Origin of the sequence: Streptococcus didelphis DSM 15616 (assembly GCF_000380005.1) — a bacterium.
Classification (GTDB): Bacteria; Bacillota; Bacilli; order Lactobacillales; family Streptococcaceae; genus Streptococcus; species Streptococcus didelphis.
This window is the reverse complement of sequence record NZ_KB904188.1, coordinates 55,589-111,818: the sequence shown is the minus strand read 5'-3', so window position 1 is coordinate 111,818 and position 56,230 is coordinate 55,589. Positions and strand designations below refer to the sequence as shown.

The 56,230-nt window shown below is 37.1% G+C and carries 61 protein-coding genes and 4 pseudogenes (2 of these 65 cut by a window edge); 14 read left to right on the top strand and 51 right to left on the bottom strand.

Features of this window, described 5'->3' with window-relative positions; translation table 11 throughout:
- From A3GU_RS0100660 to A3GU_RS0100615, 10 genes are all read right to left on the bottom strand, one after another.
- Window positions 1–187: the start of an ATP-binding cassette domain-containing protein gene (locus A3GU_RS0100660; protein ID WP_018365604.1), read on the bottom strand. It extends 1,400 nt beyond the left edge of the window; the window shows 187 of its 1,587 coding nt (coding positions 1–187); its start codon is at window positions 185–187; the stop codon falls past the left edge of the window.
- A gap of 111 nt (window positions 188–298) precedes the next feature.
- Window positions 299–2,071: an oleate hydratase gene (locus A3GU_RS0100655; RefSeq protein ID WP_018365603.1), complete on the bottom strand. Its 1,773-nt coding sequence runs from the start codon at window positions 2,069–2,071 to the stop codon at window positions 299–301.
- A gap of 215 nt (window positions 2,072–2,286) precedes the next feature.
- On the bottom strand, window positions 2,287–2,502 hold the full coding sequence (locus tag A3GU_RS0100650; RefSeq protein ID WP_018365602.1) for a YozE family protein: 216 nt from the start codon (window positions 2,500–2,502) through the stop codon (window positions 2,287–2,289).
- The gene (msrA, locus tag A3GU_RS0100645) at window positions 2,499–3,020 is read right to left on the bottom strand and encodes a peptide-methionine (S)-S-oxide reductase MsrA (protein ID WP_018365601.1); all 522 of its coding nucleotides are present in this window, start codon (window positions 3,018–3,020) and stop codon (window positions 2,499–2,501) included. Before msrA ends, A3GU_RS0100650 begins: the two co-directional genes overlap by 4 nt.
- A 68-nt stretch (window positions 3,021–3,088) precedes the next feature.
- On the bottom strand, window positions 3,089–3,943 hold the full coding sequence (locus A3GU_RS0100640) for a CvfB family protein (protein ID WP_018365600.1): 855 nt from the start codon (window positions 3,941–3,943) through the stop codon (window positions 3,089–3,091).
- Window positions 3,944–4,064: 121 nt separating this feature from the next.
- On the bottom strand, window positions 4,065–4,622 hold the full coding sequence (gene frr / locus A3GU_RS0100635) for a ribosome recycling factor (RefSeq protein WP_018365599.1): 558 nt from the start codon (window positions 4,620–4,622) through the stop codon (window positions 4,065–4,067).
- 35 nt (window positions 4,623–4,657) lie between these two features.
- A complete protein-coding gene (gene pyrH, locus A3GU_RS0100630) occupies window positions 4,658–5,389 on the bottom strand; it encodes a UMP kinase (RefSeq protein ID WP_018365598.1) in 732 nt (243 codons plus the stop codon).
- Window positions 5,390–5,664: 275 nt separating this feature from the next.
- Window positions 5,665–6,354 carry a 50S ribosomal protein L1 gene (gene rplA / locus A3GU_RS0100625; protein ID WP_018365597.1) on the bottom strand — a complete coding sequence of 230 codons (690 nt, stop codon included), beginning with the start codon at window positions 6,352–6,354 and terminating at the stop codon, window positions 5,665–5,667.
- Window positions 6,355–6,458: 104 nt separating this feature from the next.
- On the bottom strand, window positions 6,459–6,884 hold the full coding sequence (gene rplK / locus A3GU_RS0100620) for a 50S ribosomal protein L11 (RefSeq protein WP_018365596.1): 426 nt from the start codon (window positions 6,882–6,884) through the stop codon (window positions 6,459–6,461).
- Between the two features lie 149 nt (window positions 6,885–7,033).
- Window positions 7,034–8,404 (bottom strand): MFS transporter, encoded by a 1,371-nt coding sequence (locus A3GU_RS0100615; RefSeq protein ID WP_018365595.1) that lies wholly within the window; start codon window positions 8,402–8,404, stop codon window positions 7,034–7,036.
- 285 nt (window positions 8,405–8,689) lie between these two features.
- Here A3GU_RS0100615 and A3GU_RS0100610 point away from each other — a divergent pair, with 285 nt between their 5' ends.
- Window positions 8,690–9,040: a DUF3397 domain-containing protein gene (locus tag A3GU_RS0100610; RefSeq protein ID WP_018365594.1), complete on the top strand. Its 351-nt coding sequence runs from the start codon at window positions 8,690–8,692 to the stop codon at window positions 9,038–9,040.
- Between the two features lie 29 nt (window positions 9,041–9,069).
- Here the strand turns inward: A3GU_RS0100610 and A3GU_RS10650 are convergent.
- Both A3GU_RS10650 and A3GU_RS10645 read right to left on the bottom strand, forming a co-directional pair.
- Window positions 9,070–10,542, bottom strand: a pseudogene (locus A3GU_RS10650) (DNA translocase FtsK); the annotation flags it as partial.
- 323 nt (window positions 10,543–10,865) lie between these two features.
- Window positions 10,866–11,505 (bottom strand): annotated as a pseudogene (locus A3GU_RS10645) (cell division protein FtsK); the annotation flags it as partial.
- A 94-nt stretch (window positions 11,506–11,599) separates the two neighbouring features.
- Here A3GU_RS10645 and A3GU_RS0100600 point away from each other — a divergent pair.
- Window positions 11,600–12,406, top strand: a complete 807-nt coding sequence (locus A3GU_RS0100600) for a peptidylprolyl isomerase (RefSeq protein ID WP_018365592.1) — start codon at window positions 11,600–11,602, stop codon at window positions 12,404–12,406.
- Window positions 12,407–12,425: 19 nt separating this feature from the next.
- On the opposite strand, the gene A3GU_RS0100595 is transcribed toward A3GU_RS0100600, so the two are convergent.
- The 3 genes from A3GU_RS0100595 to A3GU_RS0100585 all read right to left on the bottom strand — a co-directional run bounded on the left by A3GU_RS0100595 (window position 12,426) and on the right by A3GU_RS0100585 (window position 14,981).
- Window positions 12,426–13,265, bottom strand: a complete 840-nt coding sequence (locus tag A3GU_RS0100595) for a metal ABC transporter permease (RefSeq protein WP_018365591.1) — start codon at window positions 13,263–13,265, stop codon at window positions 12,426–12,428.
- 4 nt (window positions 13,266–13,269) lie between these two features.
- Window positions 13,270–13,986 (bottom strand): metal ABC transporter ATP-binding protein, encoded by a 717-nt coding sequence (locus tag A3GU_RS0100590; RefSeq protein ID WP_018365590.1) that lies wholly within the window; start codon window positions 13,984–13,986, stop codon window positions 13,270–13,272.
- Between the two features lie 62 nt (window positions 13,987–14,048).
- Window positions 14,049–14,981 carry a metal ABC transporter substrate-binding protein gene (locus A3GU_RS0100585; RefSeq protein ID WP_018365589.1) on the bottom strand — a complete coding sequence of 311 codons (933 nt, stop codon included), beginning with the start codon at window positions 14,979–14,981 and terminating at the stop codon, window positions 14,049–14,051.
- A gap of 158 nt (window positions 14,982–15,139) precedes the next feature.
- On the opposite strand from A3GU_RS0100585, the gene A3GU_RS0100580 reads away from it, so the two are divergent.
- Complete coding sequence (locus A3GU_RS0100580; RefSeq protein ID WP_018365588.1) at window positions 15,140–15,787, top strand: metal-dependent transcriptional regulator; 648 nt, start codon at window positions 15,140–15,142, stop codon at window positions 15,785–15,787.
- A gap of 27 nt (window positions 15,788–15,814) precedes the next feature.
- Here the strand turns inward: A3GU_RS0100580 and A3GU_RS0100575 are convergent, their stop codons facing one another.
- The 9 genes and pseudogenes from A3GU_RS0100575 to A3GU_RS10145 all read right to left on the bottom strand — a co-directional run.
- Window positions 15,815–16,504, bottom strand: coding sequence for a 5'-methylthioadenosine/adenosylhomocysteine nucleosidase (locus A3GU_RS0100575; protein WP_018365587.1), 690 nt, complete (start codon window positions 16,502–16,504; stop codon window positions 15,815–15,817).
- 17 nt (window positions 16,505–16,521) lie between these two features.
- Window positions 16,522–16,773 (bottom strand): cell wall synthase accessory phosphoprotein MacP, encoded by a 252-nt coding sequence (macP, locus tag A3GU_RS0100570; protein WP_018365586.1) that lies wholly within the window; start codon window positions 16,771–16,773, stop codon window positions 16,522–16,524.
- Window positions 16,774–17,328, bottom strand: a complete 555-nt coding sequence (locus A3GU_RS0100565) for an NUDIX hydrolase (protein ID WP_018365585.1) — start codon at window positions 17,326–17,328, stop codon at window positions 16,774–16,776.
- A gap of 29 nt (window positions 17,329–17,357) precedes the next feature.
- The gene (glmU, locus tag A3GU_RS0100560; RefSeq protein ID WP_018365584.1) at window positions 17,358–18,737 is read right to left on the bottom strand and encodes a bifunctional UDP-N-acetylglucosamine diphosphorylase/glucosamine-1-phosphate N-acetyltransferase GlmU; all 1,380 of its coding nucleotides are present in this window, start codon (window positions 18,735–18,737) and stop codon (window positions 17,358–17,360) included.
- Window positions 18,738–18,832: 95 nt separating this feature from the next.
- Window positions 18,833–19,798, bottom strand: a complete 966-nt coding sequence (locus A3GU_RS0100555) for a Gfo/Idh/MocA family protein (protein WP_018365583.1) — start codon at window positions 19,796–19,798, stop codon at window positions 18,833–18,835.
- Between the two features lie 108 nt (window positions 19,799–19,906).
- Entirely contained in the window at window positions 19,907–20,029 is a 123-nt protein-coding gene (locus A3GU_RS10570; protein WP_281167207.1) for a hypothetical protein, read from the bottom strand.
- A 46-nt stretch (window positions 20,030–20,075) separates the two neighbouring features.
- Window positions 20,076–20,774: a 3-oxoacyl-ACP reductase gene (locus A3GU_RS0100545; RefSeq protein ID WP_018365581.1), complete on the bottom strand. Its 699-nt coding sequence runs from the start codon at window positions 20,772–20,774 to the stop codon at window positions 20,076–20,078.
- Window positions 20,767–20,997, bottom strand: a complete 231-nt coding sequence (locus A3GU_RS0100540; protein WP_018365580.1) for a DUF2829 domain-containing protein — start codon at window positions 20,995–20,997, stop codon at window positions 20,767–20,769. Before A3GU_RS0100540 ends, A3GU_RS0100545 begins: the two co-directional genes overlap by 8 nt.
- A gap of 90 nt (window positions 20,998–21,087) precedes the next feature.
- Window positions 21,088–21,517: pseudogene (locus A3GU_RS10145) on the bottom strand (site-specific integrase); the annotation flags it as partial.
- 163 nt (window positions 21,518–21,680) lie between these two features.
- On the opposite strand from A3GU_RS10145, the gene A3GU_RS10565 reads away from it, so the two are divergent.
- The 3 genes and pseudogenes from A3GU_RS10565 to A3GU_RS09875 all read left to right on the top strand — a co-directional run bounded on the left by A3GU_RS10565 (window position 21,681) and on the right by A3GU_RS09875 (window position 22,609).
- On the top strand, window positions 21,681–21,911 hold the full coding sequence (locus A3GU_RS10565) for an Abi family protein (protein WP_026216401.1): 231 nt from the start codon (window positions 21,681–21,683) through the stop codon (window positions 21,909–21,911).
- Between the two features lie 82 nt (window positions 21,912–21,993).
- A pseudogene (locus A3GU_RS10560) lies at window positions 21,994–22,275 on the top strand (Abi family protein); the annotation flags it as partial.
- Window positions 22,276–22,393: 118 nt separating this feature from the next.
- Window positions 22,394–22,609, top strand: coding sequence for a hypothetical protein (locus A3GU_RS09875; protein ID WP_018365578.1), 216 nt, complete (start codon window positions 22,394–22,396; stop codon window positions 22,607–22,609).
- 31 nt (window positions 22,610–22,640) lie between these two features.
- On the opposite strand, the gene brnQ is transcribed toward A3GU_RS09875, so the two are convergent.
- The 7 genes from brnQ to A3GU_RS0100485 all read right to left on the bottom strand — a co-directional run bounded on the left by brnQ (window position 22,641) and on the right by A3GU_RS0100485 (window position 33,727).
- The gene (gene brnQ / locus A3GU_RS0100515) at window positions 22,641–23,984 is read right to left on the bottom strand and encodes a branched-chain amino acid transport system II carrier protein (protein ID WP_018365577.1); all 1,344 of its coding nucleotides are present in this window, start codon (window positions 23,982–23,984) and stop codon (window positions 22,641–22,643) included.
- 232 nt (window positions 23,985–24,216) lie between these two features.
- Window positions 24,217–25,872 carry a phosphatidylglycerol lysyltransferase domain-containing protein gene (locus A3GU_RS0100510; protein ID WP_018365576.1) on the bottom strand — a complete coding sequence of 552 codons (1,656 nt, stop codon included), beginning with the start codon at window positions 25,870–25,872 and terminating at the stop codon, window positions 24,217–24,219.
- A 124-nt stretch (window positions 25,873–25,996) separates the two neighbouring features.
- Window positions 25,997–28,000 (bottom strand): methionine--tRNA ligase, encoded by a 2,004-nt coding sequence (gene metG / locus A3GU_RS0100505; protein WP_018365575.1) that lies wholly within the window; start codon window positions 27,998–28,000, stop codon window positions 25,997–25,999.
- Window positions 28,001–28,144: 144 nt separating this feature from the next.
- Window positions 28,145–28,786: a YoaK family protein gene (locus tag A3GU_RS0100500; protein WP_083906194.1), complete on the bottom strand. Its 642-nt coding sequence runs from the start codon at window positions 28,784–28,786 to the stop codon at window positions 28,145–28,147.
- Window positions 28,787–29,098: 312 nt separating this feature from the next.
- A complete protein-coding gene (locus A3GU_RS0100495; RefSeq protein ID WP_018365573.1) occupies window positions 29,099–30,754 on the bottom strand; it encodes a hypothetical protein in 1,656 nt (551 codons plus the stop codon).
- A gap of 147 nt (window positions 30,755–30,901) precedes the next feature.
- A complete protein-coding gene (gene lctO, locus A3GU_RS0100490) occupies window positions 30,902–32,083 on the bottom strand; it encodes an L-lactate oxidase (protein WP_018365572.1) in 1,182 nt (393 codons plus the stop codon).
- 129 nt (window positions 32,084–32,212) lie between these two features.
- Window positions 32,213–33,727 carry an L-lactate permease gene (locus A3GU_RS0100485; RefSeq protein ID WP_018365571.1) on the bottom strand — a complete coding sequence of 505 codons (1,515 nt, stop codon included), beginning with the start codon at window positions 33,725–33,727 and terminating at the stop codon, window positions 32,213–32,215.
- A gap of 353 nt (window positions 33,728–34,080) precedes the next feature.
- Here A3GU_RS0100485 and A3GU_RS0100480 point away from each other — a divergent pair, with 353 nt between their 5' ends.
- The 6 genes from A3GU_RS0100480 to A3GU_RS0100455 all read left to right on the top strand — a co-directional run bounded on the left by A3GU_RS0100480 (window position 34,081) and on the right by A3GU_RS0100455 (window position 38,332).
- Window positions 34,081–34,908 (top strand): exodeoxyribonuclease III, encoded by an 828-nt coding sequence (locus A3GU_RS0100480; protein ID WP_018365570.1) that lies wholly within the window; start codon window positions 34,081–34,083, stop codon window positions 34,906–34,908.
- 1 nt (window position 34,909) lies between these two features.
- Window positions 34,910–35,569 (top strand): DNA alkylation repair protein, encoded by a 660-nt coding sequence (locus A3GU_RS0100475; RefSeq protein WP_018365569.1) that lies wholly within the window; start codon window positions 34,910–34,912, stop codon window positions 35,567–35,569.
- A 124-nt stretch (window positions 35,570–35,693) separates the two neighbouring features.
- Window positions 35,694–36,509 carry a Cof-type HAD-IIB family hydrolase gene (locus A3GU_RS0100470; protein ID WP_018365568.1) on the top strand — a complete coding sequence of 272 codons (816 nt, stop codon included), beginning with the start codon at window positions 35,694–35,696 and terminating at the stop codon, window positions 36,507–36,509.
- Window positions 36,502–37,440, top strand: coding sequence for a LacI family DNA-binding transcriptional regulator (locus A3GU_RS0100465; RefSeq protein WP_018365567.1), 939 nt, complete (start codon window positions 36,502–36,504; stop codon window positions 37,438–37,440). Before A3GU_RS0100470 ends, A3GU_RS0100465 begins: the two co-directional genes overlap by 8 nt.
- A gap of 79 nt (window positions 37,441–37,519) precedes the next feature.
- Window positions 37,520–37,894, top strand: a complete 375-nt coding sequence (locus A3GU_RS0100460; protein WP_018365566.1) for a glyoxalase/bleomycin resistance/extradiol dioxygenase family protein — start codon at window positions 37,520–37,522, stop codon at window positions 37,892–37,894.
- 21 nt (window positions 37,895–37,915) lie between these two features.
- Window positions 37,916–38,332: a VOC family protein gene (locus tag A3GU_RS0100455; protein ID WP_018365565.1), complete on the top strand. Its 417-nt coding sequence runs from the start codon at window positions 37,916–37,918 to the stop codon at window positions 38,330–38,332.
- An 87-nt stretch (window positions 38,333–38,419) separates the two neighbouring features.
- Here the strand turns inward: A3GU_RS0100455 and A3GU_RS0100450 are convergent, their stop codons facing one another.
- Both A3GU_RS0100450 and A3GU_RS0100445 read right to left on the bottom strand, forming a co-directional pair.
- On the bottom strand, window positions 38,420–38,779 hold the full coding sequence (locus A3GU_RS0100450; RefSeq protein ID WP_018365564.1) for an arsenate reductase family protein: 360 nt from the start codon (window positions 38,777–38,779) through the stop codon (window positions 38,420–38,422).
- Window positions 38,779–39,267 carry a methylated-DNA--[protein]-cysteine S-methyltransferase gene (locus A3GU_RS0100445; protein WP_018365563.1) on the bottom strand — a complete coding sequence of 163 codons (489 nt, stop codon included), beginning with the start codon at window positions 39,265–39,267 and terminating at the stop codon, window positions 38,779–38,781. The genes A3GU_RS0100450 and A3GU_RS0100445 overlap by 1 nt, the downstream gene beginning before the upstream one ends.
- Window positions 39,268–39,415: 148 nt before the next feature.
- On the opposite strand from A3GU_RS0100445, the gene A3GU_RS0100440 reads away from it, so the two are divergent.
- Window positions 39,416–40,048: a copper homeostasis protein CutC gene (locus tag A3GU_RS0100440; protein ID WP_018365562.1), complete on the top strand. Its 633-nt coding sequence runs from the start codon at window positions 39,416–39,418 to the stop codon at window positions 40,046–40,048.
- A gap of 98 nt (window positions 40,049–40,146) precedes the next feature.
- Here A3GU_RS0100440 and rsmI read toward each other — a convergent pair whose 3' ends face one another.
- The 16 genes from rsmI to A3GU_RS0100360 all read right to left on the bottom strand — a co-directional run bounded on the left by rsmI (window position 40,147) and on the right by A3GU_RS0100360 (window position 53,478).
- The gene (gene rsmI, locus A3GU_RS0100435; RefSeq protein ID WP_018365561.1) at window positions 40,147–41,022 is read right to left on the bottom strand and encodes a 16S rRNA (cytidine(1402)-2'-O)-methyltransferase; all 876 of its coding nucleotides are present in this window, start codon (window positions 41,020–41,022) and stop codon (window positions 40,147–40,149) included.
- A complete protein-coding gene (gene yabA / locus A3GU_RS0100430) occupies window positions 41,000–41,299 on the bottom strand; it encodes a DNA replication initiation control protein YabA (RefSeq protein ID WP_051069439.1) in 300 nt (99 codons plus the stop codon). The genes rsmI and yabA overlap by 23 nt, the downstream gene beginning before the upstream one ends.
- 43 nt (window positions 41,300–41,342) lie before the next feature.
- Window positions 41,343–42,143: a regulatory iron-sulfur-containing complex subunit RicT gene (ricT, locus tag A3GU_RS0100425; protein ID WP_018365559.1), complete on the bottom strand. Its 801-nt coding sequence runs from the start codon at window positions 42,141–42,143 to the stop codon at window positions 41,343–41,345.
- Window positions 42,140–43,021: a DNA polymerase III subunit delta' gene (locus A3GU_RS0100420; RefSeq protein ID WP_018365558.1), complete on the bottom strand. Its 882-nt coding sequence runs from the start codon at window positions 43,019–43,021 to the stop codon at window positions 42,140–42,142. Before A3GU_RS0100420 ends, ricT begins: the two co-directional genes overlap by 4 nt.
- 24 nt (window positions 43,022–43,045) lie before the next feature.
- Window positions 43,046–43,678 carry a dTMP kinase gene (gene tmk / locus A3GU_RS0100415; protein WP_018365557.1) on the bottom strand — a complete coding sequence of 211 codons (633 nt, stop codon included), beginning with the start codon at window positions 43,676–43,678 and terminating at the stop codon, window positions 43,046–43,048.
- An 83-nt stretch (window positions 43,679–43,761) separates the two neighbouring features.
- Complete coding sequence (locus tag A3GU_RS0100410) at window positions 43,762–44,424, bottom strand: CBS domain-containing protein (RefSeq protein WP_018365556.1); 663 nt, start codon at window positions 44,422–44,424, stop codon at window positions 43,762–43,764.
- A gap of 64 nt (window positions 44,425–44,488) precedes the next feature.
- Complete coding sequence (locus tag A3GU_RS0100405) at window positions 44,489–45,199, bottom strand: ABC transporter ATP-binding protein (RefSeq protein ID WP_018365555.1); 711 nt, start codon at window positions 45,197–45,199, stop codon at window positions 44,489–44,491.
- Complete coding sequence (locus A3GU_RS0100400; RefSeq protein ID WP_018365554.1) at window positions 45,199–45,963, bottom strand: ABC transporter ATP-binding protein; 765 nt, start codon at window positions 45,961–45,963, stop codon at window positions 45,199–45,201. Before A3GU_RS0100400 ends, A3GU_RS0100405 begins: the two co-directional genes overlap by 1 nt.
- Window positions 45,964–46,917, bottom strand: a complete 954-nt coding sequence (locus tag A3GU_RS0100395; protein WP_018365553.1) for a branched-chain amino acid ABC transporter permease — start codon at window positions 46,915–46,917, stop codon at window positions 45,964–45,966. It lies immediately after the preceding gene.
- Window positions 46,918–46,921: 4 nt separating this feature from the next.
- Window positions 46,922–47,791, bottom strand: coding sequence for a branched-chain amino acid ABC transporter permease (locus A3GU_RS0100390; protein ID WP_018365552.1), 870 nt, complete (start codon window positions 47,789–47,791; stop codon window positions 46,922–46,924).
- Window positions 47,792–47,843: 52 nt separating this feature from the next.
- The gene (locus A3GU_RS0100385) at window positions 47,844–49,016 is read right to left on the bottom strand and encodes an ABC transporter substrate-binding protein (protein ID WP_018365551.1); all 1,173 of its coding nucleotides are present in this window, start codon (window positions 49,014–49,016) and stop codon (window positions 47,844–47,846) included.
- Between the two features lie 225 nt (window positions 49,017–49,241).
- Window positions 49,242–49,520 (bottom strand): YlbG family protein, encoded by a 279-nt coding sequence (locus tag A3GU_RS0100380; RefSeq protein WP_018365550.1) that lies wholly within the window; start codon window positions 49,518–49,520, stop codon window positions 49,242–49,244.
- Window positions 49,520–49,966: a YlbF/YmcA family competence regulator gene (locus A3GU_RS0100375; RefSeq protein ID WP_018365549.1), complete on the bottom strand. Its 447-nt coding sequence runs from the start codon at window positions 49,964–49,966 to the stop codon at window positions 49,520–49,522. The genes A3GU_RS0100380 and A3GU_RS0100375 overlap by 1 nt, the downstream gene beginning before the upstream one ends.
- 106 nt (window positions 49,967–50,072) lie before the next feature.
- Entirely contained in the window at window positions 50,073–50,663 is a 591-nt protein-coding gene (gene clpP / locus A3GU_RS0100370; protein WP_018365548.1) for an ATP-dependent Clp protease proteolytic subunit ClpP, read from the bottom strand.
- A 332-nt stretch (window positions 50,664–50,995) separates the two neighbouring features.
- Window positions 50,996–51,625 carry a uracil phosphoribosyltransferase gene (gene upp / locus A3GU_RS0100365; RefSeq protein WP_018365547.1) on the bottom strand — a complete coding sequence of 210 codons (630 nt, stop codon included), beginning with the start codon at window positions 51,623–51,625 and terminating at the stop codon, window positions 50,996–50,998.
- 218 nt (window positions 51,626–51,843) lie between these two features.
- Window positions 51,844–53,478, bottom strand: a complete 1,635-nt coding sequence (locus A3GU_RS0100360) for a putative polysaccharide biosynthesis protein (RefSeq protein WP_018365546.1) — start codon at window positions 53,476–53,478, stop codon at window positions 51,844–51,846.
- An 89-nt stretch (window positions 53,479–53,567) separates the two neighbouring features.
- On the opposite strand from A3GU_RS0100360, the gene A3GU_RS0100355 reads away from it, so the two are divergent.
- Window positions 53,568–55,028 (top strand): UDP-N-acetylmuramoyl-L-alanyl-D-glutamate--L-lysine ligase, encoded by a 1,461-nt coding sequence (locus A3GU_RS0100355; protein ID WP_018365545.1) that lies wholly within the window; start codon window positions 53,568–53,570, stop codon window positions 55,026–55,028.
- Between the two features lie 71 nt (window positions 55,029–55,099).
- Here A3GU_RS0100355 and A3GU_RS0100350 read toward each other — a convergent pair whose 3' ends face one another.
- Together A3GU_RS0100350 and A3GU_RS0100345 are read right to left on the bottom strand one after the other, a co-directional pair.
- On the bottom strand, window positions 55,100–55,537 hold the full coding sequence (locus A3GU_RS0100350; protein ID WP_018365544.1) for a hypothetical protein: 438 nt from the start codon (window positions 55,535–55,537) through the stop codon (window positions 55,100–55,102).
- 142 nt (window positions 55,538–55,679) lie between these two features.
- Window positions 55,680–56,230 carry the 3' portion of a DUF1803 domain-containing protein gene (locus tag A3GU_RS0100345; RefSeq protein WP_018365543.1) on the bottom strand. It continues 103 nt past the right edge of the window, so the window shows 551 of its 654 coding nt (coding positions 104–654); its start codon lies off the right edge, out of view; the stop codon is at window positions 55,680–55,682.

Genomic DNA, 56,230 nt, shown 5'->3' with positions numbered 1-56,230 from the left:
CAAGCCAGTTAAGTAAAATGAAAATACAAAGATATATCTTTCCAAAATATTCTTGGTCTGATTGGCGAATTAAGTCAAAAACTGATCCTAATTGGATTGAAAATATTCCAATGCAAATAGCTGATATGGAACTTGATAGAATCACTAGTGCAAATAAATAACGATATTTTTTATTAATAGCTTTCATAATATCTCCTTTACATAAAGTTAATCCTATCGCAATTTGCCAAGAAACTAAAAAAAATCCCTTATTCGGGACAAAAAACCAAGCCATTTTATAATGACTTGGTTTCAAAAATTAGATTAAATGCGCTTCTTCGAGCAGTTCTTCCACAAAGGTGCCATTTAATTTTTTTCTACCAACTTTTTCAATTAATTTTGGAATTGGTAAGTCCATATCTTCAAGAGGTTGTTTGTCATTCAAGTAATAAAGAGCTTTTAGAAGTTCTCGAATATCATAGGCTGAATTAAAGACTTCTGGAATACCACGTTCAATATTTAAGAACATATAAACAGCTTCCATTGCTGTTCGGATAGAATATTCTGTGGTAAAGACAGTATCGCGGGTTGGTGATTCTGCAAAGTTACCAATAAAGGCCAAGTTAACAGAGCCATCTGGTATCACTTTTGGTCTATCACCTTTTACACGTGGCATAAAGTAACTTGTAATAAATGGCATGTAAACAGGGACAGTATTGATCTTATCTTGACTTGCTAGGTCCTTAATTTTATTTTCTGGGACACCAAGATGATACAAGAGTTCTTCTGTGATTTCTTGACCAGTACATTCCTCAATCTTCTTAGGAACATAATTACCTTCTACATTAGAATAAAGGCCATAAATCCAAACCGTTGTTTCATTTTCTTTTTGTTCTTTAAAGTGTGGTTGACGGTGAATAGCAAAGCTGATCATCCAGTTGGAGTCTACAATGGTAATAATGCCTCCTGTATTGACTTTACCATCATGAATCTCACGATGGGTGAGACGTTCAATGTAAGGCTCAATAGCTGGGTCTTTAATAGTAGCAGTTGCTGATACAAACCAACTTTTCGCTGGAAGATCCTTATAAAAAGTCTTAGGATGCCCAAAATCAGGAGATTGAGCAGCTAAGTTTTCCCATAAATTCCATGAACCACCTAAATCCTTATTGGGTTTTGCCACTGTATGATGACTACCATAGCTTGTACTTTCAGTGATTGAACCATTTGTTACAAAGACTAAATCATTTGGCGTTAAATCAATGGTTTGAGGTTGGCCTGAGACTGTCATTACTAGCTTTTTAGCTACTTTTTGACCCTCTTTGATATCAACCTTAACATTTGTAACCTTGGTATCAAACTGCATATCAACATTATGAGACTCTAAATAGCTAATGATTGGTTTTACCATAGAGTCATATTGATTGTACTTGTTAAATTTAAGAGAGGTAAAGTCTGGTAAACCATCAATGTGGTGTACAAACCTCATGGCATAACGGCGCATTTCAACAGCAGAGTGCCACTTTTCAAAGGCAAACATGGTTGCCCAATAAATCCAGAAATTACTTTCAAAGAATTTTTCTGAAAAGACATCTTCTATGGTTTTATCCCCTAGAGATTCTTCTGTTTTCATAATCAATTTAACAAGTTCATTAGCACTTGTGCCTAATGTGTACATACCATCATCATGAACTCGATTGCCTCTTTCATGGATTAAACGACAATTAGAAGAATTGGGATCATCCTTATCCAACCAGTAAAATTCATCCAAGTAAGAAGCTCCTGGAATTTCTAAGGAAGGAATTGAACGATACATATCCCACATACATTCAAAGTGGTTTTCCATTTCACGACCACCACGTGTTACAAAACCAATATCTGGTTTTTTTATACCATCTAAAGATCCCCCAGATAGAGGTAATTCTTCAATGATGTGTATCTTTTCACCAGGCATTTGACCATCTCTAATGAGAAAGACTGCTGCTGCTAAGCCGGCTAAACCAGACCCGATAATATAGGCAGACTTGTCATCTACACCCTCAGGTTTTCTTGGTCTTGCAAAAGCTTCATAGTTTCCACTTGTATAATACATAAAGTGACCTCCTAGATATTTTTTAAAGTGGTTAATCCTTTAATTAGGTTCATTTTACTCTTAAAAAGCAAGCTCTGCCACTAAAAAAGCTCTTTCTAGGCCTTTTTTAGACAGATATAAAAAACTGTCTAAAAAATGTAGTACATTTATTTTAACCACAAAAAAGGAATGCTTTTTCTAAAAAAGTATTCCTAGATTTTTTTGAAAGATGACTTTTAGTGGCTCTTATAGTCTTCCCAGATGATGTCAAACTGACCTAAATTAAAGGAAAAGCTAGCCTGATCTTCTAAATAGCGACTGACTAAATCAAAATCATCTGTATGTTTAGGAAAGCTTATATCTTCAAAGGCTAAATCGGCTAATATAGCTACTGGAGTATCTGATTTAGAATTGCGCTGGGTCATCAGCCAGCTATAAAAAGATTTTCTCACTTCCAGTTCTCCTCTAAAAATGCGTGTCTTATTTGGCTACTTCGAGCGTAGCGTTCTGGATTATTTCTATAAAAACCTTGGTGATAATCTTCTGCTGGGTAAAAGTCACATGCAGCCTGGATACTGGTCACTATTGGTTTATCAAAGCGTCCTGAAGCTCCTAAGTTAGCCTTGGACTGCTCTGCAATGCGTTTTTGTTCTTGGTTAAAATAATAAATAACAGGACGATAATTATCTCCTCTATCCTCAAATTGGCCAAAAGCATCTGTAGGATCTGTCTGAGCCCAGTAAAGCTCCACTAAATCTGCAAAAGAAATCTGGTCTGGGTCAAAGATAATTTCAACTGCCTCTGTATGGCCTGTTGTTTTTGCGCACACTTGTTCATAGGTTGGATTGGGCACATGACCTCCTGTGTAGCCGCTTCTTACAGATAAGATACCAGCTTGTTCTTCAAAGGGTTGCACCATGCACCAAAAGCAACCACCTGCAAAAATAGCTCTCTCTAAATGTTTCTCCATGTCTTTCTCCTCGTCATTTGATGGTCTCATTGTAACAAAAAACCTTGCTAGTCGCAAAGTTTTCTGATTTATATAAGTTCTGTGCCATGAGCATCTTGTTTAATTTTTTTAGCTTTCATTAGGCCACCTAGGGCTTTTTTAAATTGTCCCTTAGAAATGGCAAAGGTTGCTTTAATATCTTCTGGATCTGATTTATCATTCAAGGTCATAAAACCACCATTTGATTCCAGGTAAGTCAAAATCATCTGAGCATCATTTTCTAACATTTCAAATGAGCGAGGCTTAAGGGATAAGTTTAAGGTGCGATCAACTTCTCTAAATCCTATAATCCGAGCATCTAGTACTTGACCTAAACGAGGTTCGTTATAACGTTCACTTGGATGAATAAAACCCAACATATTATTATCAGGAAGATATACAAAAGTTCCTGACATTTTTAAGCGGTAAACAATGGCTGGCCAGTTTTGGTTTTGCATATTATCATAGGCCTGTGTCGCCATTTTTTGAAAGACTTCTGGTTCAGCAGGGACACCCCAGATCCTTTCTTTATTATCCACTGAAAGCTTAATATAAAGCCTATCTCCCTTTTTAGGCCACAATTCCTTCATTTCGGGTAAAAGGTCCAAAGAAACCACTATTTCCTTATCAGGAATCCCAGTGTCGACAAAAACTCCTAGATCACGGCGGACATCTGTTACCTGTCCCCAACCAAATGAGGTCTGAGTTGAGCTGATTTCCTTAGTTGTTAAGCGAGGCTTTTGTTTCATATCCAGATAAGCAAAGCCAGTGACCATTTCTCCTAGTTCATGCTGACCTTCTTCTTTAGAGAGACGGAAGATAAAACCATCTTTTTGGACAAAATAAGACGTTTCATTTTCTTCTTTTATTAAGCCAGTAATAATTGTTGCAAGTAATTGATTCATAATATGTTCTTTCTATAAAAAATAGGCAACTGTCAAAAACAAATGCTCTTGAAATTTGCCTACCTCTCTTCTTAACTTTTATAACCTTTACCATTAGGTAAAGAGATAATTTGATACTACATTATACTTCAAGAAGCTCTTTTTCTTTAGCTGATGTCATCGTATCAATATGTTTAATGGCATCATCGGTTGCTTTTTGAATATCTTTTTCCAATGATTTCAATTCATCTTCAGAAATTTCTTTTTCTTTTTCTTGCTTTTTAGCTTCATCCATAGCATCACGACGAATATTACGAATAGCTATCTTAGCATGTTCACCAACTTTTTTCACTTCTTTGGCTAAATTTTTACGTGTTTCCTCAGTTAGAGCTGGAATAACCAAACGAATAACTGAACCATCATTGGCTGGAGTGATCCCTAAATCTGATGCATTGATGGCACGTTCAATATCCTTGATAGAATTTTTATCAAAAGGTGAAATTAACAAAACACGTGCTTCAGGGATTGTAATAGAAGCTAATTGGTTCAGTGGAGTTGGTGCTCCATAATATTCAACTTGAATTCTATCTAGTAGGCTAGCATTGGCACGGCCCGCACGGATACTAGCATATTCACGAGATAGGGAATGAAATGATTGTTCAAAGCGTTCATTGGCTTTTTCTATAATAGCATTTGGCATTAAAATTCTCTCCTTAAATGTCCTTTTTAAAATATTTAATCTTCATTTGATTTGTTAGATACAGTGGTTCCGATATGTTCACCAAAGACAACTCGTTTGATGTTGCCACTCTTATTCATATTGAAAACGACTAAGTCAATATCGTTATCCATTGATAAGGTAGAAGCTGTAGCATCCATGATTTTTAGGCCACGTTTAATAACTTCACCATGGGTTAGCTCATCAAATTTAACAGCATTGGCATCTTTTTTAGGGTCTGCATTATAGACACCATCAACCCCATTTTTAGCCATCAAGATAGCATCTGCTTCAATTTCAGCAGCCCGTAAAGCAGCTGTTGTGTCGGTTGAAAAATAAGGTGAGCCAATACCTGCTCCAAAGACCACAATCCGTCCTTTTTCTAAATGACGAAGGGCACGTCCACGAATATAAGACTCAGCAACATTTTGCATAGGAATAGCTGTTTGAACCCGAGTATCTACTCCATAATGTTGCAAACTATCAGCCATAACGAGGGCATTCATTACAGTACCCAACATGCCTGTGTAATCAGCCTGTACACGATCCATACCAGCCTCTGCAGCCGGTTCACCCCTCCAAAGGTTACCTCCACCAATAACAAGTCCAATTTCTACTCCTGAAGCATGTACTTCAGCAATTTCTTTAGCAATGGCTTGAACAGTTGGGATATCAATCCCACTTCCCTTGTCTCCAGCCAAGGCTTCCCCAGATAACTTAATTAAAATACGACGATATTTTGGTTCCACTTTGATTATCTCCTTAGTTTGTCCTATCTATTTTATCATAAATGATTTATTTTTGACAGATGAATGCTATTTAAGATACTAGAAAAACGTTTTTCTTCTTACACTAGCGTTTAAAACAAGTAACTAGCTGTTAGCTTATCGAAATAAACAAGCTAAGTCTTATAATCTCAATAACATAGGGCTTCCTTAGCGATAAAATAAAAAAGATTGAAGAAAAGTCCTCAAATTGAACTTTTCTTCAATCTAAAGCTATCCTGAAATAGCCTTTTAAGTCATTAGAATGATGATGGGTCTACTTTGATACCAACACCTTGTGTAGATGTGATAGCAACATTAGTCATGTAAGTACCTTTAGAAGTTGCTGGTTTAGCTTTAACCATTACATCGTGGAATGCTTTAAAGTTTTCAACCAATTTGTCAGTGTCAAATGATACTTTACCAATGATAGCTTGTACGTTACCTGCTTTGTCAGCACGGTAAGTGATTTTACCACCTTTAGACTCTTCAACTGCTTTAGTAACGTCCATTGTTACAGTACCAGTTTTAGGGTTTGGCATCAAGTTACGAGGTCCAAGAACACGTCCAAGTCGTCCAACGATTGCCATCATGTCTGGTGTTGCAATAACAACATCAAAATCAAGCCATCCACCATTGATTTTAGCAACTAGGTCATCTTCACCTACGAAGTCTGCTCCAGCAGCTTTTGCTTCTTCAGCTTTAGGACCACGTGCAAATACTAAAACACGTTGTGTTTTACCAGTTCCATTTGGCAATACCATTGCTCCACGGATTTGTTGGTCAGCTTTACGAACGTCAATATTCAAGTTGTATGCAACTTCTACAGATGCATCAAATTTTGCAAAGTTAGTTTCTTTTACTAAAGCTACAGCTTCTTCTACACTGTAAGCTTTTGTGCTATCAATTTTTTCAAGTGCAGCACGCATTTGTTTGCTTTTTTTAGCCATTATTTTTTTCTCCTTGTAATGTGGTCATATCGATTTGATTTAAAATCTCCCACGTCACTCATCTCTTATGATAAAGTCTTGCGGGTAATAGGGTTCTTGTCTGATTAGTCAGTAACAGTGAATCCCATTGAACGAGCAGTACCTTCAATCATACGCATTGCAGACTCAAGGTTTGCAGCGTTTAAATCTGGCATCTTAGTTTCAGCAATTTCTTGTACTTGTGCACGAGTAACTGATGCAACCTTAGTTGTATTAGGTGTACCTGATCCTTTTTCAACACCTGCAGCTTTTTTCAAAAGAACAGCAGCTGGTGGTGTTTTAGTAATGAAATCAAATGATTTATCTTCATAAACTGAGATAACAACTGGGATGATCATACCAGCTTGATCAGCTGTACGAGCATTAAATTCTTTAGTGAATCCCATGATGTTAATACCTGCTTGACCAAGAGCTGGTCCAACTGGTGGAGCTGGTGTAGCTTTACCAGCAGGGATTTGAAGTTTTACAAGTTTTTCGACTTTTTTAGCCATTTTAAAATCCTCCTGTTGTGGTTTTGGCGGTAATTAAGATTTTTACCTCCCACAGATATGCATTTAGCATACCTCTCCATTATACCTATTTCTACAACAAATTTCAATACTTTTTCTTAATTTACTTTTTTTGAGAAAGAAAAGTCTCTTTAAGATTTTTTGGGAATAATAAAAATGATAGAACATATTGATAACAGACAGAAAGAAACATTTACCAAAAGGCCATAAAATGCTGCCCTATCAAATTGGTTTCCATTAATAAGGGCATGGTAGACAGCTATTGAAATTGCTACTCCCATTGCACTTCCTAGTGAGCTAGCCATCTTATAGATACCAGAAGCAGCTCCAACTTTTTCGTTTGGAATACTTGAGATGGCTGTATCAGTTGATGGGGTCGCATAAATTCCAAGACCAGCTCCAAAAAAAGCATAGCCTAGAAAAACAAGTCCTAGATAACTAGACCCTTTGAGTCCTACAAATGTCATTAGGACTATTCCCAGCAAGCAACTGTTCGCTCCCCATAACATAGGCTTTCTCGCTCCAAACCTTTGTAGGAGCTTTTCGCCAATACGGATGGTAATTAAAATAAGCACCAAATAGCCCAATGACATTGTGCCAGCCCTTTGAGCAGACAAGCCTCTTCCTTCTTGCATATAGGTATTAATCACAATAAGGGTACCAGCTACAGCGTTTAATAAAAAATTTGAAATAGTAGCTCCCAAGTAATAAGGATTATCAAAAAGTCTAAAATCAATAAAACTGTTTTCCTTATGCTGTTCAATATAATAAAAAAGAAGAAAACCACCAAGAACAAGCCCCAAAAGAGACAAGGTTATTGGTGATAAAAAGCCATTGTCTTTAGCAGTGGAAATCCCAATATTGAGTGCTAGCATGCTAATTATGAAAATAAGAATACCCGGTAAATCAAATTTTCTTTGACTACTTACAACTTTACTCTCTGGAGTTCCATATATGAGTAGAAAACTTACTATAGAAGCCATGATGGAAAAGACAAAGACATAACGCCAACCTATAGAACTAGCTACCGTTCCACCAAAAAAAGAACAAAGACCAGACCCTCCCCAAGAACCAATAGACCAAAAACTAACAGCTCGCTGACGCTCAGCCCCGACATAATAGGTTTTTACCAATGCCATTGTTGAAGGCATGATAAAAGCTGCTGCTAGACCCTGAAAAATACGTCCCATGATAAATAACATAGCTCCATCTGCCATAATTATCAGGAAAGAACCAATGACATTTAACAAAAGTCCAATATAGGTGAATTTAACCCGTCCTAGTTTATCAGCTAGTCCTCCAGTTACCACTATAAATAATCCCGAAAAGAGAGCCGTGATAGATATCCCAATATCCATAGAACCTGAAGAAATTCCCAATGACCTTTGAACATCCGGTGCCATATTTAAAATAGACTGGGCAAATAACCAAAAAGCTAGAACAGCTAGCACTATACCTACTAGTAGTTTATTATTTCCTTTAAATGCTTCCTGTGATTGCATACCTTTTTATCCTCCTTCTCAATAAATAAAGGCTAAGTGAAACTAAGTTACTATTTACTGAAAAAAATATTTTTAATTTCTGAAATATTTCTTTTTCTTATTTCCATAAGAGTCATTATACCATTTATAAGAGAGATACAAAGCCTTTAGTTTTAGAAGAGTCCTAAAGCTGAACATTTATTTAGCCTTAGTCTCGATTTGGGAAATTCTTGTTAAGTCTTACTATATTTTCCTGAATCAAAATAAAAAGTTTACAAGTTTAGCGAAAGAAGATAAAATAAAGTTATGATAACCTATAAATTAATAGCCGTCTTGTTTATACTAATAACACCCATTTTTTCACATATTCTTGTTTCCCTTTTTAGAGTGGGAACTTATGGTATTAAATTCCCTGATTTAGCCTTCCTTCTCTTTGCCTTAGAATTCATACTGGTTTCTGGTAAATTTTTTGCCCATAATCTATTACCTTATTATCTCATCGCCCTATCATGTTTAGCTATTATTATAAGCCTCGTACTAGTAATAAAGAAGCAAGATTTTCAATACCCACGCTTTTTGAAGTTGTTTTGGCGAATTGGGTTTCTACTTACCTTTTTTCTCTATCTAGGACTGGTTATTACTATTTTTACCATCTAAAAAATCATTGGACCTGAGCCAATGATTTTTTAATGTGTTTGTAAAACTTTTCTTGGTTTGGTTCCTTCTGCTGGTCCTATGACACCTGCTTCTTCTAACTCATCCATCAGACGAGTTGCTCGGTTAAAACCAACAGATAGACGTCTTTGGATCATTGAAGCTGATGCCTTTTGTGTTTCTAAAACTAAGGCCTTTGCTTCTTCAAAAAGAGAATCTCCCTCAGAAGCACTGCCATTTCCAAAAGCACCATTATCATTGTCACTGACCTCACCTGGATCAAAGGAATCATCATAGTCTGCTTCTGCTTGGTCCTTAATAAAACCAACAATGCGTTCCACATCATCATCAGATATAAAGGAACCTTGAAGTCGAACAGGGTGATTTTCATCAATGGGTTTAAAGAGCATATCACCGCGACCAAGGAGTTTTTCAGCACCATTTTCATCTAAAATGGTACGGCTATCTGTCCCTGAGGAAACTGCAAAAGCAACTCGCGAAGGTACATTTGCCTTAATTAAGCCAGAAATAACATCGACAGATGGTCTTTGTGTTGCTAAAATCATATGGATACCAGCTGCACGCGCCTTTTGTCCCAAACGAATAATAGCATCTTCAACCTCTTTACTTGCTACCATCATTAAGTCAGCCAACTCATCTACAATCACCACAATTAGAGGCAGGGGAATTTGTTTTTGTTCAGACTGCCTATTGTAATCCTCGACCTTACTATTATAGCTAGCAATATTTCTCACACCCACCTTGCTAAAGAGCTCATAACGATTTTCCATCTCATCAACAACTTTTTGAAGAGCCTTACTGGCCTTACGTGGGTTGGTCACTACTGGAATCAATAGATGGGGAATATCATTATAGACAGATAATTCTACCATTTTGGGGTCAACCATTAAGAATTTGACCTGATCAGGTCTAGCCTTCATCAAGATACTTGAAATAATCCCATTAACCGCAACTGATTTCCCTGACCCAGTAGACCCAGCTACCAAAAGATGGGGCATCTTAGTTAAATCAAAACTTCTAGCTAAACCATTAACTGCCTTACCTAGAGGTACCTCTAAGAGTTTTTCTTCAGAAGTCTGTGATTGTTCCCAAAGTTCACGGAACGAAACCGTAGCAATTTCAGAATTGGGAACCTCAATACCAACTAAAGACTTACCTGGAATAGGGGCTTCAATCCGAACATCCTTAGCAGCCAGGGCTAGAGCTAAATCATCTGCCAGATTAGAAATCCTATTAACACGAACACCTACTGCTGGTTTAATTTCATACTTGGTAACTGAAGGACCAATTTCTGCCCGCTCTACCTTGACATCGATACCAAAACTCTTAAAGGTATCTTCAAGTACCTTGATATTTTTACGCACCAGACTTTTTTCCTTGGTCTGATCCTTAGGTCTATCTGGCGCAAACAAGTCAATGGTTGGCAACTTGTAAAGAAGATTAGCTTTGGGCGTAAAATCTACTTCAACAGGCTCATCATCAAAATCATCAGAATCACTCTCCATAGCTAGTTTTTGCTCCTCATAAAGAGGGTCCTCAGCCAGGCTTAAGCTTTCTATATCAGCATCAAGAGGAAGCTCAGCTGACTCTAGCTCACTAGGATGTGAATGATAGGCAATAATCTCTGGCTCCAAGAGTTCAGAGAAACTTGGGTCCTCAGCACTTGAATCTATAAGATGAGCTCCATCAGAATCTAAAATTTCCCCAGTCTCACTATCCACTTTCAATCCATTATGGAAGGCTTGATCTTGCACTTCTTTTTGGTCCATTTCTGCTTGAATTCTTGCTTGCTCAGCCTGGGCTTGTCTTTCTTGCTTTTTGATATAGCGGAGCTCCTTATTTGCCCTATATTTTTCAGCTAACTTAGCAAACAAACCCTTACTAAAATCAGCAATATCATAAACATCCCAAGGAGTCATTAAAAACAAGCCTAGTAATATAACAAGAGCTCCAATAAAAAAGGCTCCAATATTAGAGAAAAGGAAAGAGACAGGCTTGTAGAGTAAGGCACCAAACATGCCACCTCCTGCAAAGGTCTCCACCCTAAATTGGATTAAATCATCCATGATTAACCTTGCTGAATAAGAAAAAATTTCTTTATTCTTTACTCCTTGAAAAGTAAATAAATAAGCATGCCACTCTATCAATAATCCTAAAAATAGGATAATAAAGCCTGCAATCAATCCTTCTTGTTTTTTTAACCATTTAAAGAAAAAGAGATAGACAAATACTGCAAAGATAAAGAGGTAAGCTAAGCTTCCTACCATAAAACGAATAACATTATAAGCTGTTATTCCAAATACTCCAAGTCTTAAAGCTGCACAGATTAAAACCAGACCCATTAAAAAGGAGAAAATCATCCTCTTAATAGCCCTTTGTTTCTCTAAGTCTGCCTTTGTTTGACGCTTTTTTTTAGCACTTTTTTTTCGTTGATTTCTTATAGCCATAAAACCATTATACCATTTTTTGATATTAATGAAATATACTTATCAAGAGCTTGACTTTATGTTAAAATATAGAAAACTAGCTCAAGGAGAAAATATGAAAAAAATAGTCTCGCTAAGTGTAATAATCATCTGCTTATTATCTTTAAGTGGCTGTGAATCTGTTAGTCGCCTCATTAAGGGTGATAAATATGTTGATGAAAAAATAGCACAAAAAGAATATGGACAAGAAAGTGAAAGCTACCGTAAGGAAGTCAAAAAAGCCCTCAAAGCCAGTAGAAAAGATTTCCCTCAACTTAACAGTGACCTTACAAAAGACCAATCTAAGGTTGTCTTGAAAACGACTCAAGGTGATATTACCATTAAGCTCTTTCCAAAATTAGCCCCTCTTGCTGTAGAAAATTTTCTAACCCATGCTAAAGAAGGGTACTATAATGATATCAGCTTCCACCGTGTTATATTAGAATTTATGATTCAAGCAGGAGATCCTAAAGGAGACGGTACAGGTGGAGAGTCCATTTGGAAGGGTAAAAAACCTAAAATTGATTCTGGGAATGGTTTTAATAATGAAATCTCACCCTACTTGTACAATATCAGAGGAGCTCTAGCAATGGCTAATGCTGGTGCCAATACAAATGGAAGTCAGTTCTTTATTAACCAAAATACCGACGACCAATCTAACTCCTTAGCTCAGGACCATTATCCAAAACCAATTATTGAAGCCTACCAAATGGGAGGCAATCCTAGCCTAGATGGTGGCTATACTGTCTTTGGTCAAGTTACTGAAGGAATGGATGTTGTTGATAAAATAGCCCATGTAGCTGTTGATGAGAATGAAAAACCAAAAGAAAAAGTTACCATTAACTCAATAGAAATAGTAAAAGATTATTCCTTTAAAAAGTAAAAAGAGCCTTAAGCTCTTTTTACTTTTTTTGATAGAATGTCATAAATCTCTGCTTAGGTGATATGAAAAAACTAATGGCAAAGATAAGTGCTGATGTTATAACAATACTTGACCCTGCTGCAATATTAAAGGTATAGCCAAGATAAAGACCTAAAATAGAGGTTAAAGCTCCCAGACTTGAAGATAAAAAAATCATTGTCTTCAAGCTATTAACATACAAATAAGCAGTTGCTGCTGGGGTAATCAACATGGCAACTATTAAGATAGTACCCACACTTTGCATAGCTGTAACTGATACTAGGGTCAGTAAAACCATGAGTAAATAATGGTAAAAATTAACCTTTATTCCCATTGATTTTGCAAGAATAGGATCAAAGGAGGTCAACAATAATTCCTTGAAAAAGACAATAATTAACCCCAAAACAATGATTGACACAATGATGGTAATCCATTTATCACTGTCTTGAACAGCTAGGATATTCCCAAAAAGGATATGGAAAAGATCGGTAGAACTATTTGCCACTCCAATAAGAATAACTCCTAAGGCGAGAAATGAACTAAAGGTGATTCCAATAGCTGTATCTCCTTTGATAATACTATTTTCCTTGATAAAGGTAATCAAAATAGAGGCTAAAAGCCCAAAAACAATGGCCCCCACAAAAAAATTAACCCCTAGAATAAAAGAAAGAGCAACACCTGGTAAAACGGCATGCGAAATAGCATCTCCCATCAAGGACATTGATCTTAGGATAATAAAACAGCCAACTGCCCCTGACACAATTCCAATAACAATCGCCGTTATTAAAGCATTCTGTAAGAAATGATAAGACATTAGACCATTAAAAAATTTGAAAAGCATCTCATTAGCTCCTTTCTACAATAATCTTACCGTAGGCTTTTGACAAATTCTCTTTTGTGAAGGCTTCAGCAACAGGCCCATAAGTAATCAGCTTTTTATTTAACAAGATAAGAGAATCAAAGTAGTCTTCCACCTTATTTAAGTCATGATGAACAATCAAAATGGTCTTTCCTGCTTCTTTCAATTCTTTCAGTAGCTTAATAATAATATCCTCACTGACAGAATCAATACCAACAAAAGGTTCATCTAAGAAAATAAAATCCCTTTCTTGAATAAGACATCTAGCCATTAACATCCTTTGAAACTGCCCACCAGAAAGAGAATTTATGGGACGATTGGCAAAGTCTTCTAAGCCCACTTCTTTTAGATAGTGGTTTACTTTTTGATATTCTCTTTTACCAACCTTATGAAAGGGTCCTAAGTAGGCATAAGTTCCTAAGGAAACACATTCCTTGACCGTTATGGGAAAATTATAATCGATATCGCTGCGCTGTTCCACATAAGCAATTATGTGACCTGACCTATTAAGTTCCTGATCATTAATCAAGATTTTCCCGCTAGAATCAACAAGGTGCAGGATAGCCTTCATCAAAGTTGATTTTCCGGCTCCATTAGGCCCTACAATACCTATAATTTCATTTGGTTTGATTGTTAATGTAATATTATCTATTGCTTTCTGATTTGCTTGATAACTTACAGAAAGATTCTCTATTCTTATCATTAGTCCCCCCTACAATAAAATAAAGCACAGAGTCACGAGCAGACTTGTGCTTGTATTTTATATTATTTTGCTAAGCCTTCTGAAATTTTATCTAAATTCCATTTCATCATTGCATAGTAGCTGTCGCCATCTTTGCCTTTTTTAGCAATTGAATCTGTAAAGATCTCTGAGTAGATTGGGATACCACTATCTTTTGATACAGATTTCATTGGACGACTGTCAACACTTGATTCAACAAACAAAGCTGATGGTTTTTTAGCCTTTAATTTTTCAATTAATGTTGAGATTTGATCAGGTGTTCCTTCTTCTTCTGTGTTAATTTCCCAAATATAAGCAGATGGTACATTGTAAGCTTTTGAGAAATATTTGAAGCAGCCTTCACTTGTTACAATAACTTTTTTCTTGTCTGGAATTTTATCAAATTTTGACTTAGCTTCTTTATCAAGTTTTTCAAGTTTAGCAACATATGCATCTAGATTTTTTTGGTAAAAATCTTTATTTTTAGCATCTTTTGCAATTAATTGTTTTGCGATATTTTTAGAATAAATAATACCATTTTCAAGATTTAACCAAGCATGTGGGTCTTCTTTGCCCTTTTCATTTTGTCCTTCAAGGTAGATAACATCTACTCCATCACTGACTGCAAAGTAATCTTTATTTTTTTTCTTTTCAGCATTTTTAACAAGCTTTGTGAACCATGCTTGACCACCATCTTCTAGATTAATACCATTGTATAAAATCAAGTCTGCAGAGCTTGTTTTATCAACGTCTTCTGGAAGTGGTTCATATTCATGGGGATCTTGACCGATAGGAACAATACTGTGCAAGTTGATTTTATCCCCTGCAATATTTTTAGTCATATCCGCGATAATTGAGTTGGTAGCAACAACATTGAGTTTGTCATTTTTAGCATTTTTTGTACCACCATTTGAACAAGCCGTCACTAGTATAACAGCTAAAAAAGCAGACAAAATAAGACTTATTTTTTTCTTCATTTATTTCTCCTTAACGCCCTTATTTTAAAAAATTAAGCATAATTAATTATACTATTAAGATACATTATCAACTAATTTTTGTCAAGATACTTTTAATAAGATTTTTTCTAAAAATTCTGTTATAATAATGATTATTAATAAGAGAAAGGCATCCAGCTATGTCGCCTAACAAGGAAGATTATTTAAAAAGTATTTATGAACTCGGAGAGCAAGAAAGTAAAATCTCAAATAAAATGATTGCAGAAAATATGCAAGTCTCAGCTCCTGCAGTTTCTGAAATGATTAAAAAAATGATTCAACAAGATTGGATTATCAAGGATAAGGAGAAAGGTTACTTTTTAACCGCAAAAGGCAAAGAACTAGTCGCAAATCTCTATCGCAAGCATCGTTTAATTGAAGTGTTTTTAATCAATCAATTAGGCTATAACTCTCAAGAAGTTCATCAAGAAGCTGAAATCCTAGAACACACGGTTTCAGATACCTTTATTGATCGCCTTGATGAGAATCTTGGTTTTCCTGAGTTTTGTCCCCATGGTGGTACTATTCCAAGAAAAGATCAAGCTCTTAATGAAGTCAACCGTACTAGACTTAACCAGATTAGTCAGCTAGGAAGCTATAAACTCAGTCGTATCCACGACCAATTTGATTTACTCCAGTATCTAGAAGGACACCAGTTAGCTGTTAATACTCCATTTGAACTAGAGCAAATCGATACTTATGCGAGAACCTATACTATTTCTTACAAAGGAAAAACCCTTAGCGTTCCTGAAAACATTGCTAAACAACTCTATGTTTCAAAACAATAAAAAACATCGGAAAAATCTGATGTTTTTTTATAATATCTCAAGAAAATGTAAGAGGGTCTGAGCAGATTGCCTACCTGCTTCTATAATAAATTGATCAAAGGTAATGTTAGCATCATGGGCAGCTGTATCACTCATAGCTCTAACGACAATAAAAGGTTTACCTGTAGCATAAGCTGCCTGAGCAATAGCAGCACCTTCCATCTCAACAGCTAGGACCTCTGGAAAATGGCCTTTAATCTCTGCTATCTTATCACTTCCAGCAATAAAACTATCACCAGTTGCTATTAAACCAAGCTTGCTCTTGCGTTTTTCTTTTCTTAACACTTCTTCAAACTTATCAACAAAGTGTCTATCAGCTTCAAAATAGAGAGGTTGCATAGACATCTGCCCATAATCATAGCCAAAGGCTCTTAAATCAACATCATGGTAAACCAACTTATCAGCAACAACGATATCCCCAATCTGCAAATCACTAGCAACTGCACCTGCTGATCCTGTATTGATTAAAGCATCTACCTTAAACAATTCCACTAAAACAGAAACTGTCATAGCTGACATAACCTTACCGACACCTGACTCTACCAAGACCAAATCATGACCTGCATATTGTCCACTATAGTAGTCTTTAGATAAAAGCTTAGTCACATCTTTATTCTCTAAGTTTTCAACTAACAAGCTAAGTTCCTGCTCCATGGCAGCAATTATTCCTATTTTCATGTGACCTCTATTTCTTTTTATAGTTTAAAAATAGCATAAATTAATAAGGCTATTAAAATAACAAGAGCTATCAGAAGAAGATTGAGTTTTGACTGAAATTGATGACGTTTTGCGTTTTCAATCCGTCGACTCTTATAAATCCTTTCCTCATCCTTATCTTCAGAAAAATGAATGATTTTTGTATCTGAGTCAAGATAAAAATCATCTTCAATCTCTTCGCCATTCTGGGCTTTTTCAATGATATCGTCAGTTAGTAATGATTTCCCCATTTACAAATCACCTCCAAACTTTTGAGCATAGTATTGAATAGCAATAATTGTCTTAGCATCCACAATTTTCCCCTGGGCTATATAATCTAAGCACTCTTGATAGCTTAATTCTAACAACTCAATAAGCTCATCTTCATCTTGGGGTCTTGGATTGCTAACCTTCTTTATATTTTCTGCTAGGTAGAGGCTTATTTTTTCATTACAAAAACCAAGAGCTGTATAGAAGTCATAAAGGTGCTTTAAATCACCTGCATAGGCTGTTTCTTCCTCTAGCTCACGAGCAGCTGCTTCTAGCTCAAAACCCTTCTCGCCCTTTTCCAGTTTTCCAGCAGGAATTTCATAAGAAACGGCTTCGATAGCTTTACGGTACTGCTTAACTATAAGGAGTTTCTTTTCGGGGGTCACTGCTAAAACAGCTACCGCCCCATTATGAAGAACAATCTCGCGTTTTGCTTTTCCCAAATCATTTGGAAGTTGAACGTCATCAACAACAAGATCTATAATAGCTCCTTTATAAATGTCTTGCCTTTTTAAGGTTTTTTCTTCAAAGTCCATTATAATTTCTCCTTATCCCCAATTGCCTATTATTTATTGTTAGGATGATGAGGGAATTTTTTTGCATAGCCTTCTTTAGTCACTTGTCGACTTCGTCCAATAGCAATGCTGTCACTGGCAACATTTTTAGAAATAGTCGAGCCAGCAGCTGTCAATGCATTGTCACCAATCTCAAGCGGAGCAATTAAGGTCGAATTGCTACCAATAAAGACATTGTCACCAACTACGGTTTTGTATTTATTTTGACCATCATAGTTAACTGTGATAGTTCCTGCACCAAAATTAACTGCTGAGCCCACTTGACTATTGCCAATATAAGTGAGGTGCCCAGCTTTAGTATTTTTACCAATTAGGGAATCCTTAACTTCCACAAAGTTACCAATATGAACACCCTCACCAATTTGAGAACCTGGTCTGATATGAGCAAAAGGGCCCACCGTTACCTTATCTGAAATAGTGGATTCTTCAATAGTTGATTGTTTAATGACTACTGATTGTCCAACTTCTGTATCTTCTAGATAAGTGCCATTGGTTAAGACTGTGCCTGAACCTATTTTCGTTTTACCCTTCAAGGTAACATTAGCTTCAATCAAAACATCTGCTTCGATAACAACTTCACTATCAATATAAGTAGCATCAGGATTTTGCAAGGTAACGCCATTTTCCATATGAGCCTGGTTGATGCGTTGTCTCATGACAGATTCTGCCTTTGCTAGGGCAATCCGGTCATTAACCCCTAAACTTTCATTAAAATCTTTTAAAAGATAGGCTCCCACTTTTTCCTTATTTTCTCTAAAAATAGAAATAAGATCTGTTAGATAGTATTCGCCTTGAGCATTGTTAGTGGTTATCTTTTTCAAGGCTTCAAAGAGACGTTTATTATCAAAGATATAGGTTCCAGTATTAATCTCTTTGACTTCTTGTTCAAAGGCACTAGCATCTTTTTCTTCAACAATTTTAAGAACTTCTCCATCATTATTACGAATGATTCGTCCATAACCAAAGGGATTATCTGCTTTAGCAGTTAAAATAGTAGCTACATTTTTATGATTAACATGAAAATCAATCAGGCTTTTTAAGCTCTCACCCCTAATTAAGGGAGTGTCCCCAGCAATTACTAGGGTATTACCCTCTAAGCCAGCAAGCTTTTCTTCTGCCATCATAACAGCATGCCCTGTCCCCAGCTGCTGTGTTTGTAGGACAAATTCAGAGTGATCACCTACTACTTCTTTTACCATCTCTGCCTTATGACCAATAACAGTGACATTTTTTGTAGTATGAATAGCTGCAAGGCTTCTAAAAACGTGCTCCAACATGCTTAAGCCAGAAACCCTATGCAGAACTTTTGGAAGATCTGATTTCATGCGGGTTCCTTTTCCCGCAGCTAATAGGATTGCATAATTTGTCATAATATTTCCTTTTTTCCTTTAAGTATCACCTCATTATAGCATACTAGCAGGGCTTTTGCAGAAAAAAATAGACTGGCTAAGCTAATCTATAAGCTTTATAAGAGACTTTGACTTGCCTTTTCAAGCACCTCCATTACAGCCAAACTATGGTTTAGGGCCTCAGAAGCACGCGCTGAGTCTTTGGTCTCAATAATCTCTTTAAAGACCTTAAATTCAGCAGTCATCCTGTGGTCTTCCTTGTTTTCCTGAATTCTTTTTTCATCCTGACCATTTAAGGCTACTGAAAGTTCTGGCATGGCATTGGTTGCCCCCAAGATACTAATAGAACCTTTATTTCCCTGAATGGTAGACTTAATAGCTGCACTACAATCTTTAGCACCAATACATGCTACTTTAAAGGTCGGATAATCCAGAATCAGAATCCCTGATGTATCCACCTTGTTATCAATATTTGGTAAATATAAAACTGAATCTGGTTTTCCAAAAAGTCCTACCACAATGTGAATATTATAGATATTTAAATCACGTAGGGCTCCCCCACCTTTATTAACATCAAAAGCTGGCGCTATCCGTCCCTGCTTAAAATCATCATAACGTGACGAATATTGGGAATAATTACACTCTACAATCTTGATTTCTCCTAATTGTGCTAGATGTTCCTTAATATAAGTAAAATTCTCCAAGTATTGATTGGTGATAGCCTCTAGTAAAAAGACCTGCTTTTGCTGGGCAATACTAGCTAGCTCTTCTAAGTCAGCCAAGGCCAAGGTAAAAGGCTTTTCACAGATAACATGTTTGCCAGCTAGAAGTGCCTGCTTAGCCATCTGATAATGGAGATGGTTTGGTGTAGCAACGTAAACTGTATCAATCTCTGGGTTAGTTAGCACTTTTTCATATTCATACGAAGCTTCTTCTATTTCAAACTTTTGGGCCAATAGCTGAGCTGTCTCAATACTTCTTTGTGTTGAAACAATGGCCTTTAAGTCAATCCCTTCAATAGCTGATAACACTGGCAAAGCATCCTTAACAATCATTCCTGTTCCTAAAATAGCTAATTTCATTTTTTCTCCTAATTATCTATAGCAAATTCTTTAGCAAAAATAAGTTTTCCCTCAATTCTTTGGTTTCCTTTAAGGGAATGAGCCATAAAATACTGACTTAGAAAAGCTTTAGGTTTGCTTAGTCCGTAGCTGACTGCCTCTTGATAACCAAATTGGGGTAACAAGTCCACGATTTTGATATTCTGGTAGAACTGACAAGGGAGCTAAAACTAGGACTGTCTCATCAGCCACCTGACCTTTTCTGGTCTAATAATCATTTTAGAAGCCCTTTGTCTTTTTATTTTAAGCTCCAACCACCATCCATTGTAATAATGTTTCCCTGCATGGCTCCTGCCTTACCAGAAGCCAAATATAGGGTTAAATCTGCTACTTCTTCTGCACTAATCCAACGCTTTATCGGGGTTTTCTGGCTGACCCAATCTGCCAAGCCACCAGGTTCAAAATCACTGGCTGTCATAGCTGTTTTTACTGCACCTGGTGCAATGCCAAACACTTGAATACCAGCTTCTGCATAATCCAGAGCTAATTGTCGGGTTAAGCCAGCTAGGGCATGTTTGCTGCTTGTATAGGCAGCACCGCCTCCTCCTGCTAGAAAACTAGCAATGGAACACATGTTAATAATAATCCCACTTTTTTGCGCCAGCATTTCTTTAAGATAATAACGAATGACCTTAACATGGGCAAAAAAATTGCTAGCAAAAATTGCTTCAAAATCACTGTCGTCACTGTCTAACAAGGCTTTATAGTTATCTAAAACCCCTGCTGTGTTGCAAAGAATATCCACCTGAGGAAGGAAATTAAAAAGGGGTTGGAGGTCTTTTCTTAAATCCAGCTCTAAAAAGTGAAAATCGCCTAGCAGATCAGGGCTTTTTCTTTTATCCAGCCCATAAACCTGATAGCCTTCTTCCAGAAAAAGACTCGCCTGGGCCCTGCCAATACCAGAAGAAACGCCTGTTATCAGTACTTTTTTAGTCATGGACTTCAATCCAATCTTCTGCTAAAACATCACATGGGGTTGGAGACCACATAGAGAAACCTTCTCCAGAAACATTAATCAGAAAATATGGTGTTACTTCAAGCTTACGACCATCCACTTCAATACTATCAAAGAGTTGAACATAGTTTTCAGCACCGCCCCAACCTCTACGCACATATTTTTGCTTTAACTTTAAACCCGGTAAAATCTCTTCAAATGTCATGGTTTGCTCCTTTAATCTTTATAATAGTTGATATATCTAGGTTTATGATGATTCTAAAATGTAAATTTAAAAATTTGTTCTCCATTTAGTTTACCTAGATGCTATTTTTGTTTTTTTGTAATATGAAACTGCTTTTTCTCTTTGTCTTTTGATAAATGAGAATAGATATCCATAGTCATGGCCAAAGTAGCATGACCGAATCTATATTATAATTCTTTATAGCCTATGCTAGCATTCAACAATAGACTAGCATAGGTAGGCATGTAATCATGGAAAGTAAATCTAGGGCAATCAATTTCCTCAAGCCTTCTATCCAATGCTTCTTGCCTGGTAGCCATATTTTGGTACTCTCTTATCGGAGTTACAAAAACCACTGAAGAAACCTCACTCTCAATCTCAGCAAGTAGTTACTTTTATCTATTTTTATATAAGCGTAACAAATTGACATTTTTTGGTCAATACTTATGACTCTAAAACCAGCTTTACTTTTTGGTATTCCAATCAATTTCAGAGTATTGCTAGCAAAAAATGCAAAATATAGTCAAAAATGATGCAAAAATTGGTTGATAAAAAGTAACCATTATTGGATAATAATGTTAATCAAAATGAACGGTACCCCAACGGGAGCCATAAGTAGAGTTATGTTTATACATAGCCCTATTTTTTATTTATATGGGAGTTATATGAGTAAACCATTTAATTCATTCGAAGAACAAATCGAGATATTAAAATCACGGAACCTAAATTTTATTAACGAAAATGCTGCTAGAGACATATTATCAACCTATAGCTATTATGAAATCATAAACGGCTATAAAGAGGTGGGATTAGAAAGCGATGACTACTTCAAAGAAGGAGCCACTTTTGAACAACTTTATAATTTATTTTTGATGGATAAAAAATTAGGACATTAATATCTATCTCTATAAATGAATTAGAGTCACAATTACGTACAGCGATTTCTTATGTGGTTTCTAAACATTTTCTTCTGATCAAGTATTATATTTGAATAGACGAAATTTTGAGAAAGGAAAGGTGAAATATAATATTTCTCAAAGAACCCAATTACTAAATAAATGTAGAAAAATTATTGAAGGTAATCGCCATCCATACAAACATTACAGAGAAAAACATGGGAACATCCCTTCATGGATTTTAGTGAAAGTTATGACTTTTGGAAACTTAATTACGTTTTATAAATTACAACTTCCTAATATAAAAGATGAAGTTGTTAGTATCATGACCGGTATTCCCATTGAATTAGTAGATAAAAAATGATAATTAGTATATTTTATTTTTATTAGCCCATAGAAACAATACAGCTCATGTTTGTCGTGCATATAATTTTAAAACAGAAAAGTCTAAAATTTCATACTACAGTAAATTTCACGAGAGAATGAGAATCTCTAAAGAGGAATATCATAGAGGTGAGGGACAAAATGATCTTAATACTCTAGCTATGGCCTTATCCTGGTTTAAAATTTATGACTACCCAACCTCCAATCTTACCATTGGAATGTTAAACGCAATTGAAGAATACTTAAAACTATCCCTCTCAGATAAAGAATTTATTATTGAACAGATCGGAGGAGAAATAATTCCTCATGTATAACAAAAGTCACCCCTGAGGGGTGTCTTTTTGATTAAGCTTTTCTTTGAAATTGTTCCAAGTCAAAAGCTTGGCCTTTGACTTTATCTGGTAAGAGTCCTGCAAAGACTAGTCCAATGAGCATTGGTACAAACCACCCCATAGAGATATTATGTAAGGGTAGGACTTGGACCATTTGGTGTATGCTGCTCTTAGGCATTAAGCCTGCTAGAACTTCTAAGATAGAGGCTAGTGTTACCAAGGCTATCGTGATAGAAAGGCCTCTTTTAGATAAAGGCAGAGCTTTATTAATTAAGATAATCAAAACTACAACGATAACAACTGGATAAAGGACTGTTAAAATCGGTACCGAGAAGGTAATAACCGTATTTAATCCTAAATTCGCAATTAAAAAACCAATAATCGTAAAGATCGTTGTAAAGACTTTGTAGCTTGCAAAGGCAAAATGTTTATCAAAAAACTCAGCTACAGAAACAATAAGACCTACTGTTGTTGTAAAACAGGTCAGAATAACCATAGCACTTAGGAAAAAGCGACCAAAGGAACCAAATAGCTGATAAGATGCTTGGGTTAACACATATGCTCCCTTATTGATACTAGGATCTGCTAAAACTGAAGCTGGCACAGGAAACTTATTGCCCAGATAAGCAAGACCAATATATAAAATACTAAAAGCCAGACTTGTCACAATACCAACTACCCAAATAGTAGATAAATATTCTTTTTTGTTACTAAATCCAAAACTTTTCAATGCCTCTGTTGCGACAAGACAAAAAGCAACTGCTGCTAAGGCATCCACAGTATTATAACCTGCTAAAACACCACTTCCAAAAGCACTATTAAGGTATTCAGCACTAGCAGGTGCACTATCAAGTTGGCCAAATTTAGCTAGACCTGTAACAATCAAAAGCAGGATAAGAATGGCAAATACTGGCGTTAATATCTTACCTACACTATTCATGATATTATTTGGTCTAATAGCTAGCAAATAAGCCACCAAGAAGAAGAAAAATGAAAAGATAGCTAAAGCTATTGGGTTATTGCCTACTATAGGACTAAGTCCTACCTCAAAAGAAACACTTGCTGTTCTAGGAATAGCAAATAATGGACCAATGGTTAAATAAAGTATAACCAAAAAACTCAGTGAAAAAATTGGACTAAATTTTGTATCCATTTCCTGCTTAAAACCACCATTGGTTAAGGTTCCTACTAATAGGGTAAGGACAGCTAAGCCTACACCAGACAAACAAAAACCAAAGATTGCAGGCCAAAAGTGGTTCCCTGAAGCTACCCCTAAAGCAGGTGGGAAAATAAGATTCCCTGCTCCAAAAAATACACCAAATATTAACAATCCCGTTAAAAATCCTTTTTTAACCATGAAACTCCTCAATATAATTTTTTTAGTTATGTCTTTTTACAAAAATAAGAAAAAGCAAGCTTTTCCTTAGCCTTGTCCTCATTTTGAAATGACTCTTTCTATTATATCAAAATATTCTGATTATTCTAGTCTTTTCCCAAATTATCTGGTTAGCCAATCAAAAAAGAAGCAAAGGATTACCTTTACTTCCTAATACTTGTCTGAACCTCTAAGAAATTAGTAACCATCATGCCTATTTTTCATTCTTCTTATATGATATTAAAAGGAGGGAAAGTATGACAAAGACAAACTGGGACTGTTTGGCATAGGCTATATAGTAAGGCGTCCATTTATCAGCAAATTTAGCCTTGTAATGCCTTAAACCTTCAAAAGAATAGATTTGCGACCCTAGTTGATAAATCAAATTACCCAATTTCTCATTAAAGAAACTAAAGCGATTACGACCAACATTTGAAAGAGGACTCATTCCTATATTAAAAGTATCATAGCCTTCTTCCTTAGCAAACTCAATAATGTGGATAAACAAAACATCCATGATCCCTTTGGGGGCTTCTTTTAGGTAACGCATCAGGTCTACAGATAGAGAATTTTCTGAATGAGACCTTTTTAAACTGGAAAAGGCTACTATTTGACCAGCTTCCGATATGAGTAAAGCGAGCTGACCCTTTGATAGGTAATAGGGATCAAAGAAGCCCAAAGAATAGCCCATCTCTTTACGCCCGTCTAACCATTGTTCAGAAATCTTGGCTAACTCTACCATTAAAGAATCTGAATAGGGTGGTGAGATAACATGAAAACTGTAACCTGCTTTTTGCGTCTGATTCATGACAGAACGTAGGTTTTGCCTTTTCTTGCCTGATAAGGTAAACGTTTCTGGTTTAACCAAGCCTTCTTCCCCTAATTTTATAAAATCATAACCATAATCATGAACTGGCATGACCTGCTTTTCTGAAATTTCATAGAAAACGGGATGGAAATTATAGAGATCTGCCTCTGTCATAAAATGGTTTAGGGCCTTTTCAAAATAGGCATCTTCCCCAAATAAATCGCCCATTACAAGTAATTTATCCCTTACCTGGCTAAATTGCAGAGCTACCTTATCCTGGTTGTCTTGCTGATAATACCAGAGCCTTTTATCCTGTAAAAATGCTAGCCCTGTATAGTGATGGTCTCCTTTTCCCAATAGCGCCTCAAGTCTTTTTTCTTCAAAAGGAGAACCAATAAGATAGAGTTTTCTTTTTAGAAGATGGAGAAATAAAAATAAACTAATGATAATCGCCAATAAGGTTAGAAGCCCCATCAACCACCAGTGCAAGGAAGGGACAGCAAAATGCTTTTCTAAAGCGACAAGTGACCTCTTTTGACTGGTCACCAGATTAGAATAGCCCAAAATGAAATAAGAAGCTATTAAGAACAACCAGATAAAACCATCCATAAAGGCATCTTCATGACTAATAATAAACTGGTTTCTATAGAGATTATCCTTACTTAAAAAGAGCAAACCAGCTAATAAAGCTAGTAAAAGCGTTGGCGCTGTACTTTTGTAAAATACCAAGGTATAAAGGGTAGCTAGCAGCAAGAAAATAAGAGTGGGGTAAAAAGCCTTAGCACTCCTATTTGCAATGGCTCTCCCACACACCAGCAGGGAAAAACCTAAGATAAGACTAGGCACCTGTCTAATAAGGGCAATACTTGCCAAACCATAGAACTTATCCTTAATAATTGGCAGGTTAATAATACTATCATGACTGGTAATCATGAGTATCAAAGTAATCCCAGAAATATAAAAGAGGCAAACCACCACATAAAAGAAGAGGGTCTTTAAAAGATCATTGACCAAACGCTTGTTCTTAAAATGAAACCTACTTGTTTTCTTTGAAGCCAACATTTTATTATCCTTATATGTTTTAATTGTCACAACAGACCTAGTAAAGCAAAGAAACTTTAAAAAAAGCTTAAACAAAAAAGCAGAAATAGTATGTATCCATTAATCTGCTTCTGCTTGATATCAATTAGCCGATGATAGAACCATTTGGCACAGTCGAATCAACTGTCAAAACAGAAAGTTTGTTATCAAACTCTGCTGATAAAATCATCCCCTGACTAACATATTTTTTCATCATTTTGCGGGGTTTTAAATTAGCTACAATTTGTAACTTTTTCCCTACTAATTCTTGCTCATTTGGATAATATTTAGCAATCCCTGACAAGATTTGACGATCCTCTCCATCACCTGCATCCAGACGGAAGCGCAGCAATTTATCTGAACCTTCAACCCTAGAAACTTCCTTAACTTCTGCCACCCTGATCTCAACAGCATCAAAAGTCTCAAATTTTATCTCTTCTTTACTTGATTTTAGCTCAACCTCTTCTGGGATCCACTCTTTTTCTTGGGAAATAGCTGAGCCAGATTCCATTTGCGCTTTGATAAAGGCGATTTCTTCTTCCATATCAAGACGAGGAAAGATTGGTGTCCCTTTAGAGATAACGGTAAGTCCGGAAGCAAGTCCAGCTAAGGATAAATTCTCAAGGTCAAAGGATTGGCCTAAACCAAGTTGGGTCATAATGGCCTGTGAAGTGTCCATCATAAAAGGCTGAATAAGATGAGCTACCACACGCAAGCTGGCTGCTAGATGAGCCATAACAGAGGCTAGTTGAGCTTTATCTTCTTCTGATTTAGCTAAAATCCAAGGTGCTGTTTCATCAATATACTTATTAGCCCGTGAAATAATTGCCCAGACAGCATCAAGGGCGCGTGGGAAATCAACTGCCTCCATATAGCTGTGATAGTTCTTGATATTATCAGCAACACTTACTTCTAAATCGCTATCAAAGGCTGTTACATTTTCAAGATAGCTTGGAATATCACCAGCAAAATACTTGTTAATCATGGCAACTGTACGGTTGAGAAGGTTACCTAAGTCATTAGCCAATTCATAATTAATACGTCCAACATAATCTTCAGGAGTAAAGGTCCCATCTGACCCTACTGGAAGCGAACGCATGAGATAATAGCGTAGTGGATCTAGACCAAAACGTTCTACCAACATTTCTGGATAAACCACATTCCCCTTTGACTTGGACATCTTGCCATCTTTCATGACAAACCAACCGTGGGCAATAAGGCGCTCAGGCATTTTTAAATCTAGCATCATTAACAAGATTGGCCAGTAAATTGAGTGAAAACGCAAAATATCCTTACCAACCATATGAAAGACAGTTCCCCCCCAGAATTTATCAAACTGGCTGCTGTCTTCTTGGCCATAACCAAGTGCTGTTGCATAGTTAAGAAGGGCATCAATCCAGACATAGACAACATGTTTAGGATTAGATGGGACTGACACACCCCAGCTAAAGGTTGTCCTACTTACAGCTAAATCTTCTAGTCCAGGCTCAATAAAGTTTTTTAACATCTCATTCATCCTACCATCTGGCTGAATGAAATCAGGATGTTTTTGGTAAAAGTCTACCAATCTGTCAGCATACTTGCTAAGTCTAAGGAAATAAGATTCTTCTGAAACCCATTCAACCTCGTGTCCTGAAGGCGCAATACCGCCAATAACCTTACCAGACTCATCTCGGAAAACTTCTTCTAGTTGACTTTCTGTAAAGAACTCTTCATCAGATAAGGAATACCAGCCAGAATATTCCCCTAGATAGATATCATCTTGGGCTAGGAGACTCTCAAAAACATCAGCTACTACTTTTTCATGATAGGCATCAGTTGTACGGATAAATTTATCATAAGAGATATCTAATAAAGACCATAATTCTTTAACATCTTTTGCCATCCCATCCACATAAGTTTGCGGGCTAATGCCTGCTTCTTCGGCCTTTGTTTGAATTTTTTGACCATGCTCATCTAGACCAGTTAGGTAGAAAACCTCATGGTTCATCATACGCTTATAGCGAGCCAAAACGTCACAGGCAATGGTAGTGTAAGCAGAGCCGATATGTAATTTACCAGAAGGGTAATAAATAGGAGTCGTTATATAAAATGGAGTTTTTTTAGTCATTTTGTTTCCTTTCAAGGCTAATGAAACCTTATTGCATTTTCTATTTTCTGCACAGAGCTGATCATGGCTTTCTTGCTTAAAAGCCTTTGGCTGCTAGTAATTAATTATATCATATTAGGCTTTGCAAAAAAATAGCTAACTTCCTTAGTCACTGTATTTTTTTGATGATAAAAAAGCCTCTTCTGCTAATAGGTAGTTAAGATAAAGCAGGGGGCAGAGTAGACCAAATAAAGAAGCCTCGCCAAACCTAAAAGTTAGAGCCATTGACATGCCAACCCCCAAAGCAAAGGTAAGGATAATGATAAAGGTGTTTCTAGCAATTAATAGTAGCTCTTTGTTAGCTTCATAGATGCCTTTGGTGAATAAATAAGCAGCATTTTTGATGTTTCCTGTCATCATGACATTGGCATAGTGAGCCCCTCTTAATGATTTAAAGGTCTCCACCTGTAAGGAGGCAAAAAAAGCCAGGGCTGATACAGTAAAAAAGGAACTTATAAAAGGGGTGAACAGAGCTGTTATAAGGGCCGTAAAGGTCAGGATGAGGCTTGAAAACAAATACCAATGAAAGCCCTGCTTGTGAGCCCAGCGATGGAGAAAATAAGCTGCCGCTTGTCCCAACATAAAAACAAAAATTGGTAATAAAAAATTCAAGGCTTCTTTTATGTTATTTTCAGAAAGCTTAATGGCAAAAGACAAGAGATTACCTGTCTGAACGCCAGCAAAGCGTCTTCCTTGAGTTGCATAGGTATAGGAGTTCACATAGCCACTAATAAATGTTAAGGCCATCGCACAGCGTAGACCTTCATAGACCTGGTAATTTTTTCTTTGACTTCTTTTTGACACACACTTTCCTTTTCTAAGCTAACAAAAACACAAATACTAAGAATCAGTATTTGTGTCCTGATATTATTAAGAAGCTGGAGACTAAAAGCAACTCTATTTGTGATAGTGAGCTGTTAGGCACTCCTAGCTTCAAAGATATTTGGACTATTCCCACAAATATATATGAGTATAGCATAGTTTTAGGCTTCCTTCAATAGCTTTAAAAGAGAGTGTAATCTAAAGTAAACTGTCTATTAATCAGCGCTTACAAAATTTTTATTCTCGAGCAGCTCCTGTTACAATATGGAAGTTTTCGAGATAATTGTCATCTTCTAATTGGGCCTTGAAATGGTCACCAACCTTTAAGAAAGGTAATTGATCTGTGGTTTTCTTACTTGCCTTTACCTTATAAACCTTACCATCTGATGAAATATAATAAATTGTGGTTCCAGAAATAATCTGATTGGCTACTTGGTCAACCTGGCCACTAATCCTTTTAACTTTGGTATTTGAAGTAAGTGGTGTAGACAAAGCACTAGTATCTTTGTCTGTAAATTGGGCAATAAGCGTGCTAATGTCATTATTAACTGTTACTTGCTGGTAATCCTCCGCATCAACTAAGGCATATGCCTTCACAAGACTTCCGCTATCTTTTAGGGAAATAAGGTAATAAGCCTTGCCCTTTAATTTAACCAAGGTTGGAGCTGTTGCAGAATAGCCTTTTTCCTGAACTTCACCCTCAGCAGACTTCATGGCTGATTTTTCTGTGGCAGAAGCTAACTTGTAATTGGTAATTTCTCGTGTTCTCATATTTACCAAGATAAAACCAAGGTTGGAGGTATCGGCTGTCGCAGAAGTAATCCCAGTATAAAGGTAAATATCAGAACCAATAGTAATGTAATTATAGTTGTCTGTTGTTTGTTTAACCCCAGTCTGACTAAAGACTGTATTCCAGTAACCCTTTTGGTAAGTGTAGTGATCATTAACTCTTTGAATAACATTTTCAGCTGAATAGACCCTATCAACCCACTTAGGGATATTTTTAAGTTTGTAATACTTAGATTTGCCAGAAACAGCATCTAGCAAGATGGCTCCTGTTGGATCTGGAGAGGATAGACCAAATTTGGGTGCATAGGTCGTAGCTATATAGTAGGGGTTACCTTCATCATCCACTTCAAAAGAGGGGTCTGAAAAAATGGTGAAAGGATGGCTTAGGCGAAGATGCCTCATTGTATCTCTAAAGAGATATTCAGAATCTGAATACTTCATAGGTTTTTGCAATTTTTCGAGCTCTGCTTTACCAGTAGTCTGATTAACCTTAACATAGTAGCCGATACCATCTTTTCTATTAGTTAGCCATTTCCAAAAGCTCTTATATTCCAAGGGAGAAACCCTATAGGGTTGTTTTCCAATAGTAATTTGACGATAATCATCAGAAATACCAAACTGTGAAACCTTATCAATGGTCCCTAGATAAGTATCTCCAATTTTTTCGGCAGATTCCCTATCTAACAAGGCAACAGTGGAAATATTAGTTTCAGGAAAGTCGGTCTTAAAGTTAGCATCTTTTACCTTAATTACCCTAGCATAGGCCTTAGCTCTAAATAATCTGCTATTAAAAACGGATAAAAGAGATAGACCAAGACTGATAGCCACAATAGCTAATAGTAGCCATTTTATTTTTCCAGAGAAGATATTCAGATTAAAAGTAACGTCCTTAACCCTACCTCTAGGTACTTGCTTTGTAAACACAGTTCCAAAACGCTTTACGAGAGAAGCTAGCAAACTATTAATGATTACAATAGCTATTAAAAATATAAAGAAAAACCAAAAACTACTACTGTAGATATTAATTGGCGGCAGGTTAAAAAAATAATATAAAAGGATAAGAACAAGTGACACAATAGCACTTGTAAGCTGGATTTTTTTCATTTAAATTCTCCTTGGAATAATTAAATCTCTCTAAAAACTCTTTTCATTACCTATTATAACATAAACTAAGAGGCTTTGAACTAAACTAAAAAGCCAAGACTTGGGATAAGAATTGGCTTTCCTAGAAGGTATGAAAACTATAGAAAATTAATCTAGCCTTAAGGCATTTTGATCAAATGGAATTGAAGAATCATATGGATTATGGCGTAGTTTGAAGTTTTTGATATCTTGAACTGTTTGGGTTCCTGCAAGCTGCATAACCATTTTGAGTTCATCATTTAATTTTTCAAAGACTTGACGAGTACCAGTGCTTCCACCCATAGCTAGACCATAAATAACGGGGCGACCTAGGGCAACAAGGTCTGCTCCTGATGCAATAGCTTTAAAGATATGTTGACCACGACGAACCCCAGAGTCAAACACAATTGGTACACGTTTATCAACAGCTTCAGCCACTTCTTGTAGCGAATCAAAGGCTGCTGGACCACCATCTAATTGGCGACCACCATGGTTGGTTACCCAAATTCCTGACGCACCAGCATCTAAAGCACGCAAGGTATCTTCTGCACATTGAGGTCCTTTAACATAGACAGGAAGACCTGAATACTGAGCAATATATTCCACATCTTTTGTAGAAAGAGCCTGTTTAGCAGATTTATAAACATAATCCATTGTTTTTCCGGCACCATTTGGTAGGTATTCTTGAACAATTGGCATTCCTACTGGGAAAACAAAACCATTACGCTTATCTACTTCACGATTTCCACCTACTGTCGCATCTACTGTTAGAACAATTGATTTCACACCTTGTTCTTTTAAGCGATCCATGATATGGCGATTAATGCCATCATCTTTACTATAATAAAATTGGAACCACTGTGGTGCCCCATTTAAGGCAGCCGTAATTTCTGGGAGATCTGTTGTTGAGTAAGAGCTAGTCGTGTAAATGGTCCCAAATTCACTTACACCTTTGGCAGAAGCAACTTCCCCTTGTTCATTAGCTAGTTTATGAGCTGCAACAGGTGCCATGATAATTGGTGAACTTAAGGTATCACCAGCAAAAGTAATTTCTGTACTTGGTTTATCAACACCCTTTAAACCGTGGGGAACAATTAATTTATGATTAAATGAACGAATATTTTCATGAAGGGTAAAGGTATCACCAGCACCACTTGCAATATAGCCAAATGCACCTTTAGGAATAACCTGTTGAGCCATCTTTTCTAAATCAAAGACATTGATAAAATCAACACTTCCTTCTGCACTACTTGTTTTGAAGTCCATAACAAAGTCTGTACTTTCTTCCGTCAAAACTGTCTTATATTCCATTCCGAAATCTCCTCTTTTTAATGCAACTTGTTAGCGCTTACAAATTATATATAAATTATATTTGAATGATATTTAAATGTCAAAATATATGCTCATTTTTCTTTTTTTATTTTTACTTACCTTATTAAATTAAATAAAAGCCATAACCTTTCCTAAGATAAAAACAACTAGGCAGGTCAGCAGAATATAGAGAAATGAGTATTTCATCACTTCCTTTAGGATTCTTCCTTCCTGGCCTTCTAGGCCAATAGCTACCGCTGCAACGGCAATACTTTGTGGTGAAATCATTTTCCCTGCCGTAGCTCCAGACATGTTGGCAGCAGCTAACCAATAGGGATCCATCTGTAAATTATCAGCAGCTTTTACCTGTAATTCTCCAAATAAAACATTTGCTGAGGTATCACTACCAGTGATAAAAGTCCCCAGAGAACCAATAATTGGGGCAATAAAAGGATAAAAGCTACCTGTAACTGCAACAAGACTAATAGCAATCGACCCAATCATGCCACTATAGCTCATTACTTTTGATAAGGCTACAATAGAAGCTACTGTGATTATTGTTTTGGTTAATTGTTTGATACTCTTCCCTAAAATCCCAGCAATTTCCCCTATAGACATGCCCTGAATAAGACCAGCCAAGATTGTTGCTAAAATAATCATAGTTCCAGGTGATGTTAACCAATTAATGGTATAAGGTTTAGCAGCCGCTCCAGTGAAGATAGAAATCTTACTTGTAACACTCGCTAAAACCTGATGAATACTTGGAAAAAGTGATGAACTTAGCATGATAAAAATAAAGACTAAAATAAATGGCGCAGCTGCTACAAAGCCTTCTTTGGGACTTAAGTCAGTTTCTCTTTTTGGCTTATCCTTTTCAATGATTTTAGCCCCCAAAATAGTTACCAATATACACAGTAAAGATCCAACAATAGAAGGTAGCTCTGCTCCCAGATAGCGTGAAACGATTATCTGAGGGATGGAAAAAGATAAACCTGAAGCTAAAGTTAAGGCCACAATCCCTTTATTAGAAGAAGATCCCTTACCAGCTAGATTTACAAGTAAAAAAGGAATAGCTACAATCAAAATAAAGAGTTGCAAGGAAACAATTAAAGAAAGCTGCTTCACTTCTAATTGGGTTACCTGTGCCAGGGTTGTTACTGGTAGACCAATAGCCCCAAAAGCTGTAGGTGTTGTATTAGCAATTAAACAAATAAGAGCTGCTCTTAAGGGTTTCATTCCAAGAGCAACTAAGATACTGGCTGGAATAGCTACTGCTGTCCCAAAGCCAGCTATGGCTTCTAAAAAGCCTCCAAATCCCCAAGCTAAAATTAATACCAAGATTCGCATATCAGAAGAAATATTGGTCAAGAGCTCTTTTATCTTATCCATACCTCCTGAAGCAGTTGTTGTGTTGTAGGTAAAAACAGCAGCAACTATAATGTAAATAATAGGCCAAAAACCCATTAATGCCCCTTCTAAAGCAGCTGATAAACTATCAATTACCCTAAAATTAAAGCCAAAGATACTAATAATAATACTTATCACCAAACCTATAAAACAGGCCAAGTCTCCCCGCATTCGTAAAACGGCTAAGGATAAAATCAACCAAGTAATAGGAACAATAGCTAATAATGTCTCATGCATTCTATATCATGACCTCCCTGTCAAAAAAGTGAGTTAGTGATTAAATTCTCAATTTGTTAGCGCTTACAAATTATAATTACATTATAGGTAAATGGCCTTGTAGTGTCAAAGTATATGCTCTAACTTTTTTATATTTTTAATGCAAAAGCACAATATAATAATTATTATCTTTAATTTAAGCAATAAATGAACTCTAGCATTAGCGTCAAAACCAAATAAACCTCATCTTTTATTAGAGAAGCTAGTTAAGCGATAAAGCCTTTTAAAAGCAAAACCCTCTTAGTCGCTTCCCTCTTGTTTTTTTGATAGAATATAGTTTAAGGACAAGACTATCTTTTAGAAAGTGAAGAAAAATGAAACTTATCTCATGGAATATTGATTCCCTTAACGCGGCCCTAACAGGTGAATCCCCTCGTGCTCTCTTATCACGCGCTGTCTTAGATACCCTTGTGGCAGAAGACGCTGATATTATTGCAATTCAAGAAACAAAATTATCAGCCAAGGGGCCTACTAAAAAGCACTTGGAAACACTCTTAACTTATTTCCCAGATTACCTAAATGTTTGGCGCTCATCAGTAGAGCCGGCTCGAAAAGGCTACGCTGGAACCATGTTCCTCTATAAAAAAGACCTAAATCCTATTATTAGCTTTCCAGAAATCGGTGCCCCTACCACTATGGATTCTGAAGGGCGCATGATTACACTCGAATTTGACGATTTTTATGTCACTCAAGTCTATACACCAAATGCTGGTGATGGTCTTAGACGACTAGCAGATCGCCAATTATGGGATGAAAAATATGTAGATTATCTAGCAGAATTAGACAGTAAAAAACCTGTCCTAGCTACTGGAGACTATAATGTCGCCCATAAAGAAATTGACCTGGCCAATCCAAATAGCAACCGGCAATCAGCTGGCTTTACAGATGAAGAACGTGCTGGCTTCACTAACTTACTAGCCAGAGGCTTCACAGACAGCTTCCGTCACCTTCACGCAGATCTACCAAATGTCTACACTTGGTGGGCCCAACGCAGCAAAACAAGTAAAATCAATAACAGTGGCTGGAGAATCGACTATTGGTTAACCTCTAACCGTATTGCCGATAAGATTATAAAATCTGAAATGATTAACTCGGGTGCCCGTCAAGACCACACTCCAATCCTACTAGAAATCGACCTATAACATGATCAAAACTAGCTTTGAGACCCTTCAAGAAGCCTTTACAAAAGAAGCAAACCCCCAGCAAGCTCAAAAAATGGCCGCCTACATGAAAAATAACTTTGACTTTTATGGCGTCCCAGCTGGACCACGACGCCTGATTTACAAGGATCTCCTTAAGGCTCATAAAAAAGAGCAAAAAATTGACTGGCAACTACTAGATCAAGCTTGGTCAAGCCCAAAAAGAGAACTCCACTATTTTGTCTGTGATTATCTAAGGGCTATGCAAAAATGGCTGCGCTATGACCATATCCCTAAATTGCTAACCTATGCGACCAGCAATCAATGGTGGGATAGCATTGACCATTTTGATCATATCTTAGGGGGCATTGAGGATTCCAGAATGAATGAATTCATGCTGACTCTCTCCCAGTCAGATGACTTCTGGCTACGACGCCTTGCTATTGATCATCAACTTGGTAAAAAAGACAAAACAAACACTTCTTTGCTAGCCCAGATTATTCTTAATAATCTAGGATCTACTGAGTTTTTTATCAATAAAGCAATTGGCTGGAGCTTAAGAGATTACTCTAAAACCAACCCTGACTGGGTAAGACATTTCATCAACAAGCACCTTACAGAACTAGCCCCTCTTTCGATTAGAGAAGCAAGCAAATACATTTAGAGTTAGACCCTTTCTTTATGAAAAGTGTTTAACTCTTTTTACTTTCTAAAAAATAATTAATTTTTACTTGACATGGAACGCATTCCATCATTTATACTGAAAAAAATGATTAAGGAGAGTAAAAATGACTATTAAAACAATCTTTTTAGATATGGATGGTACCCTTTTAAACACTCAAGGGAGAGTCTCAATATCCAATGCAAATGCTATTAAAGAAGCTGGTTTTCCTATCACATTGGTTTCTGCTCGTGCTCCCATGGAAATGAAAGAGGCTATTGATGCCCTGGATTTAAAAGGCATTCAGATTGGCTTTAACGGGGCATTGATTTATCGATATCATCATGATAAATTAGAAACATTCTCAGAAACCCCAATTCCAGATAAGCTTGCCCAGCAAGTCATCCAATATATTTATGAATATTTTCCTCAGGTTAGCCAATCCTATTACACTAAAGACATGTGGATTGCCTACCAAAAAGATGCGGGCATTGATTATGAGAGTCAGTTAACTCTTTTGGAACCTAAACTATGTCAGAAAGAAGAGTATTTATTCCCCAAGAAGCCTGTCTTTAAAATTATGCTGATTACCTTTGATCCCCTTATAATGACTTCTTTAAAAGAAAATCTGTTACAATTAGGTATAGAAACTATTGCTATTCAACAATCTGGGGCTTATTATTTAGAAATTACCCATAAAGAGGCTGTCAAATCAAAAGGTATTGACTATATAATGCAATTATTAGACCTGAAAAAACAAGAACTTGCAGCTTTTGGAGATGGCCATAATGACCTTCCCATGCTCAAAAAAGTTGGTCTTCCTATTGCTATGGCTAATGCTCACCCAGATGTTCTTAAAGCAACTCATGTAGTTACCAGATCAAATGATGAGGATGGTGTTGCCTATGGTATTTGGCAATACTTAAAAGGAAAAAATGACTAGTATTCGAGATATTGCTAAAAAATCAGGCGTTGCTCCTTCTACAGTTTCCCGCTATATCAATCACTCAGGTTATGTAGCTCACAAAACAGGAGAAAAAATCCAAGCTACCATTGATAACTTGAATTATGTGCCCAATCAAATTGCAAGAGAATTAAGCTTAGGACAGACTAAACGCATTGGAGTTGTTATCCCTCATACCCAGCATCCCTTCTTTATTGATATTATAAGGGGACTTTTAGATGCTGCCTTAACAAGTCACTACCAAGTTGTCATGTTACCCTCACATTATGATAGTTCCATCGAAAAATCCTATCTGGAACAACTAAGGGCAAAATCCCTCGACGGACTTATTTTCACCTCACGGACACTTTCTCTTTCCTTAATTGAGAGCTATCATGCCTATGGCCGAATTGTTTTGCTAGAAGATTGTCAATCTCCTCATCTATCTAGTATTTCCATTAATCGAAGGCGTGGACTCAACCAGCTCTTTACCTACATCAGAGATCAAGAACTAGAGGGAACTTGTGCCCTTTTATTCACTAGAAACCACTACAAAAGTGCTACCTATAATGCCACCATGACCTCATGTCAGCAAATACTTGGCAAAGATTACCCTACTATAAGTTTTGGTGCTATTTCTACTTTTCAGGATGGCTATCGCATAGCTGAAAACCTCAGCAAACATAAATCGATAACTTCTATTCTAGCTAATAGTGATGACATCGCAGCTGGAATCAAACATTACTACGATCAACACAATCAAAAACTGCCTCTTCTTCTTAGCCAGGAAGCACAATTATCAGGGAAATTATTAGGCATAGCTAGCATTCACAATAATAGTTACCAACTAGGCTTTCAGGCCCTAGAATTAGCCATCAGTGATAACAACCATCACCAAATTTTAAATTCTCACTTCCTCAAATCAAGATAGCTGATGTAAACTAAATATTTTGTTAATGTAATAAGGTGACGTATAATAAGCTTACACCTAAAGAATATGGAGACATGCAATGATTACAAAATCAACAACTATGCTTTATGTCAATGATACCAAAGCTTCAATGACATTCTGGACTGAAAAAATGGGTTTTGTCCTAATTGACCAAGCTGAAACACAAGACCATATTTCCTATGAAATTGCTCCCTCTCATGACTCTGCTAGCAAATTTGGCCTCCATAATAAAGACCTTGTTGCCCAAGCAAACCCTGGTATGAATGTAGACTTTCCTTCACTCCTATTTGAAACTGATGACCTAGAAGCAGAACACAAACGCCTAACCGAAAATGGAGTGACCACCAATCCCATTATGGAATATCAAGGCATGGTTCACTTTACCTTTACAGATAACGAAGGGCATTATATTGCTGTTCGTAAAAGCATTTAAACTAAGAAATGAGACCCTAATATGATTACAGCACTAAATGTTTACCTCATCACAGATGGTAATGGACAAGAAGCCCTTAGCTTTTACAAGGATGCTTTCAATGCCCAAGTAACTAACCTGACCCTCTGGAAAGATGCTGTTCCAGACTGTCCCAAAGACCGGGAGCAACTTCTTCTTAATGGCCAACTAGAATTCAATGGAATCAGACTACAAGTCTCTGACGAAAATCCTGATTTTGACTATCAAGCAGGTAGCAATATGTCTGCTGCCATTATTGTTGATAATATAGATGAGGCCAAAGAACTCTACCAAAAGCTAACTGTAAATGCTCAAAACATCTCACTCAAATTACAAGAAACCTTTTGGAGCAAAGCCTATGCTAATTTTGTCGACCAATATGGTATTATGTGGCAAATTAACACAGAACTCAACGCCTAAAAAAGCTGTCTGAACTATTTCAGACAACTTTTTTTATAGCCAAAATTAATATTTCAAAGCTAGAGATAAGCTCCACAAATGCTTACCTTATTTATCCTTAAAAAGGTCTTGGTAAGCTTTTCTAGCTCCAATTTGTAGCAAGTTTTCATCTCTAATTAAGAGTGGCCTTTTAATCAGCATCCCATCTTTTGAAAGCAATTCTGCGGCTTGATCTATCGTGAGCTGGTCAATCTTGTCTTTTAAGCCCAGCTGACGGTAGCTATTACCACTAGTATTGAAAAAATTCTTAATACTAAAACCAGAATCTGTCATCCACTTCTTCAATTGCTCTGCCTTGGGTGGATTCGTTTTAATATCAATAGCCTCAAAATGTTCTACTAAAGTAGCTAACTCCTTTTTTGCTCGCTGACAGGTTGAGCACTTAGGATATTCATAAAATATTATCATCACATCACTCCTTTACTTTTTTCATGTTCTAATAACCAGATTTTTTTGTCAATCCCTGCGGCGTAACCTGTCATTTTGCCATTACTGGCTAGCACCCGATGACAGGGAACAAAAATACTTAGTGGATTCTTACCAATTGCTCCACCTACTGCTCGAGCTGATAAAGAATTTATTTGCTCTGCGATAGTGGCATAGGTACTGGTTTGTCCATAAGGAATCTTTTCAAGTTGCTGCCAAACCTGCTTTTGAAATGCTGTCCCTTGGCCTGAAAGAAAGGAAGGGACAGAGGGATTCTCCCCCTTAAAATAAGCATCCAACCACTGACAGGCTTCTTGTAAAAGCTGATTTTTCTCATCTTGAGGCGTCTCAGAAATATGAGCTTCAAAATGACTCTGCCCTTCAAACCAAGCTCCTAGTAAGACCTTATCCGTAGCAATCAGAGAAATCCTGCCAATAGGTGAGAGGTAAATACATTTGTATAAAGTCATCTGGGACCTCCATTTCATAGTCTCTGAACTGCAAAGCTATCCTAGAATTATACAGAGTATAGCATATTTTTTACGAGCACACAAAAATTTCCACAAAAGTATTCCCCTGAAAACATGCTATAATAAACTATGAAAAAGGAGAAGAAAAATGTTACTAAAAGAATTTTGTGCTGAAAATCTAAGTGCCCTTCCTCAACTAGAAAAAGCCAGTGTCCAAAGGGTTGAACTTTGTGATAATTTAGCTGTTGGTGGAACCACACCTTCTTATGGCGTCATCAAAGAAGCCTGCAGCCTTCTACATGAAAAATCTATTTCTGTAGCTACCATGATTCGGCCAAGAGCTGGCGATTTCGTCTACAACGACTTGGAACTAAAAGCCATGGAAGAAGATATTCTAAAAGCTATAGAAGCAGGCACTGACGCTCTGGTACTAGGCCTACTTACCAAGGAAAATGACCTAGACCATGATGCTATTGAACAATTACTTCCCGCCTGCCAAGGACTTCCCTTAGTTTTTCACATGGCCTTTGATGCTATTCCAAAAGAAAAGCAAGCTGCTGCCTTAGATGCCTTAGTCGATTATGGCTTTGTCCGTATCCTAACCCATGGTTCTAATCAGAAAAATGACATCAGAGAAAACCGGCAGCACTTAAGTGAGCTAGTAGCTTACGCTAATAACCGTATTGAAATCATGATAGGTGGTGGAGTAACTGCCCAGAATGCACAAGAACTGAGTAAAGCTATCGGTACCCCTAATGTACATGGAACAAAGATTATCTAGATATTAATATCAATAGGAGTAGCTTAACCAAGCAAAAAGACTAGTTTGTCTCAAACCATCAAATCCTTAAGCAATAAAACTAAGATTGGTGAGACAAACTAGTCTTTTTCTCTGTTATGAAAGGCTTGATAAAGTTCCTGACGATTCAGTTGATAGGCCTTAGCAACCTTTTTAATAGCCTGATTAGGCTTATTACCGGCTTCTATTTCTTTTTGAATCAAAGCAAGCAAATCATCTTCTTCTAACCTTTCTGATGAGTCTTCTATCTGGCTAGCACCAGACACAATAATCAAACATTCCCCTTTTAAGGGATGTTTACTAATGTGTTCTAGAATCTGACTGATACTTCCTCTTTGGTATTCCTCAAAAAGCTTGGTTAATTCTCTGACCAAAACAATCTGCCTGTCCCCATAAATAGCCTGCATATTTTCTAGAGTATTTGCCACCCGAAAGGGAGACTCATAAAAAATCTGTGTCTCGATACTAGCCTCTTTGTCGCTAAAAAAATGTTTTTGCTGGCCACTTTTTCTAGGCAAAAAACCATAAAAGGTATGGGGCTGTGGAGCTAATCCACTAGCAATTAAGGCTGTAATCCCAGCAGAAGCACCTGGTAGAGCAACCACTGCAATATCTTTTTTTAGTGCTGCTTTTACCAAGTCATGACCTGGATCGGAAATAGAAGGCATACCAGCATCTGAAACCTGAGCAAGGTCTTGACCAGACTCCAATAAATCTAGTAAAAGAGGAATTTTCTCAAAGGCATTATGCTCATGAAAAGAAAACTGCTTTGTCGTAATAGTAAAATGCTTTAATAAGAGTCCTGTATTTCTAGTATCTTCTGCACAAATAAGGTCTACATTTTTTAAGGTTTCAACAGCCCTAAAGGTCATATCTTGCAAGTTACCAATAGGTGTTGGCACTAAATAAAGGGTCCCTTTGGCTTTTGCTTCCTTAAAACTTCTTTGAATTTGCATTATCTAACTTTCTGTCTAATAATTCTCTACAAAACATACATTCTTCATCATTTTCTCGACGCTGACCATAAAAGAAATTACAAATATGAAAGCCTTCGTCATAAATACCTTCCAAATGCTCATTGCCTTGCTTTGAGACTGGCTTAGCATGCGTTTCATGCTCTAAATGATTTAATCTCTCACGTAATTTGGTATTTTCTAACCTGAGAACAGTGTTTTCTTCAACCAAGCCCTGAACTTGTTTTTTCATTGCTTCTATGTCTGCTAAAGTGACCATTAAACTTTGTGAGAAACCGTCAAAAGCATCGAATAGTTCTCTTTTATTTACCAAGACTTACCTCCTCTAAATGATACGTTCTTAATAAGTGGCTGCCATGTGGCCTAACCTTTATTTCTTCCTTGAAAATATCAATGGAAACCACACTTGCTTGCCCTTCACTTGTTTCAACTATGCTACCATAATCTGGAAACTTTCCTTTGCTTTCTTGATAAAACGAATCTTCATACTGCAAACAACAAAGCAAGCGACCACAATATCCTCTTGTTTTTTCCGAATTAAAAGATAAGCCTTGATTCTTTAGCATTTTTATGGAGACTGCTGGAAATTCTCCCAAAAAACTTGAACAACAAGTCGGTCTACCACAAGGTCCTAAGCCCCCATAAACCTTTGCTTCTTCCCGACTATTGAGCTGCCGCAATTCAATACGCATCTTAAAAAAGCCTGCTAAGTCCTTTAATAACAAACGAAAATCAACACGCTCTTCTGCTGTAAAAGTAATAAGGACATAATTTTTTTCCAAAGGAAAAATAATATCAATTAGGGACATGTCGAGTTGCCTGGCTGTGATTAATTCTTTAACCTTCATCCTTGATTCTTGAGCAAATTGCTGATTAGCCCTGGCTACTTTAATATCTCTAGCTGTCGCCTGCCTCACAACACTAGGGATATCCTTAGGTAAGGCAGCTTCCCTCAATTCTCTTAAAGGTTGGTAAACCCTAGCCAAGCGACTCCCCCGTGCTTCTTTTATGACCAAGTAAGTCATCTTAGGATAATCTTGGTCTGATTTCACAAATTGTATAGTTTCTTTTTCAGAATACTTAATACCAATCGTACTTGTCATCTGATTACCATATATTCTAGTGCATTTTGAAAATGAACATTACTCTGCCACATTTTCCTTGCCTCATAAAGAGCATCTAAATAGGCAACAGCCTGCTCTTGCCCGTAGTCTTTAGCCAAAATAAGGGTTAAAAGGCTCAAAAGAATATCCTGTTCACTCTTTTCACCTGCAAGGGCACTAAGACGACTAATTTCTAAGTAGGCCTTATCCTTATCCTTTAATAACAAGGAGACAAAACGCTGACTTAAAGAAATAAGCTCCAAAATTTTAGAGTCCTCAACCATAGTTTCTAAGTGGGCTGGATTTTTAGCTAATTTTGCCATTAAGACTGCTTGATCCTTTAAAAGTCCCTTTTTTTGAGCCAATTCTACTAAATAGGCCTCATTTTTAGGAAAATGGAAAATTTGCGTTCTACTTTTAATGGTCGGCAAAACATGACTTTCATCATTGGTTAGTAAAAAAATATAAGATGAACTTTGAGGTTCTTCAATAAACTTTAAAAGACTATTGGCTGCATTGGTATGCATCTTTTCACAGTCTTTAATAATAAAAACCTGCTTCTCACTTTCATAGCCTGTCCGTGAAAAGTTCTTCATCATTTCCCTAACGATTTCCGTCTTGATAAATTGGCCATTAGGTTCTAGAATAGTTAAATCAGAAAACTCATTCCTATCAATCAACTGACAAATACGACACTTATTGCAGGCAAGAACATCACTTTCACAATCACAAAAAATAGACTTGGCTATATATAAAGCCATCTCCAAATTAGCATAATCACCTGAAAAGAGATAGGCATGGTTTAAACGTTTCTTTTGTAAAATCTCTTTAAAAGATTTATAGGCTTGTGGGACTTGTTCTGCAATTGTCTGAGCCATTCCTAAACTCCTTTCTCGTGCGGTTTATCTTAGCTGTTCCTTAATGATCTTAACTGTCTCTGTAATGACTTGGTCTAAGGTCTGTGAGGCATCAATTGTTACTATGCGCTTTGGATTTTCTTGGGCAAGTTCTAAATAGCCACTTCTGACCTTTTGATGCATCTCAAGCTGCTCTAAGTCAAGTCTATTCACTTCTCTGTCCTTGCTTTTAGCTATTCTAGCAAGACCTACCTGAGAGGGTACATCAAAATATAAGGTTAAATCAGGTACAATACCATCCGTTGCAAAGCTATTTAGCCATTTAATATCTTTTTTATCCAGGCCTCTACCTGCACCCTGATAAGCAACCGAGCTATCAATAAAACGATCAATCAAAACAAGAGCTCCCTCTTCAAGAGCTGGTAAGACTTTTTCTACCATATGTTGCCGCCTTGCTGCAATATACAAGAGAAGTTCTGTCTTATTATCCATAGCTGTATTAATAGGATCAAGAATAATCTCTCTAATCTTTTCAGAAATAGCCACCCCACCTGGTTCTCTGGTAGTCATAATCCTTTGTGACAATTCTGCTTCTAATAAGGGGAGAATGCCTTCTAAAACACTGGTTTTACCAGCTCCATCAGGACCTTCAAGTGTAATCACAATACCTTTTGTCATCTTATATCCTTTTTTAATTGTTATTTCTATTTTACCAAAAATTATCGAAAAAAGCACTGCTAATTCAATAGCAGCACTTAAGCTTAATTAAAGTCTGGTTTTTCACTTGTTTTTGCAATTGAGTCTACTTCAACACCAATAGTTTCTAATTTTTCTTTTAAATAAACAGGCTCAATATCACCATCTACTTGAATTTCAATGACTGTTTTGCCAGAAGCACGGGTATCAATTATGGTTCTTCGAATATTAAGGTTTTCATTTGAAATAACTTCTGTAACCTTAGCTAGAATACTAACCACATTATCAGCCTGCAACACAATCCTTACCCCTGCTAGACCATAACCAGAAATATGTAAGAAGGCCCGGTAAACATCCTTATCCGTTATGATCCCACAAAGCTGATTATTATCAAGCACAGGTAGGACACCAATTTTATGCTGGAGCATGAGATAAATAGCATCTTCTAAGCTGGCATTAGGAGAAACAGTGATTACCTTTTTTATCATAATATCTTGAATTTTTGTCTTGTTAAGCAAGTAATTCATTTCATAGATAGAAAGGCTAGTTGCCTTTGAAGGACTGGCATCTGCCATTGTACCAGCTGTGACTAGGCCCACCAGGCGACCATTTTCAACTACTGGTAAACGGCGAACCTCTTCTTTTCTCATCATATCAGCTGCCTTAGCAACTCTGGTATCAGGCGAAATAGCTATTACATCTGCTGTCATATAATCTTTTACTGACATAAGATTTCCTCTTGTTTTTCTTTTTTACTTTTTACATTATAAGTTGAATCTTTGGTTACTGTTACTAACCACCAAGGTAGGCTTTCTTAACCTGCTCAGATTCTAATAATTCCTGACCTGAACCTGATAAAACCACTTTCCCTGTTTCTAAAACATAGGCTCTATCAGCAATTGACAAAGCTTTATTAGCATTTTGTTCAATGAGTAGGATGGTTGTTCCCTTTTTTTGAATATCCTGAATGATATTAAATATTTCTTGAATAAAAATAGGAGCCAGCCCCATAGATGGTTCATCCAATAAAAGCAATTTAGGTTTACTCATTAAAGCACGTCCCATAGCCAGCATTTGCTGCTCACCACCTGAGAGAGTAGCAGCATCTTGGTTTTTACGTTCTTCTAATCTGGGAAAACGGTCAAAAATAAGTTTTAAATTTTCTTGGTTGTCCTCTCGATTCTTAATTAAAAAAGCTCCCATTTCCAAGTTTTCCATAACTGTTAGGCCAGAAAAAATATGGCGACCTTCTGGTACTTGTGACAAACCTTTGGCAACAATTTTCCGAGCAGGTAATTTATGGATTGCTTGACCTAAGAAATGGATAGCACCACTACTTGGTCTGACCAAGCCAGAAATTGTTCTTAATATAGAGGTCTTTCCGGCACCATTAGCACCAATAAGGGTCACAACCTCACCTTCATTAACAGAAAAAGAAACATCCTTGACAGCTTCAATAGCCCCATATTTGATAGAAAGATTTTCCACTGATAACATAGTCATCACATATCACCTCCCAAATAAGCTTCAATAACCCTTTTATTATGTTTAATTTCCTCAGGACTGCCATGGGCGATGAGGCGACCATATTCTAAGACATAAATTCTCTGGGTGACTTCCATAACCAGATTCATATCATGCTCAATCAAAATGATGGTAATGCCAAATTCATCCTTAATCTGCCTAATAAGAGCTGTTAACTCCAAGGTTTCTTGAGGATTCATCCCAGCTGCTGGCTCATCTAAAAATAAAATTTTAGGCTTTGTAGCTAGAGCACGGACAATTTCTAGCCGTCTTTGTTGCCCATAAGGCAAATTTTTAGCTAATGTCTGAGCGTCATCTTCCAGCTTAAAGATCTGTAATAAGTCTAAGGCTTTTCTTTCCAAATCACTTTCAGTCTGATAAAACTTAGGAAGTCTTAACAAACTAGCTAGCAAATGTGGCTTTTCTTGATTAGCCAAGCCAATAAGCACGTTTTCAAGGACAGTCATGTCTTTAAAGAGTCTTATGTTTTGGAAGGTCCTGGACAATCCTAATGAAGCAATCTTATAGGGAGCCTTGCCATTAATAAGGGTGCCATCAATACTAATAGTACCTTCACTTGGAACATAGACCCCTGTTAGCAGATTAAAGAGAGTTGTCTTCCCAGCACCATTTGGTCCAATCAAACCAACCAACTCTCCTTGATGAAGTTCCATACTAACATCACCCACAGCTGTTAGGCCACCAAAGTTCTTGGTTAACTGTTTAACTTCTAGAAGTGCCATTTATTTACCCTCCTGATTCTTAGCTGATAATAATTTACTGAGGCTAAATTCTCTTGTTCCAAGCAAGCCCCCAGGTCTAAAAATCATAACTAAAATTAAAGCAAGGGAATAAATAATCATTCGTAATTCTGAGAAGTTTTGGAGATACATATTTAATATTCCTAAAACAATAGCAGCTACTATAGTACCTGTAATAGAACCTAAGCCTCCCAAAACAGCTATGATTAAATAATCTATAGAACGCATAATGGTAAAGTCTTTGGGGACAACTGTTCCAATATAACCAACATAGAGAGAGCCTGCGATGCTTGCTGTCATTGCTGCTAAAGAAAAGGTCATAACCTTGACTTTAGTTGTGTTAACACCCATTGACTCAGCTGCAATCTCATCTTCTCTGACAGAAATAACCTGACGCCCTGTCGCTGACCTTAAAAAATTAAGAATAAGAATGGTAATGACAATAACAAAAAGATAAACCACTGGCCAAGATGTATAAAGCAGAACTCCAGTAAGTCCAGCTGCACCATTTGTCACTTCACCACCATTAATAATAGCTATCCTAATAATTTCTGCCACTCCCAAGGTTGCAATAGCCAGATAGTCCCCCTTTAAACGTAAGGTAGGAAAACCTACTAAAACAGCTATGAAACCTGCTATCAAGACCCCCAAAAGCATGGATAAATAAAAACCAAGATAAGTTGGAATACTATCAGTCACAATAGCTGTCGTATAGGCACCTATTGCCATAAAACCAGCTTGCCCTAAGGGAAATTGGCCTGAGAAACCTAGAACTAGGTTAGTTCCCAAAGCCATTATAATAGCAATGCCAATCCCCATCAAGATTTGAACATAATAAGGACCTAAAAGACCTGATTCTACCAATAAATGAAGTATCAGGTAAACCCCAGCTAGAACAGCAAGCCAAATGATATTAGCTTTTTTCTTTATCTTCATAATCTTACACCTTCTCCTTGAGATTTTTCCCTAAGAGTCCTGCTGGCTTAATTAATAATATAATAATCAAAACAGCAAAGACAGTCGCATCACGGTAACTTGAAAATCCAATAGCAACCGAGACTGTTTCAATTAGGCCGATTAAAATGCCACCTAAAGCTGCACCTGGAATAATACCAATACCACCCAAAACAGCGGCCACAAAGGATTTGATTCCTGGTGTCATCCCCATTAGAGGGTTAATGGAATTGTAATATAGACCAATCAAGACTCCAGCAGCGCCAGCCAGAGCTGAGCCTAGGGCAAAGGTAAAGCTAATAGTTGAGTTGACATTAATTCCCATCAACTGGGCTGCATCACTGTCTACAGAGACTGCTCGCATGGCCTTGCCCATCTTGGTTTCTTTTACGATAAATTGCAGGGCAATCATCAAAAAAAGTGAAACAAACAAAATAATAAGTTGGATATTGGTAATAGTTACAGATCCCAAGCTATATTTAACTGTTTTGATGGCTTGGGGAAAGGCTCTTGCTTCTGCTCCTACAAGGTAGACCATACCATATTCTAAGAAAAAGGAAACCCCGATAGCTGTTATCAAAGCTGCAATCCGTGTTGAATGGCGTAAGGGTCTGTAAGCTAAAAATTCAATCAGCATACCAAGTGTAGCTGTTATCAGCATTGTTAATAAGAGGGCCACAAAGAAATTGAGATGGAAGGCATTAATTAAATAATAACCAATAAAGGCTCCCATCATATACAAGTCACCGTGGGCAAAGTTGATTAATTTGATGATTCCATATACCATAGTATAGCCTAGGGCAAGAAGTGCATAGACACTTCCTAGTATGAGACCATTTACAAGTTGTTGAAGCATTTCCTTACCATACTTTCTATCTTTGTAAGTGTGAAGGTTCTATCCTTCTCTATTAATTAGGTTTTACAACTGTGGCTGAACTTTCTTGACCCTTACTTAGGCCAATAATGGTTACAGATTTTATGGGATTATGTTTCTTATCAATAGTCATAAGCCCTGTCACCCCTTCAAAATCCTTTAAGTAAGCTAGGTTCTGAGCAATGTCTTTTGAGGTCTTAGCCCCTTTAGCAGCTTTTGCTCCCATATAAACAGCATCATAGGCTAAAGCAGCAAACATAGAAGGTTCTGAACCATATCTCTTCTTATAGTTTTTGGCAAATTGAGCTGCTTTTGGAGATACAGCTGAAGAATAAGCTGAGAGATAGTAAACATTATCAGCATTTTCCTTACCTGCAAGCTCAATAAGTTTTGCATCCGCAAAGCCATCTGGACCAATAATAGGAACTGTAATTCCCATTTCACGCGCCTGTTTAATGATTGTGCCTGTTTCTTGATAATAGCCTGGCATAACAATAGCATCATAGGCTTGATGTTTTATTTTGGTTAAGGCTGATTGAAAATCTGTATCTCCTGATTGATAGGTTGACTCAGAAACAATCTGCCCCTCAAAAGTCTTTTTAAAGCGTTTGGTAATCCCTTTGGCATAATCACTTGAATTATCATAAAAGAGAGCTACCTTTTTGGCCCCTAAAGCATCAGAGGCAAATTTTGCTAGCATATTTCCTTGATAAGAATCTGTAAACGTAGCTCGATAGATGTAATCATAGGTCTTTCCATCCTTAGCAATGGTTAAGTCGTCCTGAGTACCTGCTGGGGTAACTACTGGTACTGCTGCTGCTGTGGCATTGGGAGAACCTGCTGCTACAGCTCCTGAGGTAGATGAGCCAATGATAAGATTAACCTTTTCTTTAGTTGCTAGGCTTGTGGTCACAATAGCTGACTCGGCATTTTCTGACTTATTATCTTTGGCAATGAGCTCTATTTTTTTACCATCAACACCACCAGCCTTATTAATTTCTGCAGCTGCCATTTGTGCCCCTCGTTTTTGGGCATTTCCATAAGCTGATACTGCCCCCGTTAATTCAAAATTAAGGCCCAGCTTAAGCGTCTTTTCAATGGTGGTTCCTTTTGCATTAGACGTACTACTTGGTGGGGCTGCTTGACAAGCTGTCAAAATGATCACTGATAAAGATGTCATTGCTAAAACTAAAAGCTTCTTTCTCATACTATTTCCTCATACAATCTAAAAAATGATATGTAGATAAGAATACAGAATTATCAGAAAATTGTCAATGGATTCTTAACTTAAATCTTATTTAATTCTTTTTCTTATTAGTAGAAAAGCCAAAAAGTCAGGGAAATGTAAGCCTTTTCTTCTTCTAGAATAAAAGTTTTGATTAGAAAAAAACTGATTCCTAAAATAGAAATCAGCTTATGTACTTACTTAAAACTAGCTATCTATCACCACTTCTTTTTCTTCTTGGCGGTGTAAATTCCCTACAAAATTATGGTCAATCTCATCAAAAGCTGATGGTTTAACCTCCTTGACAAACTTTAATTTCTTAATTTCTTTTAGCTTAGTTTCAAGGTCCTTAGCATCGATATATAAGACAAGATACCTGGTTTTTTTCGAGTGATAGTAGGCATCACCAAATTTATAGAGTTTTCTGGCATCGCGATTATAGTATAAGTAAACCACTAAGCCTATGCGATTATTTTTCTCAAACATTACCTGTCCTTTTCCTTAATATTATTATAGATTCCTCTACCCAGCTTTTCATGCTTTGGTGCCAAGGGCAAACCCGTATCAACAAAAATATGACTAGAAATCGACCTCGCCAGTTCTTCAGAAACATGGGCCAGAAGCTTTTGAAGGTTCACTTCTGCTACTCTTAAGGCACTTATTTGAGGATTGAGATCCAAGTCTTTTTTGGCCATAAGCAGAGCCTTCTTAAGTGAACGAATCTCTGGACGAAATCGAACAAATTGGCTTTGACTGGCATAGGCTTCTGACATCTGCTGAAACTGAGCAATAGCTACTTGTAATTTTGAATCATTTTCAACCTGCTTAGCTAGCCTCTGATAAGTCTGATATTCTTCTGTAGACTTTAGGTCACTAACCAAGTCATCAATAGCCTCTTCAATAGCTAGAAGCTCCTCATTTATGACTAACATGCCTTCATTATATCATAATTTCAGTTTGACTGGCCTGCTTCAAGAGAATTTATAGATATAAAAAGCACCTAGAAATGCTTCTAAGTGCTTGATATAGGCTTCTCTTTTATTTGAGTTCGTTATTTTCCATAATTTCATCAATAAAACCATAAGCTAGGGTTTCTTTAGCATCCATCCAATAATCACGTTCTGCATCCTTATGGATTTGCTTAATGGTGCGACCAGAATTATCAGCCAGAATTTTTTCCAGACGTTTTCTAGTCTTCAAAAGTTGTTCAGCTACAATAGCCATGTCACTTTGTTGGGTACCATTACCAGCTCCCCCCATTGGTTGGTGGATGAGGTATTCTGCATTTGGCAACATGAAACGTTTCCCTTTAGCTCCAGATGAGGCAATGATAGTCCCCATTGAGGCTGCCATACCCATAACAATTGTTTGCACATCTGATTTAATAAAGTTCATGGTATCTACAATTGCTAAACCAGCAGAAACTGAGCCACCAGGAGTATTCACATAGAGGTAAATATCTTTGGTATTATCTTGTGCATCCAGGAATAATAATTGGGCAATAATTGAGTTTGCCATATTATCTTCAACTGGACCAGTTAGCATAATGATACGATCTTTTAAAAGGCGTGAATAAATATCATAAGAACGTTCACCACGGCTTGTTTGTTCAATAACAACAGGAATCATATAGTTCTCCAATCTAATCAAGTAAATCTCAAAGCAGGCTTGCCAAGAAATCAGCTTTTTTAATGATTGACTTTATTATAATCTTTTGGTCAAATAAGGTCAAATAATAAACATCCCTTTACACATAAGCTGCCATAGAACCTTTTCTGCTATTTAAAATGAGCTAAGAAGGAACACTAAGCTTAGCTCCATCTATACTTTTCTAGGCTCGGGAAATAATAATCCACTGGACTAGCCTCGCTTTTTTGTTTCTAGGCTCGGGAAATAATAATCCACTGGATTAGCCTCGCTTTTTTGTTTCTAGGCTCGGGAAATAATAATCCACTGGATTATTATTTAGTCCCAAATAGTCTATCTCCAGCATCTCCTAAACCTGGGACAATATAGCCTTGGTCATTGAGTTTTTCATCGAGTGCTGCTGTGAAGATATCAACATCTGGATGGGCTTCTTGGAGTTTTTCAACACCTTCTGGTGCTGCTACTAAACAGACAAACTTAATATTAGTTGCACCACGTTTTTTAAGGGAATCTACGGCTAAAATAGCAGAGCCACCAGTTGCCAACATAGGATCAACCACAAAGATTTGTCTTTGGTTAATATCTTCTGGAAGCTTAACCAAGTACTCTACAGGTTCTAAAGTTTCTTCATCACGATACATCCCAATGTGACCAACTTTTGCTGCTGGGACAAGGCTTAAAAAACCATCAACCATACCAATACCAGCTCTAAGGATTGGAACAATAGCTAATTTTTTACCAGCCAACTGTTTTTGAACTGTCTCTGCAACAGGTGTTTGAATATGAACATCTTCTAATGGTAAATCACGAGAGACTTCGTATCCCATAAGCATGGCAATTTCATTGACTAACTCACGAAAATTCTTGGTAGAAGTATCTTGTCTACGTAAAATAGAAAGTTTATGCTGGATAAGTGGGTGTGAAATAACTTGACATTTTCCCATGTGAATGTACTTCCTTCTTATTTTTTTACACTTTTATCATTATACCAAAATTCAAGCAAGTATGCTTAGTAAATTATCAAAATAACTAAAGAAAAGAAAGAATACCCTTCCTGAAAAGAGTATCCTTTCTTTTCTTATAACTAGCTTACATTACAGTAGAAGATAAATTCAGCAATAAGAAGGATATGATTATGATGAATTCTTTTTTAGAGATCAGCTTATTTTATACCAAATCTTGCTCTTAAGCCTTCTGCCTTGCTACCAATCAGCTTGTCCAATTGATGGCTGGCCAGAGACAAATAAGCATATACCAAAAATCCAATAGAACCAACAATAAGTAGATACAAAAGACTAGATAATCTGCCTGTCGGTACAAAGATAAAGCCCAAGAGCCAATTACACAAGACCACAACAAGAGACATAACTGCTGTTAAAAGACAAATTAACAAAGACTGCTTAAAGAGTAGTTGACGGTTAAAATGGGTCACCTGATGAAGCCGACGGTACATAAGAACAATCGGAACCAATAAAGCAACTGCTGTAGCTAACAAGGGCCCATAAGCATGGAAGAAATAGATAGCTGGAATTTGCAAGACAAACTTAATGATAATCCCATAACTAAAGTAATAAAGAGCCTTCCTATTTTCAAATAGAGCCTGTAACATAGGAGCTAGTAAGGTATAAAGGGCTAATAAAATGGTCTGTAGCAATACCACCCTAAACAAAGAAATCGCTTGGGCTGGGCTAGCTCCATAAAAAACAGAATAAAGTGGACGCGCTAAGATAGTAGCACCTGCTAATGCTGGCAACAAAAACATTAATAGCATAACAATATTATTAATAATCAATTTTGCTGACGCCCTAATATCTTTTTTGACATAATTTTCCGTTAAAAGGGCAATCCCTACCCCACCAATAGAAGCTGCCACCGCAATTAGAATCATGGTAATCTTAGCAGGATTGGCATTGAAATAACCAAACAAAATCAGTAATTGGGTCTTACTATAATTAGTAAAGAGCAACATGGTATTGGTAAAGGTCCACTGATCAATCAACTGAAAGGCCTGAACAGCACTGCCTATGACAATAAAAGGAATAGATTCTTTTAGGGTTTCTAAAAGCAAACCCTTGGCATCAATAGGTACTTCCAGCTTAGGTTTTGAAAAAATAACCTTTAATAAGCCCTGCTTATTGAGATAATAGATAAGAACCATCATGCTGGCCAACATCCCAATAAAAGCCGCAAAGGTTGACTGGGTCACAGCAGTCACATAGTTCTTAGAACCTAATTTCATAATCAAGTAGGTGGTCACAAGCATCCAAATAACGCGGATAATTTGCTCTGCTATCTGGCTTAAGGCTGTTGGTTTCAAGTTATTGTAGCCTTGAAAGATGCCTCTAATCACACTCATAACAGGAAAGACCAAGACGGCCAAGGACAGGCTGTGCATAATCGGAATGAGCTGCTCATCACTACCTGACATCTTAGCAAAGATTGGGGAGGTAAAATACATAATCAGTGAAAAAATGAGCCCCAGAATCACCATCAACTTCAAGGTACTCCTAATCAATTGATAGCTATGTTCTTTTTGCTGCAAAGAATTATATTTTGCCACTTGCTTAGCAATAGCCACATTCAAGCCTGTCGTTGAAATCAATAAAAAATAGGCATATATATTATAGCCCATATTAAAGAGTGCATTAGCTTGCGTGGCATGTTTTCCCATCCAGATAAACCAGGGAATAACATAGATAACTCCTAAAAAGCGGCTGATAAAATTACTAGCTGTGGTCCATACTGTCCCTTGCATCATAAGCTGGGACTGGGTCAATTCTTTTTTATTTTCTGTCATGTGATTACTTTCTATTCTTATCTTAGATTTCATTATAAACTTTTGCTTGTTACTTGTAAATCCTGAACATTAGAGATAAAATAAGAAGTATGATAAGTATTGAAAGCATAATAAAAATCTTAAAAGAAGACCATAACTTTAGAGAAGTTATCAGTCAAGGCCACTACCTTTATTCCTATGATGACCCTGACCTGACCTTTTCTGCCCTAAGCTATGACAGTCGAGTTAGCAATCAAGACACCTTGTTTTTTGCCAAGGGAGCTGGTTTTAAGCCTGCCTATCTGGAGGCTGCTATTACAAATGGCCTAAAGGCTTATATTTCAGAAGTTGACTATCAAGTAGCTATTCCTGCTATTTTGGTTACTGACATTAAAAAAGCCATGGCCCTTATTGCCATGAATTTTTATCAGATGCCACAGGAAAAGCTCAAGTTACTTGCTTTTACGGGCACCAAGGGGAAAACTACTGCGGCTTACTTTGCCTACCATATCCTCAAGGAATCCCACAAACCTGCCTTGCTATCAACCATGAATACTACCCTAGACGGGGAACATTTCTTTAAGTCTGAGCTGACCACTCCAGAAAGCATTGATCTCTTTAAAATGATGGCTGACTGCGTGGCTAATGGCATGACCCACCTCATTATGGAGGTCTCTAGTCAGGCCTATTTGGTCAAGCGGGTCTACGGCCTAAGTTTTGACGTTGGTGTTTTTCTTAACATCAGCCCTGACCACATCGGTCCTATTGAGCACCCGAGTTATGAGGATTATTTCTATCATAAGCGGCTTTTAATGGAGAATAGCCGAGCTGTTATTATTAACAGTGGCATGGACCATTTTGCCCTCTTAAAAGAGCAGGTGGCTGATCAGGACCATGACTTTTATGGTAAACATTCTAACAACAGCATTGAAAAGAGCCAGGCCTTCTCTTTTGAGGCTAAGGGAAAATTGGCAGGTGACTATGCTATTAACTTAATTGGTCTATTTAATCAGGAAAATGCCCTAGCTGCTGGTCTTGCCTGTTTGAGGTTAGGCGCTAGTCCAGAAGATATTAAAAAAGGCATTGCTGCTACCAGGGTGCCTGGTAGAATGGAAGTCCTCAACCATCCAAGTGGAGCCAAGCTTTTTGTAGACTATGCCCACAATGGCGATAGCTTAGAAAAACTAATCTCTGTTGTTGAAGAACACCAAAAAGGCCAGCTGACACTGATTATTGGGGCTACTGGCAATAAGGGAGAAAGCAGACGGGCTGACTTTGCTAGGGTCATTAACAAACATCCTAAGCTATCTATCATTCTGACTGCTGATGACCCTAATTTTGAAGACCCCAAAACTATCTGTCAAGAAATTGCCGACCAGATCAATCGGCCTGTCCAGATTATTGTTGACCGGCAAGAAGCCATCCAAGCAGGCCTGTCTAACTGCCATCAAGCAGGAGATGCGCTAGTCATTGCTGGTAAGGGAGCCGACGCCTATCAAATCGTCAATGGCCAAAAAATACCCTACCCCGGTGACCTCCAAGCCGCTAAAACTTATTTATCACAAAAGTAACTTTCAAAAAAAAACATATTAAAAAAGGTATCTCAAGAGAGATGCCTTTTGTCTTACTTAAAAGATTTAAGTTATCTTGAAAACCAACCTTTAACTGTGTTCCAAGCACTGCCAAGTAAGATAAGAACTTTTCCAAAAAAGTTACTTTCATCCCACTCCCGCTCTTTCCAAGTTGTATAATGAAATTGACACTTTGGTGTACCTGTGTTCTTTTTTCCCTCTTCATATCCATCATTAAAGTAAGTTTTTTGATTTCGTTCTCCCCCAAATTGTAAATTTCTACAACCCGACTCATAGCCACTTTTAAAGAGCGCTTGACAGCTACCATCATTTTTTCCAGCACAGTGTCTAGTTGCGGCCTCCTCAGATGCTTTATAGGCATCTGTTTGAGTATTTGCTTCTACTGTCCCAGCCCCTACTAAAAAGCTAAGGCTTAGTGCTAGGCCAAGGACAATAGGGGACTTAAACTTGTTGCTTGTTGCTTGTTGCTTGTTGCTTGTTGCTTTCATCTTATTTCCTCTTCTTTATAGATTCTTTTTTTTACACTAATTAGTATAAAGTTTGGAGAAAAGAGAAGCAAACCATAGTTTTAATTAAATCTTAATTTATTGCACTAACATTAAATAAATAAGGAGTTGGCAAGTCAGCTCCTTATTTTGCCTTAAAGATTAGCTTTTCTGGATCCATTTCCATGCCTAGGCGATAGCTAGAGTCGCCAACTGGTATCAGATAAGATAGTAAGACCAAGGCCTGACAAAAGATATCGGGTCTTTTTTGCTTTATCTGGTCCTTGCCAACAAACTTCAGCAAGTAACTTGTCAGATACTTAAGGGCATAGTCAGGATTAACATCCCCCAGCAGCTCATAAAGCTCTGCTTGAGCCGCAGACGGCTTTTCACCCCTTTTTAACCTGTAAAAATAATTGGCTAAGCTAAGGGATTCTCTGCTAATTGTCGTCCTTTCAAGAATAATAACTTGATTGGTGGGATTGGTCAGCCTAGTCTCAAAGCTCTTAGCCAGAAGCTCCGGATAAATAGCTGCCTGACTATCAACAAAAACCATATCCTCCAAGTGGACAGTATTTAAGTCCTCTAATAATGGGAGAGAAAGGTAATAGCGCCTGTCTTTTCTCATAATATAGCCTGCCTGGATATAGGTCTCAAGACAACGATCCACCTGCTTAACCTCTGGAAAATCCTTCT

Excerpts from the sequence above, each read along its gene's own strand:
- A3GU_RS0100655 (WP_018365603.1), bottom strand. The coding sequence starts at position 2,071 with ATGTATTATACAAGTGGAAACTATGAAGCTTTTGCAAGACCAAGAAAA.
- msrA (WP_018365601.1), bottom strand. The coding sequence starts at position 3,020 with ATGGAGAAACATTTAGAGAGAGCTATTTTTGCAGGTGGTTGCTTTTGG.
- A3GU_RS0100640 (WP_018365600.1), bottom strand. The coding sequence starts at position 3,943 with ATGAATCAATTACTTGCAACAATTATTACTGGCTTAATAAAAGAAGAA.
- frr (WP_018365599.1), bottom strand. The coding sequence starts at position 4,622 with ATGCCAAATGCTATTATAGAAAAAGCCAATGAACGCTTTGAACAATCA.
- rplA (WP_018365597.1), bottom strand. The coding sequence starts at position 6,354 with ATGGCTAAAAAAAGCAAACAAATGCGTGCTGCACTTGAAAAAATTGAT.
- rplK (WP_018365596.1), bottom strand. The coding sequence starts at position 6,884 with ATGGCTAAAAAAGTCGAAAAACTTGTAAAACTTCAAATCCCTGCTGGT.
- A3GU_RS0100615 (WP_018365595.1), bottom strand. The coding sequence starts at position 8,404 with ATGCAATCACAGGAAGCATTTAAAGGAAATAATAAACTACTAGTAGGT.
- A3GU_RS0100610 (WP_018365594.1), top strand. The coding sequence starts at position 8,690 with ATGATAACCTATAAATTAATAGCCGTCTTGTTTATACTAATAACACCC.
- A3GU_RS0100600 (WP_018365592.1), top strand. The coding sequence starts at position 11,600 with ATGAAAAAAATAGTCTCGCTAAGTGTAATAATCATCTGCTTATTATCT.
- A3GU_RS0100595 (WP_018365591.1), bottom strand. The coding sequence starts at position 13,265 with ATGCTTTTCAAATTTTTTAATGGTCTAATGTCTTATCATTTCTTACAG.
- A3GU_RS0100590 (WP_018365590.1), bottom strand. The coding sequence starts at position 13,986 with ATGATAAGAATAGAGAATCTTTCTGTAAGTTATCAAGCAAATCAGAAA.
- A3GU_RS0100585 (WP_018365589.1), bottom strand. The coding sequence starts at position 14,981 with ATGAAGAAAAAAATAAGTCTTATTTTGTCTGCTTTTTTAGCTGTTATA.
- A3GU_RS0100580 (WP_018365588.1), top strand. The coding sequence starts at position 15,140 with ATGTCGCCTAACAAGGAAGATTATTTAAAAAGTATTTATGAACTCGGA.
- A3GU_RS0100575 (WP_018365587.1), bottom strand. The coding sequence starts at position 16,504 with ATGAAAATAGGAATAATTGCTGCCATGGAGCAGGAACTTAGCTTGTTA.
- macP (WP_018365586.1), bottom strand. The coding sequence starts at position 16,773 with ATGGGGAAATCATTACTAACTGACGATATCATTGAAAAAGCCCAGAAT.
- A3GU_RS0100565 (WP_018365585.1), bottom strand. The coding sequence starts at position 17,328 with ATGGACTTTGAAGAAAAAACCTTAAAAAGGCAAGACATTTATAAAGGA.
- glmU (WP_018365584.1), bottom strand. The coding sequence starts at position 18,737 with ATGACAAATTATGCAATCCTATTAGCTGCGGGAAAAGGAACCCGCATG.
- A3GU_RS0100555 (WP_018365583.1), bottom strand. The coding sequence starts at position 19,798 with ATGAAATTAGCTATTTTAGGAACAGGAATGATTGTTAAGGATGCTTTG.
- A3GU_RS0100545 (WP_018365581.1), bottom strand. The coding sequence starts at position 20,774 with ATGACTAAAAAAGTACTGATAACAGGCGTTTCTTCTGGTATTGGCAGG.
- A3GU_RS0100540 (WP_018365580.1), bottom strand. The coding sequence starts at position 20,997 with ATGACATTTGAAGAGATTTTACCGGGTTTAAAGTTAAAGCAAAAATAT.
- A3GU_RS10565 (WP_026216401.1), top strand. The coding sequence starts at position 21,681 with ATGAGTAAACCATTTAATTCATTCGAAGAACAAATCGAGATATTAAAA.
- A3GU_RS09875 (WP_018365578.1), top strand. The coding sequence starts at position 22,394 with ATGAGAATCTCTAAAGAGGAATATCATAGAGGTGAGGGACAAAATGAT.
- brnQ (WP_018365577.1), bottom strand. The coding sequence starts at position 23,984 with ATGGTTAAAAAAGGATTTTTAACGGGATTGTTAATATTTGGTGTATTT.
- A3GU_RS0100510 (WP_018365576.1), bottom strand. The coding sequence starts at position 25,872 with ATGTTGGCTTCAAAGAAAACAAGTAGGTTTCATTTTAAGAACAAGCGT.
- metG (WP_018365575.1), bottom strand. The coding sequence starts at position 28,000 with ATGACTAAAAAAACTCCATTTTATATAACGACTCCTATTTATTACCCT.
- A3GU_RS0100500 (WP_083906194.1), bottom strand. The coding sequence starts at position 28,786 with ATGGCCTTAACATTTATTAGTGGCTATGTGAACTCCTATACCTATGCA.
- A3GU_RS0100495 (WP_018365573.1), bottom strand. The coding sequence starts at position 30,754 with ATGAAAAAAATCCAGCTTACAAGTGCTATTGTGTCACTTGTTCTTATC.
- lctO (WP_018365572.1), bottom strand. The coding sequence starts at position 32,083 with ATGGAATATAAGACAGTTTTGACGGAAGAAAGTACAGACTTTGTTATG.
- A3GU_RS0100485 (WP_018365571.1), bottom strand. The coding sequence starts at position 33,727 with ATGCATGAGACATTATTAGCTATTGTTCCTATTACTTGGTTGATTTTA.
- A3GU_RS0100480 (WP_018365570.1), top strand. The coding sequence starts at position 34,081 with ATGAAACTTATCTCATGGAATATTGATTCCCTTAACGCGGCCCTAACA.
- A3GU_RS0100475 (WP_018365569.1), top strand. The coding sequence starts at position 34,910 with ATGATCAAAACTAGCTTTGAGACCCTTCAAGAAGCCTTTACAAAAGAA.
- A3GU_RS0100470 (WP_018365568.1), top strand. The coding sequence starts at position 35,694 with ATGACTATTAAAACAATCTTTTTAGATATGGATGGTACCCTTTTAAAC.
- A3GU_RS0100465 (WP_018365567.1), top strand. The coding sequence starts at position 36,502 with ATGACTAGTATTCGAGATATTGCTAAAAAATCAGGCGTTGCTCCTTCT.
- A3GU_RS0100460 (WP_018365566.1), top strand. The coding sequence starts at position 37,520 with ATGATTACAAAATCAACAACTATGCTTTATGTCAATGATACCAAAGCT.
- A3GU_RS0100455 (WP_018365565.1), top strand. The coding sequence starts at position 37,916 with ATGATTACAGCACTAAATGTTTACCTCATCACAGATGGTAATGGACAA.
- A3GU_RS0100450 (WP_018365564.1), bottom strand. The coding sequence starts at position 38,779 with ATGATAATATTTTATGAATATCCTAAGTGCTCAACCTGTCAGCGAGCA.
- A3GU_RS0100445 (WP_018365563.1), bottom strand. The coding sequence starts at position 39,267 with ATGACTTTATACAAATGTATTTACCTCTCACCTATTGGCAGGATTTCT.
- A3GU_RS0100440 (WP_018365562.1), top strand. The coding sequence starts at position 39,416 with ATGTTACTAAAAGAATTTTGTGCTGAAAATCTAAGTGCCCTTCCTCAA.
- rsmI (WP_018365561.1), bottom strand. The coding sequence starts at position 41,022 with ATGCAAATTCAAAGAAGTTTTAAGGAAGCAAAAGCCAAAGGGACCCTT.
- yabA (WP_051069439.1), bottom strand. The coding sequence starts at position 41,299 with ATGGTCACTTTAGCAGACATAGAAGCAATGAAAAAACAAGTTCAGGGC.
- ricT (WP_018365559.1), bottom strand. The coding sequence starts at position 42,143 with ATGACAAGTACGATTGGTATTAAGTATTCTGAAAAAGAAACTATACAA.
- A3GU_RS0100420 (WP_018365558.1), bottom strand. The coding sequence starts at position 43,021 with ATGGCTCAGACAATTGCAGAACAAGTCCCACAAGCCTATAAATCTTTT.
- tmk (WP_018365557.1), bottom strand. The coding sequence starts at position 43,678 with ATGACAAAAGGTATTGTGATTACACTTGAAGGTCCTGATGGAGCTGGT.
- A3GU_RS0100410 (WP_018365556.1), bottom strand. The coding sequence starts at position 44,424 with ATGTCAGTAAAAGATTATATGACAGCAGATGTAATAGCTATTTCGCCT.
- A3GU_RS0100405 (WP_018365555.1), bottom strand. The coding sequence starts at position 45,199 with ATGACTATGTTATCAGTGGAAAATCTTTCTATCAAATATGGGGCTATT.
- A3GU_RS0100400 (WP_018365554.1), bottom strand. The coding sequence starts at position 45,963 with ATGGCACTTCTAGAAGTTAAACAGTTAACCAAGAACTTTGGTGGCCTA.
- A3GU_RS0100395 (WP_018365553.1), bottom strand. The coding sequence starts at position 46,917 with ATGAAGATAAAGAAAAAAGCTAATATCATTTGGCTTGCTGTTCTAGCT.
- A3GU_RS0100390 (WP_018365552.1), bottom strand. The coding sequence starts at position 47,791 with ATGCTTCAACAACTTGTAAATGGTCTCATACTAGGAAGTGTCTATGCA.
- A3GU_RS0100385 (WP_018365551.1), bottom strand. The coding sequence starts at position 49,016 with ATGAGAAAGAAGCTTTTAGTTTTAGCAATGACATCTTTATCAGTGATC.
- A3GU_RS0100380 (WP_018365550.1), bottom strand. The coding sequence starts at position 49,520 with ATGTTTGAGAAAAATAATCGCATAGGCTTAGTGGTTTACTTATACTAT.
- A3GU_RS0100375 (WP_018365549.1), bottom strand. The coding sequence starts at position 49,966 with ATGTTAGTCATAAATGAGGAGCTTCTAGCTATTGAAGAGGCTATTGAT.
- clpP (WP_018365548.1), bottom strand. The coding sequence starts at position 50,663 with ATGATTCCTGTTGTTATTGAACAAACAAGCCGTGGTGAACGTTCTTAT.
- upp (WP_018365547.1), bottom strand. The coding sequence starts at position 51,625 with ATGGGAAAATGTCAAGTTATTTCACACCCACTTATCCAGCATAAACTT.
- A3GU_RS0100360 (WP_018365546.1), bottom strand. The coding sequence starts at position 53,478 with ATGACAGAAAATAAAAAAGAATTGACCCAGTCCCAGCTTATGATGCAA.
- A3GU_RS0100355 (WP_018365545.1), top strand. The coding sequence starts at position 53,568 with ATGATAAGTATTGAAAGCATAATAAAAATCTTAAAAGAAGACCATAAC.
- A3GU_RS0100350 (WP_018365544.1), bottom strand. The coding sequence starts at position 55,537 with ATGAAAGCAACAAGCAACAAGCAACAAGCAACAAGCAACAAGTTTAAG.